Below are 57,185 nucleotides of genomic sequence, written 5' to 3' on the forward strand. Positions count from 1 at the left end.
GCGGGGAGGCCTACCGGCCTCCCCGCTTCCATATAGCTACACCTACCGGCTATCACTCAGCCTTGAGGGTAACCCGCGCAAACGACTTCTTGCCCGCCTGGCACACATGCGTCGCACCCAGCGCAAACACAAAATCGCGATCAACCACCGCACCATCAACCTTCACCGCCCCCCCACTCAGCAGATCCCGAGCCTGCGCCGAGTTCTTCACCAGGCCAGCCCGGTTCAGCACGGCAGCAATCGGCAGGCTTTCCGCCGCGGTCACTTCAACCTCCGGCAGGTCTTCCGGCAACTCGCCATCCTTCATGCGGTTGCCTGCTGCACGATGGGCATTGGCCGCAGCCTCTTCGCCATGGAAACGCGCCACGATCTCTTCCGCCAGCTTGATCTTGATGTCGCGCGGGTTGGCACCGCTGGCGACGTCGGCACGGAACTGCCCGATCTCTTCCATCGAGCGGAAGCTCAGCAGCTCGAAGTAACGCCACATCAAGGTATCCGGGATCGACACCAGCTTGCTATACATCACCCCCGGCGCTTCCTGGATACCCACGTAGTTACCCAGCGACTTGGACATCTTCTTCACACCGTCGAGCCCTTCGAGCAACGGCATGGTCACGATGTTCTGCGCTTCCTGGCCATAGGCACGCTGCAACTCGCGCCCCATCAGCAGATTGAACTTCTGGTCGGTACCCCCCAGTTCGACATCGGCCTTCAGCGCCACCGAGTCATAACCCTGCACCAGCGGGTACAGGAATTCATGGATGGCGATCGGCTGGCTGGTGGTGTAGCGCTTGTGGAAGTCATCACGCTCGAGCATGCGCGCCACGGTGTATTGCGAAGCCAGGCGAATGAAGTCAGCCGGGGTCAGCTTGTCCATCCAGGTGGAGTTGAACGCGACCTCGGTCTTGGCCGGGTCGAGGATCTTGAACACCTGCTGCTTATAGGTCTCGGCGTTTTCCAGCACCTGCTCGCGAGTCAGCGGCGGGCGCGTGGCGCTTTTGCCACTCGGGTCGCCGATCATGCCGGTGAAGTCACCGATCAGGAAGATGACCTGGTGCCCCAGGTCCTGGAACTGACGCAGCTTGTTGATCAGCACCGTGTGCCCAAGGTGCAGGTCCGGCGCGGTCGGGTCGAAGCCGGCCTTGATGCGCAGAGGCTGGCCGCGCTTGAGCTTCTCCACCAGTTCCGACTCGACCAGTACTTCTTCCGCACCGCGCTTGATAAGCGCCAGCTGCTCTTCAACCGACTTCATAGACAAACCCGCAAGGCTCAGATTCAGGGGGAGCCAACCATACAAGATCGGCCGTCAATTACAAGTTTCGCAAAGGAATGTGACCCGGGCACAGGCTTGCGGCGTCTACGCGCCCTTGCGTGAAAATGGTTTTGGTTATATTTTATACAGTTATTTCATCTTCATCATGTCATTCATCTTTTCCATTTCACCTTTTTCAAAGTCACCGTGCCCATGACCAACGAACCGCCTAAAGCGCCCCCGCTTTATCCGAAAAGCCATCTGTTGGCCGCCAGCGGCATCGCCGCCCTGCTCAGCCTGGCCCTGCTGGTGTTTCCCTCCAGCGAAGTGGAAGCCAAGAAAACCACCCTCAACCTCGAGCTGGAGAGCCCTGCCGAGCAGTTGAAGGACGAATCCCGCGCTGCGCCCCTGGTACAGGCAGAGAGTGAGCAAGGCTCGCCATTCGCCCAGATCGAGGACGCCGCTGCCGAAACCCAGAACGCCAAGCAGGAAGAACCCCCTGCCGCAGAACCGACGGTTGAAACTGCCAAGGCGCCCAGCCACCGCGAAGTCACTGTGGCCCGTGGCGACACGCTGTCCACCCTGTTCGCCAAGGTCGGCCTGCCGAGCAATGCGGTGCACGACCTGTTGGCCAGCAACAAGCAGGCCAAGCAGTTCAGCCAGCTCAAGCACGGCCAGGTACTGCAGTTCGAACTCGACAAGGACGGCCAGCTGGCCAGCCTGCACAGCAAGGTCAACAATCTTGAAACCATTCGCCTGACCAAGACCGACAAGGGCTATACCTTCAACCGCGAGATCAGCAAGCCGGTCGTGCGTACCGCCTATGCCCATGGGGTGATCAAAAGCTCTCTGTCAGCCTCGGCGCAGCGCGCCGGCTTGTCCCACAGCATGACCATGGACATGGCTCGCGTGCTGGGTTACGACATCGATTTCGCCCAGGACATCCGCCCGGGCGACGAATTCGACGTGGTCTACGAGCAGAAGGTGATGGACGGCAAAGTCGTCGGCACCGGCAATATCCTCTCCGCGCGGTTCACCAACCGCGGCAAGACCTACACCGCCGTGCGCTACACCAACAAGCAGGGCAACACCAGCTACTACACCGCCGACGGCAACAGCCTGCGCAAGGCGTTCATCCGTACCCCGGTGGATTTCGCCCGCATCAGCTCGCGCTTCTCCGCAGGCCGCAAGCACCCGATCCTGAACAAGATCCGCGCACACAAGGGTGTCGACTACGCCGCTCCGCGCGGCACCCCGATCAAGGCAGCCGGAGATGGCCGTATCGAACTGGCCGGGCGCCGTGGCGGTTACGGCAACACCGTGATCATCCAGCACGGCAACCGCTACAAGACGCTGTATGGCCACATGCAAGGCTTCGCCAAGGGCATCAAGACCGGCAGCATGGTCAAGCAAGGCCAGGTCATCGGCTATATCGGCACCACCGGCCTGTCCACCGGCCCGCACCTGCACTACGAGTTCCAGGTCAATGGTGTGCACGTCGACCCGCTGAGCCAGAAAGTGCCAATGGCCGACCCGATCGCCCGAAACGAGCGCCAGCGCTTCCTGCAGCAGAGCCAACCCCTGATCGCCCGCATGGATCAGGAAAAGGCCACCCTGCTCGCGGCGAACAAGCGCTAAGCCCATGGCGCTCTACCTGGGGGTGATGTCCGGCACCAGCCTCGATGGCCTGGACATTGCCTTGATCGAACAAGGCGAGCAGCTCAAACTGCTCGCCACCCACTACCTGCCCATGCCCGGCGACCTGCGCCAGGAACTGCTGGGCCTTTGCAGCAGCGGCCCTGACGAGATCGCCCGCGCTGCACTGGCGGAAAACCGCTGGGCCAGCCTGGCAGGCGAAGGCATCCGCCAATTGCTGGCCAGGCAAGAGCTGCCGGCCGGAGCCATCCGCGCCATTGGCAGCCACGGCCAGACCATCCGCCACGAACCTGCACGCGGCTTTACCGTGCAGATCGGCAACCCGGCGCTGCTCGCCGAGCTTACCGGTATCAGCGTGGTCGCCGACTTCCGCCGCCGCGATGTGGCCGCCGGCGGCCAAGGTGCGCCTCTGGTGCCGGCCTTCCATGAAACCCTGTTCAGCCATCTGGGCCAGCGCCTGGCCATTCTCAATGTGGGCGGCTTCAGCAACCTCAGCCTGATCGAACACGACAAGCCAGTCCACGGCTTCGACTGCGGCCCGGGCAACGTGCTGCTGGATGCCTGGATCGAACGCAAGCGCGGCCAGGCCTACGATGCGGATGGGGCCTGGGCTGCCTCGGGCGTGGTGCAAGCCGACTTGCTCAACGCACTGCTGGCCGACCCGTTCTTCGCTGGCATCGGCCCGAAGAGCACCGGCCGCGAAGTATTCAACCTGCCCTGGCTGGAAGGTCACCTGGCCCGCCTGCCCGCTTACCGCGACGAGGACGTACAGGCAACATTGCTGGAACTGACCGCACGTAGCATCATCGACTCGTTGAGCAACGCCCAGCAAGGCACCGAAGCGCTGCTGGTCTGCGGTGGCGGTGCGCGCAACGGCGCCCTGATGGCACGCCTTGGCCAGTTGCTGCCCGACGCCCGTGTCGCCAGCACCGGCGCCCATGGCGTGGACCCGGACTGGGTCGAAGCAATGGCCTTCGCCTGGCTGGCCCACTGCTGCCTGGAAGGCATCGCTGCCAATCGCCCTAGCGTGACAGCGGCCAAGGGCCTGCGCGTACTCGGCGCAATCTACCCGGCTTGAACGTTACGCCAGAAAGCAAAACGCCGCGCAATTGCGCGGCGTTTTCGTATGGCCAGGCCTCAGATCGAGAACGAGGAGCCGCAGCCACAGGTGGTGGCAGCGTTCGGGTTCTTGATCACGAAACGCGAGCCTTCCAGGCCTTCCTGGTAATCCACCTCAGCGCCGGCCAGGTACTGGAAGCTCATCGGGTCGACCACAAGGGAAACACCTTCGCGCTCGACGATGGTGTCGTCTTCGGCCACGTCCTCATCGAAGGTGAAGCCATACTGGAAGCCCGAGCAGCCGCCACCGGTGACGAACACGCGCAGCTTCAGACGATCGTTGCCTTCCTCGGAAACCAGGTTCTTCACCTTTTGCGCAGCGCCGTGGGTGAATTCCAAAGCGGTGGGGGTGAAGGTTTCGACGCTCATGTTGATTCTCCCGGCGTGGTAGCCGCCATAAAACTCGATGACGCGCATTATCCGCTTTCCCGAGAAAATCGGTCAAGAATTGTGCGGCTTTAGTCGCGACCTACAAAAAGGCCCGCACGACGCGGGCCTTTTCGAACGCTGGCGGCTTACGGCAGCAGGCCGGCGTGTGACAAGCCCATGCGCTCGTCCAGGCCGAACAGGATGTTGAGGTTCTGCACCGCCTGGCCGGACGCGCCCTTGACCAGGTTGTCGATCACCGACAGCACCACCACCAGGTCACCACCTTGCGGGCGATGAACGGCAATGCGGCAGACGTTGGCGCCGCGCACACTGCGGGTTTCCGGGTGGCTGCCAGCCGGCATCACGTCGACGAACGGTTCATTGGCGTAACGCTTCTCGAACAGCGCCTGCAGGTCGACCGAGGTGTCGGCGACGGTAGCGTACAGGGTGGCGTGAATGCCACGGATCATTGGCGTCAGGTGCGGGACGAAAGTCAGGCCGATATTCTTGCCAGCGGCCAGGCGAAGACCTTGGCTGATTTCCGGCAGGTGGCGATGGCCCTTCACTGCGTAGGCTTTCATGCTTTCGCCGGCTTCGCAGAACAGCGAGCCCACCGCCGCACCACGGCCAGCGCCGCTGACACCCGACTTGCAGTCGGCGATCAGGCGCGACGGGTCGGCCAGGCCAGCTTCCAGCAGCGGCAGGAAGCCCAGTTGGGTGGCGGTCGGATAGCAACCTGGCACAGCGATCAGGCGTGCCTGGCGGATCTTCTCACGGTTGACTTCAGGCAGGCCGTAAACCGCGTCCTTGAGCAACTCCGGTGCGCCGTGCGGCTGGCCGTACCACTTGCCCCATTCGGCGGCGTCCTGCAAACGGAAGTCGGCCGACAGGTCGATCACCTTGGTACCCGCCGCCAGCAGTTCGCCGGCCAGCGCATGGGCAACGCCGTGCGGCGTGGCGAAGAACACCACGTCACAGGCCGCCAGGGTCTTGCTGTCGGGCACGCTGAACGCCAGCCCGTCATAGTGGCCGCGCAGGTTCGGGTACATGTCCGCCACCGCCACGCCCGCCTCGGAGCGCGAAGTGATGACCGCCACTTCGGCCTGTGGATGCTGTGCCAGCAGACGCAACAGTTCGACGCCGGTGTAACCCGTGCCGCCGACGATACCGACCTTGATCATAACGCTTGCCCCTTATCAACGAGCCGTCTGGAAAGCGCACGATAATAGGGGCGCAAGGCGCCTGTAACAACTCTTCGGATGACCCTTCGGGCGCTTGACCACTACTATCTGACGACCGTGAATACCTGAAGGAACTCCCCCATGCTTTACCTATGGATCAAAGCGCTGCACATCGTCAGCGTGGTCTGCTGGTTCGCCGGCCTGTTCTACCTGCCGCGGCTGTTCGTCTACCACGCCCAGAGCGAGGACAGCATCAGCCAGGAACGTTTCGTGACCATGGAGCGCAAGCTGTTCCGCGGCATCATGAATCCGGCAATGATCGCCACCTATGTGTTCGGCGCGTGGATGCTGTACCTCACCCCCGGCTGGCTCAGCCAAGGCTGGCTGCATGCCAAGCTGACCCTGGTCATTCTGCTGACCGTCTACCATCACATGTGCGGCGCGCAGCGCAAACGCTTCGCCAGCGGCAGCAATACCCGCAGCCACGTCTACTATCGCTGGTTCAACGAAGTGCCCGTGCTGTTCCTGCTGGGTATCGTGATTCTGGTGGTGGTCAAACCGTTCTGACAGAGCCACCCGTTGAAGGAGCCTTGCCATGTCGCTACCTGCCTCCCTCGAACAAAGCCTGCGCCTGCCCCTGGTTGCCGCACCGATGTTCCTGATCTCCAACCCCAGGCTGGTACTTGCCTGCTGCTCCAGCGGCGTGGTCGGCAGCTTCCCGGCCCTGAACCAGCGCGACAGCGCCGGCTTCAAGGCCTGGCTGGAGGAAATCGAGGCAGGCCTGGCACAGTTGCAGGCGCCAGCACCCTATGCCGTCAACCTGATCGTCCACCCGACCAACCCGCGCCTGCAGGCCGACCTGGGCTTGTGCGTGGAACATCGCGTACCGATCGTCATCACCAGCCTCGGCGCGGTGAAGGAAGTGGTCGATGCCGTGCATGGCTACGGCGGCTTGGTGTTCCACGATGTCACTACCCGCCGCCATGCCGAGAAAGCCGCCGAAGCTGGTGTCGATGGCCTGATCGCCGTCGCCGCAGGTGCAGGCGGCCATGCTGGCACCTGGAGCCCGTTCGCCCTGGTCGCAGAGATTCGCCAGTTCTTCGACAAGACCCTGCTGCTGGCCGGCTGCCTCAACCACGGCCACGAGATCCTCGCCGCGCAAATGCTGGGGGCGGACCTTGCGTACATGGGTACCCGCTTCATTGCCACTGCAGAAAGCCAGGCCTCGGGTGCCTACAAGCAGATGTTGCTCGATTCCCATGCCACCGATATCATCCATACCCCGGCGGTGTCCGGCGTCCCTGCCAGCTTCCTGCGCCCGAGCCTGGAGCAAGCTGGCTACGACATGGATGCCCTCAAGGGCGGCCATGAGCAAGGCAAGCTCAAGCCGATCGACGACGAAGCCAAGGCCTGGAAGACCGTATGGTCGGCGGGCCAGGGGGTCGGCAGTATCGACGACCTGCCCAACGCCAGCACGCTGATCAAACGCCTGCATGACGAGTACCGGGACGCCCTGGAGCGCTGCCAGGCGCTGCGCGCCCGTACCTTGTAGCAAAAGGCAACACCTTGATCGGCCAAGCTGTACACTAGGCGCCCTCTTCAGCCCGCAGGAGCCTTGCATGACCCGTTACGCCATGATCACTGGTGCTTCCAGCGGCCTGGGCCTGGCCCTGGCGGAAGCCCTGGCGCGGCGCGGGCGCAACCTGATCCTGGTGGCACGCCAGCGTGAAACGCTGGAGCCGGTGGCCATCGAGCTGACCCAACGCTTCGGTGTCGAGGTGCTATTCCGCGCCTGCGATCTCAGCCAACCGTTACGCCTGTCAGGCTTCGTGCTTGAACTGGAGGAAGGCGAGCGACGTATCGACCTGCTGGTCAATTGTGCCGGCCTGCGTAGCTACGGCCCATTCCTGGCTCATGAATGGGCCGACGAGCAGGACCTGCTGGAAGTCAATGTGCTGGCGCTGAGCCGCCTGTGCCATGCCATCGGCAACCTGATGGCCGTACAGGGCGGCGGACAAATCCTCAATGTGGCCGGCCTGGCCGGCGTGGCGCCTGGCCCCTGGATGGCCGCCTATGCCGCCAGCAAGGCCTATGTATTGAGCTTCTCGCAGGCCCTGCGCGAAGAACTCAAGCGTACCGGCATCAAAGTCTCGGTGCTGTGCCCCGGCCCGGTGCGCTCTGCGCATCGGCGCATCCCACGGCTCGATGGCAAGCCACGCTGCCTCAGCCCGGAGGAAGTCGCGCTGTACACCGTGCGCGCGCTGGACAAGAACCGCGCGCTGATCATGCCCGGCCGACGCAACCGCTGGCTGGCTTTCGCCCCGCGCCTGCTGCCCCGCTGGCTGGTACGCAAGCTGGCCGGCGTCATCCATCGCCGCTACTGCCCGCTCGGCATGGAATAGCCACTGGGCGAGTGGCGCCCGGCTGAGTACACTCGGCCCGACCCTCACCATGGAGCAAGTGCTGTGGACGATTTATTCCTCAAAATCATCAACCGGGAAATCCCGGCGGATATCATCTACGAAGATGACCAGATCCTGGCCTTCAAAGACATTGCACCGGCGGCCCCCGTACATTTTCTGGTCATCCCGAAAAAGCACATCCGTACGCTCAACGACCTGACCGAAGAGGACAAGGCGCTGGCCGGCCACATCCTGTTCACCGCCCAGCGCCTGGCCGTCGAGCAAGGCTGCGAGGAAGGTTTCCGCGTGGTCATGAACTGCAACCCGAAAGGCGGCCAGACCGTGTACCACATCCACATGCACGTCCTTGGCCAACGCCAGATGCACTGGCCACCGGGCTGATCCACGGCAAGCCACCCTGCCACTATTGCGGTAAACTGTCGGGCACATTCTTGCGGAGGTGCCCGATGGCTACCGAACGTCACTACTCGCCGCTTGACCGCTTGTTGCTGCAGGCCGATACCGCCATGCGTACCTTGCTGCCCTTCAGCGGCCAACCCGCCCGTCCCTCGCCGGCCATCATCCAGCCGGACGTCGACCTGGACGAACAGCAGGCCCGCCACGTTGCCGGGCTGATGCGCATCAACCACACCGGTGAAGTCTGTGCCCAGGCGCTGTACCAGGGCCAGGCCCTGACCGCCAAGCTGCCTGAAGTGCGCAAGGCCATGGAACACGCCGCCGAGGAAGAAGTGGACCACCTGGCCTGGTGCGAACAGCGTATCCGCCAGCTGAACAGCCACCCCAGCGTGCTCAACCCGCTGTTCTACGGCATGTCGTTCGGCATCGGCGCACTCGCCGGCCTGGTCAGCGACAAGGTCAGCCTGGGCTTCGTCGCTGCCACCGAGCATCAGGTGTGCAAGCACCTCGACGAGCACCTGGAACAGATCCCGCAGGAAGACGAAAAGTCCCGGGCCATCCTTGAACAGATGCGCATCGATGAGGAACAGCACGCCGATTCCGCATTGGAAGCCGGTGGTTATCGTTTCCCCGCCCCAGTCCGCTTTGGCATGAGCCTGTTGGCCAAGGTCATGACCAAGAGCACTTACCGTATCTGAAGGCATTACCATGACGGACCGTTTCGACGCCAAGGACCTGGCGCGCGCCGTGCACGCCGGCATTCTCCAGCCAGGCCAGGACCAGGCCCTTGTGGCCTTCCTGCGCCAGCAGCCGGCACCACGCGGTAGCTTCCAGCTGGCCCATGTTGCCTTCTACTTCGGCGCCATGCTGATCATGGCGGCCATGGGCTGGCTGCTTACCGAAGCCTGGATGAGTATTGGCGACGGGGCACTGCTGGCCATGGCCAGCCTCTATATCCTCCTGCTCACGCTGTCCGCCCTTAACCTGCAACAGCGCGCCCAGCCCGTCGCGGCCGGGGTTCTGGCAGCGGTCGCGGTCAGCATCGTGCCGCTGGCGGTATTCGCCATCGAACGCCTGGCCGGCTGGTGGCCACTGGACGATGCGCAGGCAAACTATCACCAGTACTACACCTATGTGCAGGGCGGCTGGCTGGCAATGGAAGCGGCCACGGTACTTGCCGGGCTGCTGATGCTGAGGCTGATCCCCTACCCGTTCATCGTCATGCCGATGGCCGTGGCCTTGTGGTTCATGTCGATGGACCTGAGCGAGTGGTTCTTCGGCTCCCCGTTCAGCTGGGAGCAACGCCGCGAGGTGTCCTTGTGGTTCGGGCTGGGCTTGCTGATGGTGTTTCTCGTGGTCGATGGGCGCACACGCGAGGACTATGCACATTGGGGCTATCTGGCCGGCCTGGCGGCTTTCTGGGGCGGGATGACGCTGACGGACAGCGGCAGCGAGCTGGGCAAGGCCATGTACTGCCTGATCAATATCGCGCTCATGGGCATGGCGGTACTGCTGCGCCGGCCGGTGTTCATGGTATTCGGTGCACTGGGGGTAGCGGCTTACCTGGGCTACCTGTCGTATGAAGTGTTTGCCGAGTCGCTGCTGTTCCCGGTGGTAGTGACCTTGATCGGGCTCGGAGTTATCGGGCTGGGCCTGGCTTACCAGAAACGGCGGGAGCGAATGAGCCAGCTGATGCGGGGTTGGCTGCCTGGGTGGGTGCGGGCGGCATTGCCTGCGCTTCGCAGCTGACATTGCCGGGGGCTGCTGCGCAGCAGCCCCGACAATCGTTGCCTTAACCGAGCTCTACGATTTCATATCCGTGGCTAATCTCGACGCCGGCACGCTCCAGCATGATCGAAGCCGAGCAGTACTTCTCAGCCGACAACTCCACCGCACGCTTGACCTGCGCCTCTTTCAGCCCGCGCCCTTTCACCACGAAGTTCATATGGATCCTGGTGAACACCTTCGGGTCTTCGCTTGCCCGCTCGGCCTCGAGGAACGCCTCGCAGCTTTCCACTGCCTGCCGCGATTTCTTCAGAATGCTCACCACGTCGAAGCTGCTGCAGCCACCCAAGCCCAGCAACAGCATCTCCATCGGTCGCACACCCAGGTTGCGGCCGCCGGCCTCGGGCGGGCCGTCCATCACGACGACGTGGCCGCTCCCCGATTCGCCGAGGAACATTGCCTCACCGGCCCACTGGATACGTGCCTTCATCTACCCGGACTCCTGATTTTCGAAAAAGGGTGTCAGCTTAGACCTTGTATGGCTGTGGGAAAAGTACGAGTCCTGTCGGTTTAATACCGAAACATTCTGTAGTGTCTGATAAGCTGGCGCCAATTGACTGGCGCTTGTCGCCAGCTACCCCTTTGAAAAAGCCAATGCGTCGCATCGAACAGGATTTCGTGATGGTTGCCTCTGCCTTACCCGCCAAGATAAAGAACATCGACAGACTGCTGGTGCACTGCCAGCGCCGCCGCTATACCGCCAAAAGCAATATCATCTGCGCCGGCGACCGGGCCGAAACACTGTCATTCATCATCAGAGGGTCGGTCACCATCCTCATCGAGGACGACGAAGGCCATGAAATGATCATTGCCTACCTTAATAGCGGCGATTTCTTTGGCGAACTGGGTTTGTTCGAGCCTGCCGGCAGCGAGCAGCACCGCAGTGCCTGGGTGCGTGCTAAAACCGAATGCGAAGTGGCCGAAATCGGCTACGAAAAATTTCGCGAATTGGCGCGTCAGGACCCGGAAATTCTCTACGCCCTGGGCAGCCAGATGGCCCAACGCCTGCGCAACACCACACGTAAGGTAGGCGACCTGGCGTTCTTCGATGTCACCGGGCGTGTTGCCCGTTGCCTGCTCGACCTGTGCAAGCAACCTGACGCCATGACTCACCCCGACGGCATGCAGATAAAGATCACCCGTCAGGAGATCGGCCGTATCGTCGGTTGCTCGCGGGAAATGGTCGGCCGCGTCCTCAAGGACCTCGAGGAGCGCAGCCTGGTGCAGGTCAAAGGCAAGACCATGGTGGTCTACGGCACGCGCTAATCGCTGGGCAAGTCAGCCAGGACTTTGGCATAAGCCTGCGACAGGCGCTCGAACCAGGGCGCCTCAGGCGCCACTTCGTGCAAGGCGATGTGTGCGTCGGCACGGCAACGCTGGTCCAGTTCGCAGCACTCATTGAAGCGGTTGACCGCTGCCACCATCGACTCGCGCTCGTTGTCCAGCAGCAATGCGCCATGCACCAGCACGACCGGGCGCTTGCCGCCCAGCCCCTGGCGCCAGCGTTGTGCGGTGCCCACCAGTTTGCGGCCATTGAGGTTGACGTTGTAGCGGCCATCGCAGAAAGCCCCGTCAATCTCGCCCACCGATGCCACTCCGCCCCACTCGCGCAGCACCTCACACAACGGCAGGCACAGGCGCTCGTATGCGTTTTCAATACGGCCATGGTCGCCTTCGCTGCGTGGGGCGACGTAGACCAGTGCAACGTTTACGGTCGCATGCGACTGCGGCACAGGCTCGCCGCCAGTTTCGCGCAACAGCACCGGCCAGCCGGCAATGGCCAGTTCCGCACAGGCGGCCTCGAAATTGTCCAGACGGCTCATGCGCCGCGGCATGACCAAAGCGTGGTCGGTAGGGCGCCAGAACAGTACGCCACTATCGCGTTCGCCGCGGCACACAGCGGCCAGCAACTCCTGTTCGGCGTACAGCCCTTGTTCGACGGTCAGGGCCAGGGGTTGATCGATCATTGATCCACCTTCGATGTTGTTTTTCAGGGCCTCTTTGCGGGCGAGCCCGCGAAGAGGCCATTACAGGCATACAAAAAAGCCGGCATTGACGCCGGCTTCATTTCGATCAGTCCAGTTGCTGAACAGTTTTCTTCACCTGTTCTGGGAAAAACAACCGCTGCAGCTCGAGCCCAGGCTGTTCGGCACGCATGAATGCCTCTCCCACCAGGAACGAATAGACCTCGTTGATTTCCATCAGCTCCACATCGGCGCGGTTCAGGATGCCGCTCTCGGTAATAGCCAGGCGATCACGCGGAATGCGCGGCAGCAGGTCAAGGGTGGTTTCCAGGCTGACTTCGAAGGTGTGCAGGTTGCGGTTATTCACCCCCACCAGCGGCGTATCCAGGGTTTTCAGCGCGCGCTCCAGCTCATCGCCGTCGTGCACTTCCACCAGCACATCAAGGCCGACATCCTTGGCTGTGGCCGCCAGCTCGGCCATCTTCACGTCATCCAGTGCTGCCACGATCAGCAGCACGCAGTCTGCGCCCAAGGCCCGGGCTTCGACGATCTGGTACGGGTCGACCATGAAATCCTTGCGGATCACCGGCAGCGAAACTGCCGCGCGGGCCTGCTGCAAGTACGCATCGGCACCCTGGAAATAATCTACGTCGGTCAGCACCGACAGGCAGGTCGCCCCGCCTTTCTCGTAGCTGACGGCGATTTCCGCCGGCACGAAATGCTCGCGGATCACACCCTTGCTCGGCGAGGCCTTCTTGATTTCGGCAATCACTGCCGGCTGCTTGCGTCCGGCCTGCTCGATCAAGGCCTTGGCAAAGCCACGCGGGGCGTCGGCAACCTTGGCCAGGGCTTCCAGTTCAGCCAGACTGACGCGCGCACTGCGCTCGGCCACTTCCTGGAACTTGCGGGCAATGATCCTCTCCAGCACCGTCGGCACACTCATGCTTCGTTCTCCACCTTGAATACTGCAGTAAAGGCACCCAGCTCCTGCAGCTTCTCCCAGGCCAGCCCGGTGTGCAGTACGTCGTGGGCCAGTTCCACACCGGCCTTCAGGCTCATGGCATGGTCAGCGGCATACAGCGCTGCGCCAGCATTGAGCACGATCATCTCGGCGGCCTTCTGGCCGTTTTCAGTCTTGCGCCGCCCCAGCGCATCGCGGATCAGTTCCAGCGACGCCTGCGGGTTCTCGACTGCCAGGCCATGCAGGCTCTGGCTCTTCATGCCAAGGTCTTCCGGCTCGACCCAGTATTCCGTGATCTCGCCATTCCTCAGTTCGGCAACGAAGGTGGGGGCGGCCAGGCTGAATTCATCCAGGCCATCCTTCGAGTGCACCACCAGTACATGCTTGCTACCCAGGCGCTGCAGCACCTCGGCCAACGGGCGGCACAGGGCCTGGGTGAACACCCCGACTACCTGATGCTTCACTCCGGCCGGATTCGTAAGCGGCCCGAGCATGTTGAACAGGGTACGCAGCCCCAGGTCACGACGCGGGCCGGCGGCATGCTTCATGGCACTGTGGTGGCTTTGTGCGAACATGAAACCAATGCCCAGGCTGTCGATACAGCGGGCCACCTGGATGGGGGTGAGGTTGAGATAGATGCCAGCCGCTTCCAGCAGGTCGGCACTGCCGCTCTTGCCCGAAACGGCGCGGTTGCCGTGCTTGGCCACGGTGCAGCCTGCCGCCGCCAGAACGAACGACGAAGCGGTGGACACGTTGAAGATGTTGGCACCATCGCCGCCGGTGCCGACGATATCGACCACGCCATCGAGGTTCTGCAGCTCGACCTTGTCGGCCAGCTCGCGCATCACCGACACCGCGCCGACGATTTCGTCGATGCTTTCGCTTTTCATGCGCATGCCCATCAGGAAGGCACCGATCTGCGCTTCGCTGCACTGGCCGGTCATGATCTGGCGCATGACGTCACGCATTTCTTCAGTGGACAAGTCCAGGTGGCCGACGATACGGCTCAACGCGCTCTTGATATCCATGATCGATCCTTAGCGGCGGCCGCCGGTCTGCTTGAGGAAGTTGGCGAACAGCTCATGGCCCTGTTCGGTGAGGATCGATTCAGGGTGGAACTGCACCCCTTCGATATTCAGGGTCTTGTGGCGCAGGCCCATGATTTCGTCGACCGAGCCATCGGCATGGGCGGTCCAGGCGGTGACTTCCAGGCAGTCAGGCAAGGTTTCGCGCTTGACCACGAGGGAATGGTAGCGGGTCACGGTCAACGGGTTGTTGAGGCCAGAGAACACGCCCAGATCACGGTGGTGGACCGGGCTGGTCTTGCCATGCATCACCTGACGGGCACGCACCACGTCACCGCCAAAGGCCTGGCCGATGGACTGGTGGCCCAGGCACACGCCGAGGATCGGCAGCTTGCCGGCAAAGTGCAGGATGGCCTCGATGGACACGCCCGCCTCGCTTGGCGTGCACGGCCCAGGGGAAACGACGATGCGCTCCGGGTTCAGGGCTTCGATTTGGGCGATGGTCATTTCGTCGTTGCGAATGACCTTGACCTCGGCACCCAGCTCGCCAAGGTACTGAACGACGTTGTAAGTGAATGAGTCGTAATTGTCGATCATCAGTAACATCGGGTTAAACCTCTTGAATCTACTGACTTCAGAATTCGAACCTTCCTGCACCAGCCAACAGGCGTGGCTTTGCCATTAGGGGGTGGTAGACAGGAGGGCAAACAGGGGCGGGCCGGGCGGGCCGGCAGGAGATAAAGTCAGGCGCGCCAACGCCAACGGGCATGGGCCTTGATTACGCGCATCAAGAGTTTGCTGACGATCAACACAGGATAGGTCTCGCTCATACGTCACGGCACAGTAGCCTACCGGGGCGGCGGGCGCAATACGCCCGTAAACATGGGGAAACGAATGCCCTTGGGAGGGACGCAATGCAATTTGCTAAGGTCGATCGGGCTGTCTAACAAAAAAAAGGATGTTCCCTGATGCGGAAAGCTTCGTTCGTACGTTTTACCGTCGCCTCATTGGCGCTGGCCTGCAGCCAGGCTTTCGCTGCACCCTTGCCCTATTCATCCATGATCGTGTTTGGCGATAGCCTGAGCGATTCCGGGCAGTTTGGTGGTATACGTTTTACCAACCGCGATGCCAACGGCAACTATGCGCCCGTGTCACCCATGATCCTGGGTGGACGACTGGGCCTGAGCCCGGAAGAACTGGGCCCCTCCACCTCACCGGTCAACCCGGCCCTCGGACTGCCCGACGGCAACAACTGGGCGGTGGGCGGCTACACCACCCAACAGATCCTGGATTCGATCACCACCACGTCCGAAACCGTCATCCCGCCAGGGCTCCCCGGCGGCGGGCTGGTTCTGCGTGAAAAACCGGGCTACCTGGCCAATGGCCTGCGCGCCGATCCCAACGCGCTGTACTACCTGAATGGCGGCGGCAATGACTTCCTGCAAGGCTTGATCAACAGCCCCGCCGACGCGGTGGCCGCCGGTGCTCGCCTGGCCGCCAGCGCCCAGGCCCTGCAACAAGGTGGCGCCCGCTACATCATGGTCTGGTTGCTGCCCGACCTCGGCCAGACTCCGAACTTCAGCGGCACGCCACAGCAAAACCCGCTGTCGCAGCTGTCTGGCGCGTTCAACCAGTCTCTGCTAGGCCAGCTGGGGCAGATCGATGCGCAAATCATTCCACTCAACATCCCCGTGCTGTTGAGCGAAGCGTTGGCCGCCCCAAGCCAGTATGGCCTGGCCAGTGGCCAGAACCTGGTCGGCACCTGCTACAGCGGTGAAGGCTGCGTGGAAAATCCGGTGTATGGCATCAATGGCAGCACACCAGACCCAACCAAGCTCCTGTTCAACGACGCGGTGCATCCGACTATCGCCGGCCAGCAATTGATTGCCGATTACGCCTATTCGATCCTCGCCGCCCCCTGGGAACTGACCCTGCTACCGGAAATGGCCCACGCCAGCCTGCGCGCCCACCAGGACGAATTGCGCAACCAGTGGCAGACCCCTTGGCAGGCCGCTGGCCAATGGCAGGCCTTCGTCTCCAGCGGCGCCCAGGACCTGGACTTCGATGGCCAGCGCAGCGCGGCCAGCGGTGATGGTCGCGGCTACAACCTGACCCTGGGTGGCAGCTATCGCCTGAATGACGCCTGGCGCCTGGGCCTGGCCGGAGGCGTGTACCGGCAGAAGCTGGAAGCCGGCGCACAGGACTCGGACTACAAGCTGGACAGCTACCTTGCCAGCGCCTTCGCCCAATACCGCCAGGACCGCTGGTGGGCCGACGCGGCGCTGACCGCCGGGCACCTGGACTACAGCGACCTCAAGCGCACCTTCGCCCTTGGCGTGAACGACCGCAGCGAAAAGGGCGACACCAATGGCGAGGCCTGGGCGATGTCGGGGCGACTGGGCTACAACCTCGCAGCCGAGAGCAGCAGCTGGCAGCTGGCGCCGTTCATCAGCGCCGACTATGCGCGGGTGAAGGTGGATGGCTATGACGAGAAGAGCGGGCGCTCGACGGCGCTGGGCTTCGATGACCAGGAACGTACATCACGCCGTTTGGGCGTGGGTTTGCTGGGCAGTGTGCAGGTGCTGCCGAGTACCCGGCTGTTCGCCGAGGTGGCGCAGGAGCATGAGTTCGAGGATGACCAGCAGGATGTGACGATGCACCTGACCAGCCTGCCGGCGAATGACTTCACCCTGACCGGATATACGCCGCACAGCGACCTGACCCGGGCGAGCCTGGGGGTGAGCCATGAAATGGTGGCGGGGGTGCATTTGCGCGGCAACTATAACTGGCGCAAGAGTGATGAATTGACGCAGCAGGGGGTGAGTTTGGGCGTCAGCGTCGACTTTTGAATTGATGGGGCCGCTTTACGGCCCTTCGCGGGCTCGCCCGCTGCCACAGGTATTGCACAGGCCTTGCAGCATGTGATTTCCCTGTGGGAGCGGGCATGCCCGCGAAGGGCTGCAACGCAGCCCCGATCAACTTATTTGGCCGAAGTCTGCTCAGCCAACGCCACCGCGCGGAACATCGCCCGACGCTTGTTGATGGTTTCTTCCCACTCCAGCGCCGGCACCGAGTCGGCAACGATGCCGCCCCCGGCCTGCACATGCAGCTCACCGTCCTTGATTACCGCGGTACGGATGGCAATGGCGGTATCCATGTTGCCGTTCCAGGCGAAGTAACCGACCGCTCCACCGTAGACCCCACGCTTGACGGGCTCCAGTTCGTCGATGATCTCCATCGCGCGAATCTTCGGCGCACCGGAAAGCGTACCGGCCGGCAGGATCGCCCGCAGTGCATCCATCGCCGTCAACCCTTCACGCAGTTGGCCAGTGACGTTGGACACGATGTGCATCACATTGGAATAGCGTTCGATCACCATCTTCTCGGTCAGGCGCACGCTGCCGGTGGAGGACACACGGCCGACATCGTTGCGGCCCAGGTCGATCAGCATCAAGTGCTCGGCGACCTCCTTGTCATCCGACAGCAGATCGTCTTCCAGCGCACGGTCGGCCTCCTCGGTCGCACCACGCGGGCGGGTACCGGCAATCGGGCGAACGGTGACCAGGTTATCCTCGACCCGCACCAGCACTTCGGGCGAACTGCCGACTACGTGGAAGTCGCCAAAGTTGAAGAAATACATGTACGGCGTGGGGTTGAAGCAACGCAGCGCGCGATAGAGATCGATGGGCGCGGCCTTGAAGTCGATCGACATGCGCTGCGACGGCACCACCTGCATGCAGTCGCCGGCCAGGATGTATTCCTTGATTCGGCCAACGGCGTTCTCGTAGTCCTCGCGGGTGTAGCTGGAGCGAAATGCCGGCTCGGCGGCCTGCGGGCCGCTCAGGTCCAGGCCACGGCGTGGCGTGATCGGCTGGCGCAGCGTTTCCAGCAGCCCTTGCAGACGCGCCTGGCCGCGTTCGAATGCCTGTTCTTCAGCCGGGTCGACCAGCACGATGGCGTGCATCTTGCCCGCCAGATTATCGAATACCACCACCGCGTCCGACACCATCAACAGGATATCCGGCACACCCAACGGGTCTGGGTTGGGGCTGGCTCCCAGGCGTTTTTCCACATAGCGCACGCAGTCGTAGCCGAAGTAGCCGACCAGGCCGCCGTTGAAGCGCGGCAGGCCAGGGATGTCGGCGACCTTGTAACGGTCCTTGAAGGTCTCGACGAAAGCCAGCGGGTCTTCGACGTCGTGGCTTTCCACCTCCACGCCATCCTGCAGAATGCTGACGTGGTAGCCGTGCACACGCATCACCGTGCGCGACGGCAAGCCGATCATCGAGTAACGGCCCCACTTCTCGCCGCCCTGCACCGATTCGAGCAGGTACGAGTTCGGCTGGTCGGCCAGTTTCAGGTAGATCGACAGCGGCGTGTCGAAGTCGGCCAGGGTTTCGCAGGCCAGGGGAATGCGGTTGTAGCCGGCAGCGGCCAGGCGCAGGAATTCTTCGCGGGTCATGGGTAGCCTCGTGGCAAGCAGCAATAGGTCAGGCAAACGGACGGGCCGGCACGCGCCGGCAGGCAGAAGTCAGGCGCGCCAACGCCAACGGGCCAGGGCCTTGATGACTTTCATCCAGAACTTGCCAGTAACCGCCACGGTGGACTCTCTGTCTTGTGAGGCTTGAAGGTCCGCCAACGTTATCCCAGTGGCCAGGTCCGCGCAACCAGGCAGCAGTGCACGCAGGTCATCGATCACCAGGCTGGGGAATTCGTCGTGGATCGGCCGGCCATGGTTATAGCCGTAGCTCAGGCCCACGCACTGCACGCCAGCCGCCTTGGCGGCCAGCACGTCACTGCGCGAATCACCGACGAACAGCGACTGCTGCGGGGTAACGCCGGCCATCTGCATGACAAACAGCAGCGCCGCCGGGTCAGGCTTTTTCTGTGGCAGTGTGTCGCCGCCGATGATCCAGCGGAAGTATTTGCCGATCTTCATATGGTCCAGCAGCGGGCCGACGAAGCGCTCGGGCTTGTTGGTGATCAGCGCCATCTCCACGCCCTGCTTGTGAAGCCAGCGCAGGGTGTCCTGCACACCGGGGTAGACCACGGTCAGTTCGTGACTTTCGGCATAGGCCTCCATGAACAGTGCCAGCGCCTTTTCGGCCAACGCGTCGTCCACGCCGGCGTGCTCGATGTCACCGGCCAGCGCCCGGCGCACCAGCACCTGGGCACCGTTACCCACCCAGTGGCGCACCGCCGCAAGGCCGGCGGGCGGGCGCCCCAGTTCGAGCAGCATGCGGTCCACGGCGGCAGCCAGGTCTGGCACGGAGTCGATCAGGGTACCGTCCAGATCGAACATCACCAACCTGGGCAGCGTCCCCGGGAACAGCTGCTCGAAGCCGCTCATGGGCGCGCCTGGGCCAGTTCGGCGCGCATCCTGGCGATGACTTCCTGGTAGTCCGGGGCATTGAAGATCGCCGAACCGGCCACGAAGGTGTCGGCGCCAGCGGCAGCGATCTCGCGGATGTTGTTGACGTTGACGCCACCGTCGATTTCCAGGCGGATATCACGGCCACTGGCATCGATCAGCGCACGCGCCTCGCGCAGCTTGTCGAGGGTGCCGGGGATGAACTTTTGCCCGCCAAAGCCCGGGTTGACGCTCATAAGCAGCACCATGTCGATCTTGTCCATCACGTACTTCAGGGCATCCAGGCTGGTGGCCGGGTTGAACACCAGGCCGGCCTTGCAGCCGCCGTCCTTGATCAGTTGCAGGGAGCGGTCGATGTGCTGCGTGGCTTCCGGATGGAAAGTGATGTAGGTGGCGCCGGCGTCGATGAAGTCACCAATGATGCGGTCGACCGGGCTGACCATCAGGTGCACATCGATCGGGGCGGTGACGCCATACTTGCGCAGGGCGCTGCAGACCATCGGACCAATGGTCAGGTTGGGGACGTAGTGGTTGTCCATGACATCGAAGTGGACGATGTCGGCACCCGCCGCCAATACCTTGTCGACGTCCTCGCCCAGGCGGGCGAAATCGGCGGAGAGAATGGAGGGGGCAATAGCGTAGGGCTGCATGGCGCACCTGTTGGCAGAATCACGTTGGCGCGCATTGTAACCCAGGCAAGCGGACGAGGGCTGATTGGTATCAATTGGTGTCCGGACACAGGGGGGGCGCTTTGCGCCCCAGTAGCGATACAAGGCCACCCCTGCAAAGGATCACGGTCTTTTGCAGGAGCGGTCTGCTGTCGCAGTCAGCCAGGCTGCTGGGTTCTCAACTTCTCGCTGCGCCCGCGCAACCATTCCAGGGTCAGCAGCAGTATCACCGAGAAGGCGATCAACAAGGTGGCCGCCGCGGCAATGGTCGGGCTCAGGTTCTCGCGGATGCCACTGAACATCTGCCGTGGCAGGGTCGCCTGTTCCGGGCCGGCGAGGAACAGTGTTACCACCACCTCGTCGAACGAGGTGGCAAAGGCGAACAACGCCCCGGAGATGACCCCGGGCGCGATCAGCGGCAGGGTCACCCGGCGGAAGGTCAGCAGCGGCGAGGCACCGAGGCTGGCCGCCGCGCGCACCAGGTTGTAGTTGAAGCCTTGCAGGGTCGCCGACACGGTAATGATGACGAACGGCACGCCCAGCACCGCATGCACCAGGATCAGCGAAGTGAAGCTGTTGCCCATGCCAAGCGGGGCGAAGAACAGGTAGCTGGCCACACCGATGATCACCACCGGCACCACCATTGGCGAAATCACCAATGCCATGACCAGCGACTTGCCCGGGAAGTCGCCGCGGGTGAGGCCGATCGCCGCCAGGGTGCCGAACACCATGGCCAGTACCGTGGCCGCCGGGGCGACGATGATGCTGTTCTTCAAGGCGCGCATCCACTCGGCCGAGCCGAAGAAGTCCTGGTACCAGTGCAGCGAGAAGCCCTGCAACGGGTACACCAGGAAGCTGCCACTGTTGAACGACAGCGGCACGATCACCAGCACTGGCAGAATGAGGAACAGCAGGACCAGACCGCAAAGAATACGCAGGCTGTAGAACCACACCCGCTCCACGGGCGACATGTAAGGGCTCAGCATGACAAGGCTCCTCAGCTCAGGCGCAGGCGGCTGGCACCGACCAGCCAGCTATAGATCAGGTACAACAGCACGGTCGCCAGCAGCAACAGCCCGCCCAGCGCGGTGGCCATGCCCCAGTTGATGCTGGTGTTGGTGTAGAAGGCGACGAAGTAGCTGACCATCTGGTCGTTCGGGCTGCCCAGCAACGCCGGAGTGATGTAGTAGCCGATGGCCAGAATGAACACCAGCAGGCAACCCGCGCCAACACCGGCGTAGGTCTGCGGGAAGTACACCCGCCAGAAACTGGCGAACGGGTGGCAGCCCAGCGAGATCGCCGCGCGCATGTAGCTGGGCGAAATGCCCTTCATCACGCTGTACAGCGGCAGGATCATGAACGGCAGCAGGATGTGCACCATCGAGATGTATACGCCGGTGCGGTTGAACACCAGTTCCAGCGGCTGGTCGATGATGCCCATGGCCATCAGCGCGCTGTTGATCAGGCCGCCTGACTGCAGCAGCACGATCCACGCGGCCACACGCACCAGGATCGAAGTCCAGAACGGCAGCAGCACGAGGATCATCAGCAGGTTGCTCTGCCGGGTCGGCAGGTTGGCCAACAGGTAGGCCAACGGGTAGGCCAGCACCAGGCAGATGGCGGTAATCACCACACCCATCCACAGGGTGCGGGCGAAGATGTCCAGGTAGATGGCCTGGTCAGGGGTGGCCTTGGCCAGTTCGCCAAGGTCGTCGATACGATGGTCGAGCGAAGCCAGCAGGTAGAATGAGGTCACCGTGCTGGTGTTGCGGCGGATTGCCTGCCAGTAGGCCGGGTCCCCCCAACGCTCGTCGAGCGCCTGCAAGGCATCCTTATAGGAAGCGGGTTCGCTCTTGAATGGCAGCGCCCGCGCAGTCTTGGCCAACAGGCTGCGATAGCCGGCCAGCTCCATGTTCAGGCGCTTGGACAGGTCGCCCAAGGTCTGGTTCTTGCGCGATTCGGCCAGGTCCTGGCTCAGCGCCTTGTACACGTCCTCGCCCGGCAGGCTCTTGCCGTCCCACTGGGTGATGACGTCCACAGTACGTGGCAGGCCGCCAACCACTTCCGGGTTGCCGACGCTCTTGTACAGCAATGCCGCGATCGGCACCAGGAACACCAGCAGGAGGAACAGCGCCAGCGGCGCGATCAACGCCTGCGCCTTCCAGCGGTTGACCCGCTCGGCGTGCTTGAGGCGCTGCTTGAGACTTGGACCTGCGCCTTCGTTGAGGGGCACTGCAATGGCCATGGCGAACTCCGCAATACAGGCTGAAATAGGGGCCGCCATGCGGCCCCACACACCGGGCTGTTACTTCTTCGCCGCCCAGGCGTTGAAGCGTTGCTCCAGTTGCTCGCTGTTGTCGGCCCAGAAGGCCACGTCGATCTGCACCTGGTTGGCAATGTTCTCAGGCGTGGTCGGCATGTCTTTCTTCACCTCGTCCGACAGCAGGCTCACGGCTTTCGAGTTGGCCGGGCCATAGGCGATGTTCTCGGAGTAGGTCTTCTGCTGCTCGGGCTTCACGCTGAAAGCGATGAACTGCTTCGCCTGCTCGACATCCTTGGCCCCTTTCGGGATGGCCCAGGCGTCGAAGTCGTAGATACCGCCGTTCCACACCACCTTGAGGTTGCTCTCCTTCTGCACCGCGGCGATGCGGCCGTTGTAGGCCGAGCTCATGACCACGTCACCCGAGGCCAGGTACTGCGGCGGCTGGGCGCCGGCTTCCCACCACTGGATGCTTGGCTTGAGTTCGTCGAGCTTCTTGAAGGCGCGGTCCACGCCCTCTTTGGTGCCCAGCACCTGGTACACGTCCTTCGGTGCCACACCGTCGGCCATCAGGGCGAATTCAAGGGTGTACTTGGCGCCCTTGCGCAGGCCGCGTTTGCCCGGGAATTTCTTGGTGTCCCAGAAATCTGCCCAGCTGGTAGGTGCGGTCTTGAGCTTGTCGGCGTTATAGGCCAGCACCGTGGACCACACGAAGAAGCCTACGCCGCAAGGCTGGATGGCGCCTGGCACATAGTCGGCCTCGTTGCCGAACAGCGCCGGGTCGAGCTCTTCGAACATGCCCTCGTCACAACCGCGGGCCAGTTCTGGCGACTCCACCTCCACCAGGTTCCACGACACGCTCTTGGTATCGACCATGGCTTTGACCTTGGCCATCTCGCCGTTGTACTCGCCAGCGACGATCTTGCCCTTGCCGGCCTTCTCCCATGGCTCATAGAACGCCTTGACCTGGGCCGCCTTGTTGGCACCGCCGAAGGACACCACGGTCAGGTCTGCGGCCATGGCCTGGCCAGCGGCGAACAGCCCCAGGGCCAGGGCGGTCAGTTTCAACTGCTTGCGCATTATTATTCTCTCCACAGTACAGGGTTGGTGAAGCAATCCATCAATGGGCTTCGGCAATCGGATCGAGCGCGCGGGCGTGCTCCACCTCCCAGCCCAGGGGTACTACATCGCCCACGGCCAGGGCCGGGTCGAGCTCGGCAATGGGCTGCTTCACGAAGAAGTCGCCCTTGCCGCAAACTTCCAGGCGCACCCGTACGTGGTCGCCCAGGTAGATGAATTCGGCCACCCGCCCCGAGAAGCGGTTCACGCAGCGCTCGCTGTGGCCGTTAAGGCGCACACGCTCCGGGCGGATCGACAGGGTCACCGGCTCACCGGCCTGGCCGACATTCACCGCCAGCGCCTCGACCCGCTCGCCACGCGCCAGCTGCACCTGGCAGCGCTTGCCATCGCTGGCCAGCAAGGTGCCATTGATGCGGTTGTTCTCGCCGATGAAGTTGGCGACGAAGGTGTTGCGGGGCTCTTCGTACAAGGTGCGCGGGTCGGCAATCTGCTGGATCTCGCCCTGGTGGAACACCGCCACGCGGTCAGACATGGTCAGCGCTTCGCCCTGGTCGTGGGTCACGTACACCACGGTCACGCCCAGGCGCTGGTGGATGTGCTTGATTTCCATCTGCATGTGCTCACGCAGCTGCTTGTCGAGGGCACCCAGCGGTTCGTCCATCAATACCAGTTGCGGCTCGAACACCAAGGCACGGGCCAGGGCCACGCGCTGCTGCTGGCCGCCGGACAGCTGGCCTGGGTAGCGCTTGGCGAAGGCGTCGAGCTGGACCATGTTCAGCACGCGCTTGACCCGTTCGCTGATGTCGGTCTTGCTCAGGTTGCGCACGGTCAAAGGGAAAGCCAGGTTCTCGGCCACGGTCATGTGCGGGAACAGCGCGTAGTTCTGGAACACCATGCCGATGTCGCGCTTGTGCGGTGGCACGTTGTTGATCGAACGCCCGGCCAGCTGGATTTCACCGGCGGTTGGGGTTTCGAAGCCGGCCAGCATCATCAGGCTGGTGGTCTTGCCCGAGCCGGACGGGCCGAGCAGGGTAAGGAACTCGCCCTTGCGGATATCCAGGTTGAGGTCTTTGACGATCAGCGACTCGCCGTCGTAGCTCTTCTGCACACCACGGAAGCTGACCAGCGTTTCGCTGGTTGCAGCGTTCGACTTCGCCTCGCTCATGCCTGCACCTTCTTGTTGGATGACTGCTTAGGCAAAAGATTAGAGAAGGCGCATGCGCCCGGAAATCGGGGGTGCTGAGAGAATGCCATCATCCGGTTGGAAGATTTGTTGTAGGGATTCCCCTACAAGGATGACGCGTTCAGGACAAAAACCATTCATTAGCAGGAGCGGCCTTGAGTCGCGATGGGCTGGGAAGCAGCCCGCGGGGCTCAGCTAACATGCACATATTGCAGGGGTTGCCATGCAGCCCATCGCAACCCAAGGCCGCGGGCTGCAAAAAACTGTGCAAGCTGGGTGAATGTCGCATTCAGACCAGCTTGTGCTCCATGGCGTACTTCACCAACTCCGCCAGCGAGTTCACCTTCAGCTTCTGCATCAACCGCGCCTTGTGCGTACTGATAGTCTTGCTCGACAGCGCCAGCTGCTGGGCGATGTCGTTGACGTTGGCGCCCTGGGCCAAGCGCTCGAATACCGAAAACTCGCGCTCTGACAGCAGTGTGTGCAACGGCCGTGACTCGGTCAGGCCCACTTCGAATACCATGCGGTCGGCCAGCGCCGGGTCGATATAGCGCCCGCCTGCAGCAACCCGGCGAATGGCGGTCAGCAACAACGCCGGGTCGCTGTCCTTGGTGGCATAGCCCGCCGCCCCGGCCTTCAGCGCCCGCGCCGCCATCTGCGCCTCATCGTGCATCGACAACATCAGGATCGCCGGCGCGTCATGCAGTGCGCGGATCCGCGGGATCGCCTCCAGGCCATTCACGCCAGGCATCGAGATATCCAGCAATACCACCTCGCACGGCGTATGGCGCAGGGTTTCCAGCAGTTGCTCGCCGTTAGCTGCCTCCCCCGCCACCTGCATGTCCTTGGCCAGGCCAATCAACTGCTTGATGCCTTCACGGACAATGGTGTGGTCTTCGGCCACCAGCACTCGAATCACGATCGCTCTCCTACTTCAACGGAATGGCCACGCTCAGGCTGGTGCCTTCGCCCGGTTCACTGTCCAGCGCCATGCTGCCGCCCAGCATCAGCACCCGCTCCCGTACACCTACCAGGCCGAACGACGCAGGCCGGGGCTGGTTGCGGCAAAAGCCTTGCCCGTCATCGCTGACGGTCAGGCGCAGTTGCCCGTGCTCGTGCACCAGTTCGATCTCCACGCTGTGCGCCTGGGCATGGCGCATCACGTTGGTCAGCGCCTCCTGGAGAATACGAAACAGGCCAGTGGCCTTGGCATCACTCAATGCTGGCAGATTATCCGGTACTTGTACCAGGCAGGGGATCTGCGTGCGCGCCTCGAAGCGCCGCGCCTGCCACTCGATGGCCGAGGCAATGCCAGCATCGAGGATAGGGGGGCGCAAGGCGGTGGCCACATCGCGCACCAGCTGGAACAGCTGGGCGATCAGGCGCTTCATGCTATCCAGGCGCTCGTGCAGGCCCGGGTCCAGCTCGGCAAAGGCCAGCTCGCACATCGACACTTCCAGCTTGAGCACGGTCAGCATCTGCCCCAGCTCATCGTGCACTTCGCGGGCGATGCGGGCCTTTTCCTCCTCACGCACACTCTCCAGGTGAGCCGACAATTCGCGCAATTGCTCCTGGGACCTGGCCAGCGCCAACTCGGCCCGCTTGCCCTGGGTGATGTCCCACACCACGCCGTCCCACACCACCCGGCCATCGGCCAGGCGCCGGGTACTGGCCTTGATGTCGGCCCAGCGCTGTTCGCCCTGGCGGGTAAGGATACGCCCCTGCCAGGACCAGTCCTGGTCGCTGGCCAGGGCCAGGTCCTGGACCCGGTGGTAATCGGCACGGTCGTCAGGGTGCACCAGGTTGCGCAAGCCCATCTGCGGGTGCTGGATCTCGCTGGGCGTATAGCCCACCAACGCCTCGCTGCCCTCGCTGATGTAAGGGAACTCCAGGTCGCCCTCGGCCGGATCGCGCTCCAGGCGGAACACCAGCCCCGGCACGTTGCCGGCAATCCCCTTGAGCCGCGCCTCGCTTTCCCGCAGGGCCGCCAGGGCGCGGTGGCGCTCGGTGACATCGGCGAGGTAGACCACCAGGTACTCGGAATCCCGAAAGCGCAGGAAACTCAGCGACAGCTCCACCGGCAGCAGGCTCTGGTCGGCCCGCCGGCATTGCGTCTCGAACTGGCCGACACCGCCCTCCCCGGTGCGCGCGCCTTTCCATAGATCCAGCCAGCGGTCCATGGTCAGGTTGGGCTCGAAGGTGCTCAACGGCCGCTCCAGCAGCTCGCCTTCGCCGTAGCCCAGCATGCGTTCGGCGGCGTGGTTGGCGTAGCGTACATGGCTGTCCCAGTTGACCCAGAGGATGCCCACCGTGCTCTGGTCGATGGCGAACTGGCTCAGGCGCAGTGCTTCCTCGCGCACCTGCCGCTCTGCCAGGCTCTCGCGCGTGGCCAGCAGGCTGCGCTCGAGCTGGCGCTGCTGTCGGCGCTGCCACACCAGCGTAGCCAGCGCGCACAGCAGCAACATGCCGGACAGCAAGGCGAGGTTCTGCCAGAAACCGGTCGACTCGCTAAGGCGCGGGTACTTCGGTTGCAGCCAACGCCGGTGCAGTTGCTCCAGCTCCTTGGCTGGCAGCGCCTGCAGGCCACGCTCAAGCACATCCGCCAGCAGCGGCCAGTCGCGCCGCGAACCGATGCGTAGCAACTGCGGCAAGCCGATGTCACCAACCACCGCCAGCTCGCCGAACTCGCTTTCCCGTGAAAGCCGGCTGAGCTGGGCTTCATCCAGCACCGCGAAACTGGCCTGGCCGCCCACTACCAACTGCAACGCCTCGCGCTCGTTGGGCACCCCTTGCAGGTTGAGGTTGTTGTAGTTGGCGCGCAGGTAGTCCGCCAGCTGGCTGGGCATGCGTACCGCCACACGCTGCTCGGCTTCGAGTTTTTCCAGCTCTACGGCCATCGCCCCGGTACGCGGCCCCACCACCAGTTGCGGTACACGCATGTACGGGTCGCTGAACAGCCACAGGCGCAAGCTCATCGGGGTCTGGGTCAGGCCCGGGGCAAAGTCGATCTCACCCGCCTGCAGGGCGTGCTCAAGGCTGGCCTGGTCAGCGAAATTGCGCCAGGTCAGGTCCAGGTGCAGCGCCTGCGCGAGGCTGCTGACCAACTCCACATTGGCCCCATACAGTTGTTGCAGACGCCGGTCGAACTGCGCGTAGGGTGCCTGCAGCACCAAGCCCACGCGCAGGCTGCGATGCGTGTCCAGCCATTGCTGCTGCGCAGGCTCCAGCACTACCGATGGCAGCGCCTCGGACTTGGCCAATGCAATCAAGGGCAGCCATAAACAGCCGATAACCAACAGGCGACGCAATCGCTTCATCTACACGCTCGTCTTGGCAAAGGCGGCCATGCAGCATGGCCGTCACGGGCAAATACTATTAGGCTGCCGGTATCATTCTGGCCTTGGGTTGACTCATGTCCACACTTTATCGCACGACGCTGGCAATGTGCTGCCTGGCCTCGTTCCTTCCACTAGGCGTCTTTGCCGCCGATGCCGAACAACCACCTGTCACCAGCGAAGCCCCGGCTGCCCCTGCCCCGCGCCCGCCGTTGCTGGAGCGTAGCCAGGAGGACGCCCAGGCGCTCGAACGGCTGGTGCCCAAGGCCGAGCAGCAGACGCTGCAAGGCGGTGCCGACAGCTTCCTGGCGCTGTGGAAACCGGCCAACGACAGCGACCCGCAGGGCGCCGTCATCATCGTGCCCGGCGCCGGCGAAACGGCCGATTGGCCAACCGCGGTCGGCCCGCTGCGGCGCAAGTTCCCCGATGTCGGCTGGCACAGCCTGAGCATCAGCCTGCCCGACCTGCTCGCCGACAGCCCACAGGCGCGGGTCGAAGCCAAGCCAGCTGCCAAGCCAGCGCCAGAGCAGGGCGAAAGCGCCCCGGCCAAGGACCTGCCGGCCGATGCCAACGCCAACGTCGCCCAAGCCACCGCGGCCGATGCCGACACTGCAGAAAGCACTGATGCCGAACAGGCCAGCGAGCAAACCGACCCGGCCGATGCCGCGCGCATCTTCGCGCGCCTGGACGCTGCTGTGGCGTTTGCGCAGCAGCATAACGCCCGCAGCATCGTGTTGATCGGCCATGGCAGCGGCGCGTATTGGGCGGCCCGCTACCTCAGCGAGATGCAGCCACCGCAGGTGCAAAAACTGGTGCTGGTGGCTGCGCAGACACCGGCGCGGGTGGAGCATGACCTGGAAAGCCTGGTCCCCACCCTGAGAGTGCCCACTGCCGATATCTACTACGCCACCCGCAGCGCTGACCGCAATGCGGCCGCGCAGCGCCTGCAGGCCAGCAAGCGGCAGAAGGACAGCCAGTACCGGCAGTTGTCGCTGATTGCCATGCCGGGGAACAAGGCGGCAGAACAAGAGCAGCTGTTCCGCCGGGTGCGGGGGTGGATGAGTCTGTAGGAGCGGATTTATCCGCGATGCAGGCGACGCGGTGTATGGCAGCGGCTGTGCCGGTGATCGCGGCTGAAGCCGCTCCTACAAGTGCCGCGCAGGCTTTTACAGGCCGCGTCGCTTGCGGATCAAGGCATAGGCCTGGTGCAACTCCCGCGTACGCTCGGTCGCTTCACGCAGCTGTGCCTCGCTCGCCCCCGTGCCCGCCAGCTTGTCCGGATGATGGCGGCTGACCAGCCGACGATAGGCCTGCTTGATCTTGTCGCCCTCGGTGTCTGCCTCGACTGCCAGCAGCTTCAGCGCGGCCGCGTAGGTCATGGGTACCTCGCGGGCACCGGCAGCCCTGCGCGGCTCGTACTCCAGCGACATGGCCTGGACCTGTCGCCGGCTCAGGCCCAGTTTGTGCCCCCACTCCAGCAGCAACTCGCGCTCCTTGTTGCCCATCTTGCCGTCAGCCCAGACCATGCGCCAACAGGCACGCAGGGTGCCTTCCGCCGCATGTGGCTGTTGCCGGATACGCCGCAAGTGCCCACCCAGCCGGTCCTTGCCCGCCTTGCCGCGGTTGAACGCGGCAATCGCACGCAGCCGGGCTTCTTCGGCCAGGTCCAGGCGCACCATTTCCTGACGCGCCTGCTGAATATGCTGCTCGGCCACCCGGCCATCGCACTTGGCCAGGCGGCCGAGCATCACGAACAGCAACTCGTCATCCTGCAAGGCCGGGCGCCCGCCCAGGCGTTCGCGCAGGTCTTCCCAGCCCTGCAAACGCAGGCGGCGGTCAATGAACTGACCGAGCAATGCGCCGAGCAAGGCACCGGGGATGCTGGCAACGGCAAAGCCGGCACCGGCGCCAATCACCGTGCTTGGCCACCACATGTCAGGCACGCTCGCCGATCAGGCGCTCGGCCTCGGCCAGGCGCTCGAGGGTACCGACATCCACCCAGTGCCCACGGTAGTGTTCGCCACTCACCTGCCCTGCCGCCATGGCCTGGCGCAGTAGCGGTGCAAGCTTGAAGGCACCCGGTTGGCAGCCCTCGAACAGCGCCGGGTGCAATATCGAAAGGCCACTGAAAGTCAGCGTACCAGGCGCGTCGTCACCATCCACTACCTGCCCGCCCACCAGGCGGAAGTCGCCGCGGCCATGGTGGCCCGGATTATCAACCAGGACCAGGTGAGCCAGGCCCTGCAAGGGAGCCTGCAGGTGCGTGAAGTCATAGTCGGTCCAGACATCGCCGTTCACCAGCAGGAACGGCGCGTCGCCCAGCAGTGGCAAGGCCTTGAAGATGCCACCGCCGGTTTCCAGCGGCTCGCCTTCGGGCGAATAGCGGATGCTCAGGCCGAAGCGACTGCCATCACCCAGGTGGTCTTCGATCTGCTGGCCAAGCCAGGCATGGTTGATCACCACCTCGCTGACGCCCGCCGCCGCCAGGGCGCGCAAGTGATACTCGATCAGGGGCTGGCCCGCGACCGGGAGCAACGGTTTGGGTGTATGCAGGGTCAGCGGGCGCATACGCTCACCCTTCCCCGCCGCCAGGATCATTGCCTTCATGCACGCGCTCCGGCCTGCAACTCGGCAATCAGTTCGCCCAGCTCCGCCAATTCGGGCCGGCGACCGATCACCTCTTCTATATAGGCGAAGAAACGCGGCACGTCGCCCAGGTAGCGTGGTTTGCCATCGCGGTGGCAGATACGGGCAAAGATGCCGATCACCTTCAGGTGGCGCTGCACACCCATCAGGTCGCTGGCGCGCTGGAATGCCTCGAAATCGGCCTGCACCGGAATACCGGCAGCCCGTGCCTGCTGCCAGTAGTCACGCAGCCAGCCTTCGACCCGTGCCTGTGGCCAGCTGATGAAGGCGTCCTTGAACAGGCAGGTGATGTCGTAGGTGACCGGGCCATAGACCGCATCCTGGAAGTCCAGCACACCGGGGTTGGGCGTGCTCTGCATCAGGTTGCGCGGCATGTAGTCGCGGTGCACCAGCACCCTGGGCTGGGCCAGGGCGCTGTCGATCAGCAGCTGGCTGACACGCTGCCAGGTGGTTTGCTGGGCATCGCTGAAGGCCAGGCCAAGCTCACGCCCCACGTACCATTCGGGGAACAGTTCGACTTCGCGGCGCAACAGGGCGTCGTCGTAGCTGGGCAGCGGCGCGTCCATCGGCAGGCGCTGGAAGGCCAGCAGGGCGTCGATGGCATCGGCAAACAAGCCGTCGGCGTTGTCGGCATCGATGATGTCGAGGTAGGTCTGGTGGCCCAAGTCGCCCAGCAGCAGGAAGCCGCGTTCCAGGTCCTGGGCGTGGATCAGCGGTACATGCACGTCGGCGCTGGCCAGCAGATGGTCAATGGCGACGAACGGTCGGCAGTTCTCCTGTGGCGGGGGCGCATCCATGATCACGAAGCTGTGCCCAGCGCCCTGCCAACGGAAATAACGACGGAAGCTGGCGTCGCTGCTGGCCGCGGTCAGACTGCCTGCGGGCACTTCGCCCCAGGCGTTTTTCCGGAAAAGATCATTGAGCTGCTCATCGAGCCAGACCGTCAGTTGTTGCAGGCGTACATCGTGTTCAGGCATTACAAGGGTCTCCGACGGCCCTAGCCGTCAAGCGGGTCATGCTTTATTATCCAGCATCTTTTTCAGACCATCGAGAGGCGTGCGGCCCCACACGCGGGCAGATGGCACGCAGGAAGCCCGGACTAATAAGATGGCATTGAAATCCCCCGCGTTTCGTAGAAAGTTTCCGTTGCTGGTAACCGGCGGTCTGCTGGCCCTGCAACCTCTGGCCACGTCGTACGTGGTGGCAGCCGAACAGTTCGACTGCCAAGTGTCCGCCTCCGGTGGTTGGGACTGCAAGCCCAAGACCCCAGTCAACAACCTGCCGCCGCGCCCGGTGCATGAGGGTGCTGCAGTCAGCACCGGTACCGAAGCCGCGAGCGAAGGCGAAACGGCGGACCGCCCGATGCTGGTCACCGAGGCCAAGGGCCGCGCCCTGAAGTCGCGCAGCGAAGACTACAGCCACCTGGACTGGGTACCGCGAGAAAAGCTCACTGCCGCGCAGCTGGCCGAGACCGGCCCGTACTGTGGTGGTGCGTACATCGAGCCAACCCGCCCGGGCATGGCCGACACCACGCCGAAGGACGAGTCGCCAACCTACATCAACGCCAAGGTATCCAAGTACCAGCAGGAGCAGCAGATCGCTACCCTCGCCGGTGACGTGGTGATGCGCCAGGGCAGCATGCAGGCCGAGGCCGACGAGGCCAACCTCTATCAGACCGAAAACCGTGGCGAGCTCAAGGGCAACGTCAAGATCCGTGACAACGGTTCGCTGGTGGTCGGTGACGAGGCGCAGATCCAGCTCGACACCGGCGAGGCCCAGGTCGACAACGCCGAATACGTGATGCACACGTCGCACATCCGCGGCAGCGCCCTGTATGCCAAGCGTAGCGAAAACGCCATCATCCGCCTCAAGGACGGTACGTACACCACCTGCGAACCGGGCAGCAACGCCTGGCAGTTGAAGGGCAACAACATCACCCTGAACCCGGCCACCGGTTTCGGTACCGCGACCAACGTCACGCTGCGGGTCAAGGATTTCCCGGTGTTCTACACACCGTACATCTATTTCCCGATCGACGACCGTCGCCAGTCCGGCTTCCTGCCGCCATCGTTCAGCAGCACCAGCGACACCGGCTTCATGCTGGTCACGCCGTACTACTTCAACCTGGCACCGAACTACGACGCCACGTTGTACCCGCGCTACATGACCAAGCGTGGCCTGCTGATGGAAGGCGAGTTCCGCTACCTGACGCCTTCCAGCGAAGGCCAGTTCGGTGGTGCTTACCTCAACGACAAGAACGACGACCGCAAAGACCAGACTGACTACCAAGAACAGCGCTGGATGGTCAACTGGCAGCACAAGGGCGGGCTGGATGAGCGCCTGATGACCGAGGTGGACTACACCGACATCAGCGACCCGTTCTACTTCCAGGACCTGGAAACCGACCAGATTGGCGTCGAAACCCAGGACCTGCTGAACCAGCAGGGCGCTCTGACCTACCGCGGCGACAGCTACACCGCGCGGCTGAACGTGCATGCCTACGAGATGGCGACCATTTCGAAGATCACCCCGTATGATCGCCTGCCGCAGATTACCTTCAACGGTAAGCTGCCGTACGAACCGGGTGGGCTTAATATTGCCTACGAAACCGAGGCAGTCCGTTTTGAGCGCGACCTGAAAGACGACTTCGTATTCGATAAAGACGGCAACCCCGACTTCTCCGCCGGTGCAGCAGGCCGCCGCCTGGACCAGAACGTCAGCGGTATTGCCCGTGCCAACGGCAACCGTTTCAATGTCGCACCGTCGATCAGCCTGCCGATGGAAGCCAGCTACGGCTTCCTGACCCCCAAGCTGAAGTATGCATACACCCACTACGACCTGGATCTGGACAGCCAAGGCAAAACCCAGGCAATCGCGCAGTCGGCCAACCCGGCGTACGGCAGCTACAACAGCTCGCTGAACCGCGATATCCCGATCTTCAGCGTGGACAGCGGGCTTTACTTCGACCGCAATACGTCGTTGTTCGGCTCCAACTACAAGCAAACCCTTGAACCGCGCATGTACTACCTTTACGTCCCGTACGAGGACCAGAAGGACATCCCGCTGTTCGACTCGGGTGAAACCCTGTTCAGCTACGACTCGCTGTTCCGCGACAACCGCTTCAGCGGCACCGACCGCATCGGTGACGAGAACAAGCTGTCGCTGGGCGTGACCACCCGCTGGATCGAGGACAATGGCTTCGAACGCCAGAACTTCAGCATCGGCCAGGCGTACTACTTCAAGGACCGCAAGGTCCAGCTGCCGGGCATCAACTACAAGGAACGCACAGACGCGCAGTCCGACGTATCCCCGTACGCGCTGATGTACAACTACTTCTTCAACCGCGACTGGCGCTTCAATTCGGACTTCAACTGGGACCCGGACAGCCGCAGCACCCGCTCGGGCAGCGCGATGTTCCACTACCAGCCTGAAGACAACCCGAACAAGGTGGTCAACCTCGGTTATCGCTACCGTAACGACACCATCTCCTACGACTCCACGACCGGCACCTGGAAAGTGGGCGGTGGCGACTACGGCGTACCGGGTAGCCCGAACTACATCAAGGACTACTACAAGATCCAGCAGCATGACTTCTCGGTCATCTGGCCGATCGTTCCGCAGTGGAGCGTCATCGCGCGCTGGCAGCATGACTACAATCGCAACCGCACCCTGGAAGCAATGGGCGGTTTCGAGTACGACAACTGCTGCTGGAAGCTGCGCCTGATCAACCGTTACTGGCTCGACTACGACGACTTCAGCCAGGCTCTTCCGGCGAACGAAAAAGGCGACCATGGCATCTTCCTTCAGATCGTCCTGAAGGGCCTCGGTGGTGTAGTCGGCAACAAGGTCGAATCTTTCCTCGACCAAGGCATTCAAGGTTACCGTGAACGTGAAGACCAAGCTTATTGATCGACTGCGTCCAGCGTTGCTGGGCGTTGCATTGCTGAGTGGCGCGGTGCATGCCGCGGTGCAACCTCTTGATCGCGTGGTGGCCATCGTCGACAACGACGTGGTCATGCAAAGCCAGCTGGACCAGCGCATCCATGAGGTGCAGCAGACCATCGCCAAACGTGGCGGCGGCGTGCCGCCAACGGGCGCCCTGGAACAGCAGGTGCTGGAGCGCCTGATCGTCGAGAACCTGCAGCTGCAGATCGGCGAACGCTCCGGTATCCGCATCACTGACGAAGAGCTGAACCAGGCCATCGGCACCATTGCCCAGCGCAATGGCATGTCGCTGGACCAGTTCCGTGCCGCCCTGGCCCGCGACGGCCTGTCGTTCGACGACGCCCGCGAGCAGGTCAAGCGCGAGATGATCATCAGCCGCGTGCGCCAGCGCCGCGTGGCCGAGCGCATCCAGGTGTCCGAGCAGGAAGTGAAGAACTACCTCAACTCCGACCTGGGCAAGATGCAGATGTCGGAAGAGTACCGCCTGGCCAACATCCTGATCCCGACGCCGGAAGCGGCCAGCTCGGACGATATCCAGAAGGCTGCACGCAAGGTCGGTGACCTGTACCAGCAACTGCGCCAGGGCGCCGACTTCGGCCAGGTGGCGATTGCCAACTCAGCCAGCGAGAACGCCCTGGAAGGCGGCGAGATGGGATGGCGCAAAGCCGGCCAGTTGCCACCGGACTTCGCCAAGATGCTCAGCAGCATGCCGGTTGGCGAAATCACCCAGCCGATCCGCATCCCCAACGGCTTCATCATCCTCAAGCTCGAGGAGAAGCGTGGCGGCAGCGAGAACGTGCTGCGTGACGAAGTGCACGTGCGCCATATCCTGATCAAGCCGAGCGAAATCCGCAGCGAAGCGGCCACCGAGCAACTGGCCGAGCGCCTGTACGAGCGTATCAAGAACGGCGAAGACTTCGGCGAACTGGCGAAGAGCTTCTCGGAAGACCCGGGCTCGGCGCTCAACGGCGGCGACCTCAACTGGGTGGACCCGAACAGCCTGGTACCGGAGTTCCGCGAGCAGATGGCCAACGCCACCCAAGGCGAAGTCACCCGTCCGTTCAAGACCCAGTACGGCTGGCATGTCCTGGAAGTGCTGGGCCGCCGCGCCACCGACAGCACCGAGCAGGCTCGCGAACAGCAGGCCATGAACGTATTGCGCAATCGCAAGTACGACGAAGAGCTGCAGACCTGGCTGCGCCAGATTCGCGACGAAGCCTACGTTGAAATCAAGCTGCCTGGCGCTGACCAGGCCACCCAGTGAAGCCTCTGCGCTTCGCCGTCACCCCCGGCGAACCAGCCGGCATAGGTCCCGACCTGTGCCTGCTGCTCGCCGCAGACGCCCAGCCCCACCCCCTGATCGCCATCACCAGCCGTGACCTGCTCGCCGAGCGGGCCACCCAGCTGGGGCTGGCCGTCAACCTGTTACCGGTAGCGCCGGGCCAATGGCCCGAACAGCCGGCACCGGCGGGTAGCCTGTACGTCTGGGATACGCCCCTGGCGGCCCCGGTAGTGCCAGGTCAGCTCGACAAGGCCAATGCCACGTTCGTGTTGCAAACCCTGAGGCGCGCCGGGCAAGGCTGCCTGGACGGGCACTTCGCCGGGATGATTACCGCGCCTGTGCACAAGGGGGTCATCAATGAAAGCGGCATCGCCTTCTCCGGGCATACCGAATTCCTTGCCGAACTGACCCACACCGCACAAGTGGTGATGATGCTCGCCACCCACGGCCTGCGCGTCGCCCTGGTGACCACGCACCTGCCACTGCGCGACATTGCCGACGCCATCACTGCCGAACGCGTCGAACGTGTGACACGCATCCTGCACGCGGACATGCGTGACAAGTTCGGCATTGCCAACCCGCGCATCCTGGTGTGCGGCCTCAACCCGCATGCGGGTGAAGGTGGCCACCTGGGCCGCGAGGAAATCGACATCATCGAGCCGACCCTGGCCCGCTTGCGCACCGAGGGCATGGACCTGCGCGGGCCGCTGCCGGCCGATACCCTGTTTACCCCCAAATATCTGGAGCACTGCGATGCAGTGCTGGCGATGTATCACGACCAGGGCCTGCCCGTACTCAAGTACAAAGGCTTTGGCGCAGCCGTGAACGTGACCCTGGGTCTGCCGATCATCCGCACGTCGGTTGACCATGGCACCGCCCTGGACCTTGCCGGTACCGGCAAGATCGACACCGGCAGCCTGCGCGTCGCGCTGGACACCGCCTACCAGATGGCCGAGAACCGACCATGAACGAGCAATACCAACACCGGGCGCGCAAGCGCTTCGGCCAGAACTTCCTGCACGACGCAGGCATCATCGACCGCATCCTGCGTGCCATCAACGCCAAGGCCGGTGAGCACCTGCTGGAGATCGGCCCGGGCCAGGGTGCCCTGACCGAAGGCCTGCTGGGCAGCGGCGCACAGCTGGACGTGGTGGAACTGGACAAGGACCTGGTGCCGATCCTGCAGCACAAGTTCGCCAACCGCAGCAACTTCCGCCTGCACCAGGGCGACGCCCTGAAGTTCGACTTCAACCAGCTGGACGTCCCACCGCGCAGCCTGAAGGTAGTAGGCAACCTGCCCTACAACATTTCCACCCCGCTGATCTTCCACCTGCTCAGCCACGCCGGGCTGATCCGCGACATGCATTTCATGTTGCAGAAGGAAGTGGTCGAGCGCATGGCCGCCGGCCCTGGCGGTGGCGACTGGGGGCGTTTGTCGATCATGGTGCAGTACCACTGCCGGGTCGAACACCTGTTCAACGTTGGCCCGGGTGCCTTCAATCCACCGCCGAAAGTGGACTCGGCCATCGTTCGCCTGGTACCGCACGAAGTGTTGCCACATCCGGCCAAGGATGCACAACTGCTGGAGCGCGTGGTACGTGAAGCGTTCAACCAGCGCCGCAAGACCCTGCGCAATACCATGAAAGGCCTGCTCGACAGCGCAGCCATCGAGGCAGCAGGGGTGGACGGCAGCCTGCGCCCTGAACAGCTGGACCTGGCGGCCTTCGTGCGCCTGGCTGACCAACTGGCCGACCAGCAGGCCTGACAGCCTGGATCAGCCTCTTCGCCGGCACGCCCGCGAAGAGGCCGGTACCGACTATAGATATCCCCAAGCCGCCACACCGCTGGCCCTCCCACCGCTCAATGGCCTAGACTGCATTATTGCGTCAGTTTTTTCCCAAGGCCCTTGCATGTCCGACCCCCGCTATCAGATCGACGTCAGCGTCGTGACCCGCTACCTCAAAGAACAATCCGACCCCGAAAACAGTCGTTTCGCTTTCGCCTACACCATCACCGTGCAGAACAACGGCTCGCTCAACGCCAAGCTGCTGTCGCGCCACTGGCTGATCACCAACGGTGACGGCGAGGTCGAGGAAGTTCGCGGTGCCGGCGTGGTCGGCCAGCAGCCCAACATCGCCCCCGGCCAGAGCCACACCTACAGCAGCGGCGCCGTGATCAGCACCCGCGTAGGCACCATGCAGGGCAGCTACCAGATGTTCGCCGAAGACGGCAAACGCTTCGATGCCCAGATCGCGCCCTTCCGCCTGGCGGTGCCCGGGGCGCTGCACTGATGGCTACCTACGCTGTCGGAGATTTGCAGGGCTGCCTGCAGCCACTCAAGTGCCTGCTCGAACGCGTCAGTTTCAACCCCACGGTCGACCGCCTGTGGCTGGTCGGCGATCTGGTCAACCGCGGCCCCGAGTCGCTGGAAACCCTGCGGTTCCTTTATTCGATCCGCCAGTCGCTGGTCTGCGTGCTAGGCAACCATGACCTGCACCTGCTGGCCGTCTGGCATAACGTCGAGCGCCTGAAGAAAAGCGACACCCTGCGCGAAATCATCGAGGCGCCGGACGCCGACCAGCTGTTCGACTGGCTGCGCCAGCAAAAGCTGCTGCACTACGACGAGCCCCGGGGTATTGCCCTGGTTCATGCCGGCATTCCACCGCAATGGACCTTGGGCAAAGCCCTGGCCCTGGCCGGCGAAGTCGAAGAGGTACTGCGCGACGACAGTCGCCTGAAGCAATACCTGGACGGCATGTACGGCAACGAGCCAAGCAAGTGGAGCAAGAACCTCTGCGGCATCGAACGCCTGCGGGTCATCACCAACTACCTTACGCGCATGCGCTTCTGCACCGCCGAGGGCAAGCTCGACCTCAAGAGCAAGGAAGGCCTGGAAACCGCCCCCAAAGGCTACAAGCCCTGGTTCGCCCACAAGGACCGCCGTTCACGCCACGTGAAGATCATCTTTGGCCACTGGGCAGCCCTGCAGGGTCAGGTCGACCAACCTGGCATCATTGCCCTGGACACCGGCTGCGTATGGGGTGGCGCCATGACCCTGTACAACGTCGACAGCGGCGAATATCACCGCTGTGATTGCGCCGACGACGGCACCCTGCGCCAACCGGCACAACCCACTACACTCAACGACCACACCTGAAGGAAGTAGTACCCATGAGCGAATTCAAGCGCATCCCTCCCGAGCAGGCCTTGGAGCTTCGCAAGCAACAAGGTGCGGTCGTCGTCGACATTCGCGACCCCCAGGCTTTCGCCGCCGGCCACATTACCGGTGCCAAGCATCTGGATAACCATTCGGTCGCCGAGTTCATCCGCAATGCCGACCTCGATGCCCCGACCCTGGTGGTGTGCTACCACGGCAATTCCAGCCAGAGCGCCGCAGCCTACCTGGCCAATCAGGGGTTTTCCGACGTTTACAGCGTTGACGGCGGCTTCGAACTGTGGCGCGCCACCTACCCGGCCGAGACCGCCCAGGGCACTGCCGAATAATTTTTTCATCTACACTGGAGCCCGCGCCCTGTGCGGGCTCGCGGCTTATCTGACGAACGGTCGCCCACAACTTCTCCGCCCCTCGCCCTTGACCTTGCGGATAACCAACTATTCTTAAGCGCAGGCCATCCAGAAAAAGGGGAGAGCCGGTACACCGGCGTGCGGGTCATCGGTAGCGTTACAGGGTGTTTGGGGGGTATACAGCAATCGGGAACCCGGTTGCGTGCCAGCATCAGCTGACTGATCCGGCGTCGTCTCCACGTATCGAGCGAGGTGACGTCATGAGTATTTTTAGCCACTTCCAACAACGTTTCGAGTCAACGCGCCAGGAAGAATTAACGCTGCAGGAGTACCTCGAGCTGTGCAAAGAGGATCGCAGTGCCTACGCATCGGCGGCCGAACGCCTGTTGCTGGCCATCGGTGAGCCAGAGCTGATCGACACCTCTACCAACTCCAGGCTGTCGCGGATTTTCTCCAACAAGGTCATCCGCCGCTATCCGGCCTTTGCCGACTTCCATGGCATGGAAGAGTGCATCGACCAGATCGTCTCGTACTTCCGCCATGCCGCCCAAGGCCTGGAAGAGAAGAAACAGATCCTCTATCTGCTGGGCCCGGTGGGCGGCGGTAAGTCGTCGCTGGCGGAAAAACTCAAGCAGCTGATGGAAAAGGTACCGTTCTACGCCATCAAGGACTCGCCGGTATTCGAGTCGCCATTGGGCCTGTTCAATGCCAGCGAAGACGGGGCCATCCTCGAGGAAGAGTACGGCATCTCGCGGCGCTACCTGAACACCATCATGTCGCCTTGGGCCACCAAGCGCCTGCAGGAGTTCGGCGGCGACATCAGCAAGTTCAAGGTGGTGAAGCTGTACCCCTCGATCCTCAACCAGATCGCCATCGCCAAGACCGAACCGGGTGACGAGAACAACCAGGACATCTCGGCCCTGGTCGGCAAGGTGGATATCCGCAAGCTCGAGGAATTCCCGCAGAACGATGCCGACGCCTACAGCTATTCGGGCGCGCTGTGCCGGGCCAACCAGGGCCTGATGGAATTCGTCGAAATGTTCAAGGCCCCGATCAAGGTCCTGCACCCGTTGCTCACCGCCACCCAGGAAGGCAACTACAACAGTACCGAAGGCCTCGGTGCCATCCCCTACTCCGGGATACTCCTGGCCCACTCCAACGAATCGGAGTGGCACACCTTCCGCAACAACAAGAACAACGAGGCGTTCATCGACCGGATCTACATCGTCAAGGTGCCGTACTGCCTGCGCGTCAGCGATGAGATCAAGATCTACGACAAGCTGCTGGTCAACAGTTCGCTGGCCAAGGCCCACTGCGCCCCGGACACACTGAAGATGCTGGCGCAGTTCACCGTGCTGTCGCGCCTGAAGGAGCCGGAAAACTCCAACATCTACTCGAAAATGCGGGTGTACGACGGGGAGAACCTCAAGGATACCGATCCAAAGGCCAAGTCGATCCAAGAATACCGCGATGCCGCAGGCGTCGACGAGGGCATGAACGGTCTGTCGACCCGCTTCGCCTTCAAGATCCTGTCCAAGGTGTTCAACTTCGACCCGCATGAAGTGGCCGCCAACCCGGTGCACCTGCTGTATGTACTGGAGCAGCAGATCGAGCAGGAACAGTTCCCGGCCGAAGTGCGCGAACGCTACCTGCGCTACCTGAAGGAGTACCTGGCGCCGCGCTACATCGAGTTCATCGGCAAGGAAATTCAGACTGCGTACCTGGAGTCCTACAGCGAGTACGGCCAGAACATCTTCGACCGCTACGTGCTGTACGCCGACTTCTGGATCCAGGACCAGGAGTACCGCGACCCGGAAACCGGCGAAATCCTCAACCGTATCGCCCTCAACGAAGAGCTGGAGAAGATCGAGAAGCCGGCCGGCATCAGCAACCCGAAAGATTTCCGCAACGAAATCGTCAACTTCGTGCTGCGTGCCCGCGCCAACAACAATGGCAAAAACCCGAGCTGGCTGAGCTATGAAAAGCTGCGGGTGGTGATCGAGAAGAAAATGTTCTCCAACACCGAGGACCTGCTGCCAGTCATCAGCTTCAACGCCAAGGCCAGCAAGGAGGACCAACAGAAACACAACGACTTCGTCACGCGCATGGTGGAGCGTGGCTACACCGACAAACAGGTTCGTCTGCTGTCGGAATGGTACCTGCGGGTCAGGAAATCGCAATAAAGCGGCAAGCTACAAGCCGCAAGCTCCAGGCTGTACGGCGCCGAGCGCAAGCCCGGCGTCGCAGCTTGCAGCCGCGGTGGCTGCTCTTTCTTGCAGCTTGAAGCTTGTGGCTTGCAGCTGCTCCAGCTACCGGAGGGACCATGAGCTACGTTATAGACCGACGCCTGAACGGCAAGAACAAGAGCACGGTCAACCGCCAGCGCTTTCTGCGGCGGTACCGCGAACACATCAAGAAAGCCGTCGAAGAGGCGGTGAGCCGCCGTTCCATCATGGACATGGAACATGGCGAGCAGATCAGCATTCCGGGGCGCGATATCGACGAACCGGTGCTGCACCATGGTCGCGGAGGCAAACAGACCATCGTCCACCCGGGCAACAAGGAATTCACCGCCGGTGAGCACATTCCCAGGCCGCAAGGGGGTGGAGGTGGCAGCGGCCGTGGCAAAGCCGGTAATTCCGGCGAAGGCATGGACGATTTCGTCTTCCAGATCACCCAGGAAGAATTTCTCGAATTCATGTTCGAAGACCTCGAACTGCCCAACCTGGTCAAACGCCACCTGACCGGTGCCGACACCTTCAAGACCGTGCGCGCCGGTATCGCCAACGAAGGCAACCCGTCACGCATCAATATCGTGCGCACCCTGCGCTCGGCCCATGCCCGGCGTATCGCCCTCACCGGCAGCAGCCGCGCCCTGCTGCGCGAGGCGCAGAAGGAACTCGCCCGCCTGAAGATCGAGGAACCGGACAACTTTACCGATATCCAGGAAATCGAACAGGAAATCGAACGCCTGAAGGCACGCATCAACCGCCTGCCCTTCCTCGATACCTTCGACCTCAAGTACAACCTGCTGGTCAAGCAGCCCAACCCCAGCTCCAAGGCGGTGATGTTCTGCCTGATGGACGTGTCCGGGTCGATGACCCAGGCCACCAAAGACATTGCCAAGCGCTTCTTCATCCTGCTGTACCTGTTCCTCAAGCGGAACTACGACCGCATCGAAGTGGTATTCATCCGCCACCACACCAGCGCCCGTGAAGTCGACGAGGAAGAATTCTTCTATTCGCGGGAAACCGGCGGCACCATCGTTTCCAGTGCACTCAAGCTGATGCAGGAAATCATGGCCGAGCGCTACCCGGCCAGCGACTGGAACATCTACGCCGCCCAGGCCTCCGACGGCGACAACTGGAACGACGACTCGCCGATCTGCCGCGAGATCCTGTCCAAGCAGATCATGCCGCATGTGCAGTACTACACTTACGTCGAGATCACCCCACGTGAGCACCAGGCGCTGTGGTACGAATACGAGCGCATCGGCGAAGCCTTCCCCGACACGTTCGCCCAGCAGCAGCTGGTATCGGCCGGCGACATCTACCCGGTCTTCCGTGAACTCTTCCAGCGCAGGTTAGCCACATGACCGCCAGAGCACAGAGACGCCAACCCATTTCCACCGGGTCCGAGTGGACGTTCGAACTGATCCAGACTTACGACCGGGAAATCAGCCGCCTGGCCGAGCGTTACGCCCTGGACACCTACCCCAACCAGATCGAGGTGATTACCGCCGAGCAGATGATGGACGCCTACGCCTCGGTCGGCATGCCGCTGGGCTATCACCACTGGTCCTATGGCAAACAGTTCCTCAGCACGGAAAAGTCCTACAGCCGTGGCCAGATGGGCCTGGCCTACGAAATCGTGATCAACTCCGACCCGTGCATTGCCTACCTGATGGAAGAAAACACCATGTGCATGCAGGCATTGGTGATCGCCCATGCCTGCTACGGCCATAACAGCTTTTTCAAGGGCAACTACCTGTTCCGGACCTGGACCGACGCCAGTTCGATCATCGACTACCTGGTGTTCGCCAAGCAGTACATCGCCCAGTGCGAGGAGCGCCATGGCATCGATGCCGTAGAGGACCTGATCGACTCCTGCCATGCCCTGATGAACTATGGCGTCGACCGCTACAAGCGCCCCTACCCCATTTCCGCCGAAGAGGAACGGCGCCGGCAGAAGGAACGCGAAGAGCACCTGCAACGGCAGATCAACGACCTGTGGCGGACCATCCCGAAAAGCGCCGACAAAGGCAATGAACGCGATGATGCACGCTTCCCCGCCGAACCACAGGAAAACATCCTGTATTTCATCGAGAAGAACGCCCCGCTACTGGAGCCTTGGCAACGTGAAGTGGTGCGCATCGTGCGCAAGATTGCCCAGTACTTCTATCCGCAGCGCCAGACCCAGGTCATGAACGAAGGCTGGGCGACGTTCTGGCACTACACCCTGATGAACGACCTGTACGACGAAGGGCTGATCACCGAGGGCTTCATGATGGAGTTCCTGCAGTCGCACACCAGCGTGGTGTTCCAGCCTGGCTTCGACAGCCCGTACTACAACGGCATCAACCCGTACGCACTGGGCTTTGCGATGTACACCGACATCCGCCGCATGTGTGAAAACCCGACCGAGGAAGATCGCCGCTGGTTCCCCGACATTGCCGGCAGTGACTGGCTTTCTACCATCAAGTTTGCCATGAGCAGCTTCAAGGACGAGAGCTTCATCCTGCAGTACCTGTCACCCAAGGTGATGCGTGACCTCAAGCTGTTCAGCATCCTCGATGATGACCAGCGCGACGACCTGCTGGTGCCCGCCATTCATGACGAGGCCGGCTACCGCATCATTCGCGAACAACTGGCGGCGCAATACAACCTGGGCAACCGCGAACCGAACGTGCAGATCTGGAGCGTCGATCGCCGCGGTGACCGCTCGCTGACCCTGCGCCACCAACAACACAACCGTAAACCGCTGGGCGACTCCACCGATGAAGTGCTCAAGCACCTGCACCGCCTGTGGGGTTTCGACATTCACCTGGAGACCGTGCAGGGCGACCAGGTGATGAAGACCCACCATATGCCACCGCGCGGCGAGCACGGCGAAAACGCCGACTACGGGCGCATGGACCTGGCCGTCATCCACCACCTCTGATGCAACGCCATGACTGCCGACGGGTTATCCTGTCGGCAGTTATGGAGAGCTGCATATGCACATCTACAAAGTCGGCGGCGCCGTGCGCGACCGCCTGCTCGGCCGCCCTGTCAGCGATATCGACTGGCTGGTGGTCGGCGCCACGGTCGAGGAAATGCACGCCAAGGGCTACCGCCCGGTCGGCGCCGACTTCCCGGTGTTTCTGCACCCGACAACCGGCGAGGAATACGCCCTCGCGCGCACCGAGCGCAAGAGCGGGCGTGGCTACGGTGGCTTCACCTTTCACGCCAGCCCCGACGTGACGCTGGAAGAAGACCTCATACGCCGCGACCTGACCATCAATGCGATGGCCGAGGACGAAGCGGGTGTCTTGTACGACCCCTATCACGGCAAGAATGATCTCGATCAGCGCCTGTTACGCCACGTTTCACCGGCATTTGCCGAAGATCCACTGCGCGTGCTGCGCGTTGCGCGCTTCGCTGCCCGTTATGCACCGCTGGGTTTCCGGGTGGCCGGGGAAACCTTGGAGCTGATGCGCCAGATAAGTGCTTCGGGCGAGCTGCAGGCGCTGACTGCCGAACGCAGCTGGAAGGAAATCGAGCGGGCGCTGATGGAAGCGCAGCCGCAGGTGTTCTTCCAGGTACTGCAGGCCTGTGGCGCGCTGCCGGAGCTGCTGCCCGAACTTGAAGACGATACCCAGGCACTGGTGGCGCTGGAGCAGGCTGCGCTGCATGAGCAGCCCCTGCACGTACGCTGGGCCTGCCTGCTGCACGGGCTGGCCCCTGCCTCGATCAAAGCCGTCAACCAGCGTCTCAAGGCGCCGCGGGAATGCCAGGAGCTGGCGTTGCTGACCGGGGAATGCCTGGCGCAAGGCAACCAGGCGCTGGCGTTGCCAGCGATGGCGCTGCTGGAACTGCTACAGAAGTTCGATGTGTACCGGCGGCCGCAGCGGTTCGAGGACTTCCTGGTCGCTTGCCAGATGACCGCATTCGGCGAGGGCAAGGCAGGTTATCCACAGGCCGATTACCTGCGAGGTGCGGCAGCGGCAGCGCGGGCGGTGGATGTGAAACCGCTGGTGCAGGCCGGGCTGACTGGCCAGGCACTGGGCGAAGCGCTCAAGGCTGAGCGGTTGGAAGCGCTTGAGGTTTACCAGCGTAGTTAGACCTACCAGCCCTTTCGCGGCCAAAGCCGCGGAAGGGCTGGTACAGGCTCAAGCCGGAGTCAGCTGCAACCCACGCCATTCAAAGGCAACCGGCGCCAGTACCTGGTCAATCCGCGCCTCCTGCCACAACTGCGCCATGCTCTTGTCTACCCCCGGATGCACCAGGTCGGGCGCCAGCAGCGATAGCGGCCACAGCACGAAGGCATTCTTCAGAATTTCGGCACGGGGCAGCACAAGCCCATCGAAGGTGCCGAGCAAGTCGTCATACATCAGCACATCGATATCCAGCGGCAGCCCCTTGCGGTCCGGTGCATAGCGGCCGTTGTCAGCCTCGATGAACTTCAGCCGGCGGTCCAGTTCGATCAACGGCAGCGCCGTCTGCCCGGTCACCACGAAGTTGATGAACGGCCCGCTCTTGATGCCCACCGCCTGGCTTTCGAATGCCGGCGAACAGCGCATACCGGTCAGGATGCCGGCCAAAGCATCGAGCCCGGCGCACAAGTGCGCCTCGCGGTCGATGTTGCTGCCAAGGCCCAGGTACACCGTGCTCAGAGACATCCGCGCTCGATCTCCACGCCAACACCACCACGGGCCGCAGGCACCGCACCCGGTTTGGTCAGCTTCAACCGCACCCATGGGATGTGGAACTCTTCCATCAGCGTTGCCACCAGGCGCTCGGCAAAGGTTTCCACCAGTTCGAAACGGGCCTGCTCGGCAAACGCCTGGATACGCGCCGACACACTGGCGTAATCCAGCGCCAGGCTCAGGTCATCACCGGCCGCAGCCGGGCGGTTGTCCCAGGCGAAGCTCAGGTCCAGGCGCAAGCATTGGCGAATATCCCGCTCCCAGTCATAGGCACCGATGACGGTATCGACTTCCAGGCCTTCGATGAACACTCTGTCCAAGCACTTCTCTCCACAGCACGACAAGGGCGACTGGCGCCGTTAGAATCAGGGCGTCCTCGCCCGGAATAGTTAGCATGTTTTGGTTACTGGCGCTGCTCGCCTACCTGCTCGGCTCGCTGTCCTTCGCCATCGTCCTAAGCCGCCTCGCGGGCAGCCCGGACCCGCGTTCCAGCGGTTCAGGCAATGCCGGCGCCACCAACATGCTACGCCTGGCAGGCCGCAAGCTGGCGATCCTGACCCTGCTCGGCGACCTGTGCAAGGGCCTGTTGCCGGTATGGCTCGCCCGCCTTGCCGGGCTGGACCTGCAAGCGCAAGCCTGGGTTGGCGTGTGCGCAGTGCTGGGCCACCTGTTCCCGCTGTACTTCCGCTTCCGCGGCGGCAAGGGCGTGGCGACCGCCGCCGGCATGCTCATGGCCCTGTACTTCCCGGCCGCGATGCTGGCGATCGGCGCCTGGCTGCTGACCTTCTACCTCACCCGTACCAGCTCGCTGGCGGCGCTGATTGCAACGCCGCTGACCTTGCCCTTGCTGGCGTGGCGCGAGCCAGAGGCCCTGCTGCCGATCAGCGTGCTGACGGTCATGATCGTATGGCGTCACCGCAGCAACCTGCGTGACCTGTTCGCCGGCCGCGAACGCCATTTCTAGCCGTCAGACCGGCGGCAACTGCTCCATCGGCCAGCGTGCCTGCACGCTGATTGCCAGGTCCTGCTGCTGCCCGGCCAGCAACCGCTGGCAACCAGCGTAGGCGATCATCGCGCCGTTGTCGGTGCAGAACTGCGGGCGCGCGTAGTACACGTTGCCCTTGATGCTGGCGAGCATGTCCTCGAGGGACGCACGCAAGGCCTTGTTGGCGCTGACACCACCGGCGATGACCAGGCGCTTGAGGCCGGTCTGTTTCAGCGCCCGCTTGCACTTGATGGTAAGAGTCTCCACCACCGCCTGCTGGAACGCCAGGGACAGGTCGCAACGGGTTTGTTCGTTGTCGTCACCAGCATCGCGGCACTGTTGCCAGGTGTTCAGGGCGAAGGTTTTCAGGCCGCTGAAGCTGAACTCCAGGCCCGGGCGGTCGGTCATCGGCCGCGGGAACACGAAGCGCCCCGGCACACCGCGCTCGGCCAGGCGAGCGATTTCCGGGCCACCAGGGTAGTTCAGGCCGATCAGCTTGGCCGTCTTGTCGAACGCTTCGCCGGCGGCGTCGTCCAGGCTCTCGCCCAACAGCTCGTACTGGCCGATGCCATCGACGCGCACCAGCTGGGTGTGGCCGCCCGATACCAACAAGGCGACGAACGGAAACTCGGGCGGGTTCTGCTCCAGCATGGGCGCCAGCAGGTGGCCTTCCATATGGTGCACGCCAATCGCCGGGATGTCCCAGGCAAAGGCCAGCGCCTGCGCACAGGACGCCCCCACCAGCAAGGCACCGACCAGGCCAGGGCCGGCGGTGTAGGCAATGGCGTCGATTTCGGTGGCAACGCAGCCTGCCTCGTCCAGCACCTGGCGGATGAGCGGCAGCATGCGCTTGACGTGGTCACGCGAGGCAAGCTCGGGTACCACGCCGCCGAACACGCGGTGCAGGTCGATCTGGCTGAACAGTGCGTCGGCCAACAAACCACGCTCGCTGTCATATAATGCGACGCCAGTTTCGTCGCAGGATGTTTCCAATCCCAGTACTAGCATGGGCTCGTCCCTTGTGGGGGCTGAATTCGAAGCCGCGCATGATAGTCCTCGTGTCGGATGCCGACCAGCGGTTTTCGATCAGAGGCTTTGCATTCCGGCTTGCTAAGGGTTAACATCCGCAACCCTTGAAAACCGACGTTCTCCAGCACACCTTTGTTTTGCCAGGAGCACGTCTACCCCGGTAATGAATTAAGGTAGCCCTGGATGCCAGCCGTCAAAGTTAAAGAGAACGAACCCTTCGACGTAGCTCTGCGTCGTTTCAAGCGCTCCTGCGAAAAAGCCGGTGTACTGGCTGAAGTTCGTAGCCGCGAGTTTTACGAGAAGCCGACCGCCGAGCGTAAGCGCAAAGCAGCTGCTGCTGTTAAGCGTCACGCCAAGAAAGTTCAGCGCGAACAGCGCCGCGCCGTTCGTCTGTACTAATACAGGCGTTCTACGCAAAGCTTCTGCCCTGCCCGGCTAACCGCCGGGCGATGGCAGTGGTCGTTTCAAACTTGAGCAGCTAGCTCAAGGCCCTGCACAAGCTTCTTGCGAACTGCACATGGGCAACCTGCCTGAAACGTCAGAGCTGGTCCTCCTTGTTGTATGACCAGACGTGCACGTCCGACTGACGGGCCCCACCGGGCTGGCGACGAGCACATTTTCCCGCGCACTTCCCCAAGCGGCACCCGCCCCATTCGGCGCGTGAGCGATTAGACTTGCCAGTTGCCAGATGACGAGACTGCCATGGCCGGGCTGATTCCCCAGAGTTTCATTGACGACCTGATCAACCGCCTCGACATCGTCGACGTGGTGAGTTCGCGCGTCCAGCTGAAAAAGACCGGCAAGAACTACTCCGCCTGCTGCCCGTTCCACAAGGAAAAGACCCCTTCCTTCACGGTCAGCCCCGACAAGCAGTTCTACTACTGCTTCGGCTGCGGTGCCGGTGGCAACGCCCTTGGCTTCGTCATGGACCACGACAACCTGGACTTCCCCCAGGCGGTCGAGGAACTGGCCCGCGCCGCCGGCATGGAAGTACCCCGCGAGCAAGGCCGCCGCGACCACAAACCGCGCCAGCCCACCGATTCGCCGCTGTACCCGCTGCTGGATGCTGCTTCGGAGTTCTACCGCCAGGCCCTGCGCAGCCACCCGACCCGCAAGGCGGCGGTGGATTATCTCAAGGGCCGCGGCCTGTCCGGGGAGATCGCCCGCGACTTCGGCCTGGGCTTCGCCCCGCCAGGCTGGGACAACCTGCTCAAGCACCTGGGTGCCGACAGCCTGCAGCAGAAGGTGATGATCGACGCCGGCCTGCTGATCGAGAACGCCGAAAGCGGCAAGCGCTACGACCGCTTCCGCGACCGGGTGATGTTCCCGATCCGCGATAGCCGCGGGCGTATCATCGCCTTTGGTGGCCGAGTGCTCGGCGACGACAAGCCCAAGTACCTGAACTCCCCGGAAACCCCGGTATTTCACAAGGGCCAGGAACTGTACGGCCTGTACGAGGCACGCAAGCACAACCGCAACCTCGACGAAATCATCGTCGTCGAAGGCTACATGGACGTCATCGCCCTGGCCCAGCAAGGCCTGCGCAATGCCGTGGCCACCCTTGGCACCGCCACCAGCGAAGAGCACCTCAAGCGCCTGTTCCGTGTGGTACCCAGCGTGCTGTTCTGCTTCGACGGTGACCAGGCCGGGCGCAAGGCCGCCTGGCGCGCCCTGGAGTCGACCCTGCCGAACCTGCAGGACGGCCGTCGTGCACGCTTCCTGTTCCTGCCCGAAGGGGAAGACCCGGACAGCCTGGTGCGCGCCGAAGGCACCGATGCCTTCATGGCACGTATCAACCAGCACGCCCAGCCGCTGGCCGACTACTTCTTCGAGCAATTGGGCGTGGAAGCCGACCCGCGTTCGCTGGAAGGCAAGGCGCATATGGCGACCCTGGCAGCACCGCTGATCGAAAAGATCCCCGGCGCCAACCTGCGCCAGCTGATGCGCAACCGCCTGCGCGAAATCACTGGCCTCGACCCGCAGCAGGTCGAACAACTGGCGCAACACGCCCCAGCCCCCGGCAACGTGCCGGACTACGACCCTGGCTACGATTACGACGCCATGGCCAGCTATACCCCCGACTACGGCGACATGCCGCAGCACGACTACGCCCCTGCCCAGCAGGAACCGGCGTGGAAGCCGAACAAGGGCGCTGGCAAGAAGCAGTGGGGCGACAAGCCCTGGGACAAGAACCGCAAGGGTGGCAAACCCTGGCAACAACGTGACGAAGCGCCACCGCGCGTGCCAGCCCCGGTCGAGCCGCCAACCTTGGCCGCCCTGCGCACTCTGCTGCACCACCCACTGCTGGCCGGCAAGGTGGAAGATGCCAGCCATTTTGCCGACGAAGAACACCTGTACAGCCAGCTGCTGGTGGCCCTGATCGAAGCCGCGCAGAAAAATCCTGGGCTAAGCTCAATGCAGTTGATCGCACGTTGGCACGGCACCGAACAGGGCCGCCTGCTACGGGCGCTGGCGGAAAAGGAATGGCTGATCGTGGCCGACAACCTTGAACAACAGTTTTTCGACACTATAACTAGCTTGTCCGCCCGCCAACGCGAGCGCAGCCTGGAACAACTGCTCAGGAAATCACGTCAAAGCGAATTGACCAGCGAGGAGAAATCCCAGCTCCTCGCCCTGCTGAGCCGGAATGTTCCCGCACAAACGCCGACCTCATCTGGCGCGTGAGGCCCATGCTCGGGTATAATCCTCGGCTTGTTTTTTGCCCGCCAAGACCTTCAGTGGATAGGGTGTTATGTCCGGAAAAGCGCAACAGCAGTCTCGTATCAAAGAGTTGATCACCCGCGGTCGTGAGCAGGGCTACCTGACTTACGCGGAGGTCAACGACCACCTGCCTGAGGATATTTCAGATCCGGAACAGGTGGAAGACATCATCCGCATGATCAACGACATGGGGATCAACGTATTCGAGAGTGCTCCGGATGCGGATGCCCTTCTGTTGGCGGAAGCCGACACCGACGAAGCTGCGGCCGAAGAAGCCGCTGCTGCGTTGGCGGCAGTTGAAACCGATATCGGCCGCACGACCGACCCGGTGCGCATGTACATGCGCGAAATGGGTACCGTCGAGTTGCTGACCCGCGAAGGCGAAATCGAAATCGCCAAGCGTATCGAGGAAGGCATCCGTGAAGTCATGGGCGCCATCGCCCACTTCCCGGGCACTGTCGACTACATTCTCGGCGAATATGACCGGGTCACCAGTGAAGGTGGCCGTCTGTCCGACGTTCTCAGCGGTTACATCGACCCTGACGACAACATCGCCGCGCCGACCGAAGAAGTGCCGATCCCGGGCACCAAGGCCGCGACCGCGAAGGAAGAGTCCGACGACGACGAGGAAGAATCCGAAAGCGGTGACGACGAGGAAGAGGCCGAGAGCGGCCCGGACCCGGAAGTCGCCCGCCAGCGTTTCGGTGCCGTCTCCGACCAGCTGCAGGCCACCAACAAGGTCCTGAAGAAGAACGGTCGCGCCCACAAGGAAAGCATCGAGGCCCTGCAGGCCCTGGCCGACCTGTTCATGCCGATCAAGCTGGTACCCAAGCAGTTCGAGGTACTGGTAGAACGTGTGCGTGACGCCCTGAACCGTCTGCGCCAGCAAGAACGCGCCATCATGCAGCTGTGCGTGCGTGATGCGCGCATGCCGCGCGCCGACTTCCTGCGCATGTTCCCGGGCAACGAAACCGACCAGACCTGGAGCGGTGACCTGGCCAAGCGCAACACCAAGTGGGCTGCCGCCCTGGGTGAGAAGGACGCAGCCATTGTCGCTTGCCAGCAGAAGCTGATCGACCTTGAGAACGAAAGCGGCCTGACCGTTGCCGAGATCAAGGAAATCAACCGTCGCATGTCGATCGGTGAAGCCAAGGCCCGCCGCGCCAAGAAAGAAATGGTCGAGGCGAACCTGCGTCTAGTGATCTCCATCGCCAAGAAGTACACCAACCGTGGCCTGCAGTTCCTCGACCTGATCCAGGAAGGCAACATCGGCTTGATGAAAGCGGTGGACAAGTTCGAATACCGTCGCGGCTACAAGTTCTCGACCTACGCCACCTGGTGGATCCGTCAGGCGATTACCCGTTCGATCGCCGACCAGGCACGCACCATCCGTATTCCGGTGCACATGATCGAGACGATCAACAAGCTCAACCGTATTTCCCGTCAGATGCTGCAGGAAATGGGTCGCGAACCGACCCCGGAAGAACTTGGCGAGCGCATGGAAATGCCTGAGGACAAGATCCGCAAGGTACTGAAGATCGCCAAAGAGCCGATCTCCATGGAAACCCCGATCGGTGACGACGAAGATTCGCACCTGGGCGATTTCATCGAGGACTCGACCATGCAGTCCCCGATCGATGTGGCCACGGTCGAAAGCCTCAAGGAAGCCACCCGCGACGTGCTCTCCGGCCTCACCGCTCGTGAAGCCAAGGTGCTGCGCATGCGCTTCGGTATCGACATGAACACCGACCATACCCTTGAAGAGGTAGGCAAGCAGTTCGACGTGACCCGTGAACGGATCCGTCAGATCGAAGCGAAGGCGTTGCGCAAACTGCGCCACCCGACTCGCAGCGAGCACCTGCGCTCCTTCCTCGACGAGTGAAGACAAAACCCCGGCCCAGGCCGGGGTTTTTCTTTTCGGTTCCGCTCTCCGCCGCACACATCAGCAGCAATGCCCGTCTACACTCGACTTCAGTCCCCCTGAAAGCGAGGCCGCTATGTCCCTGTTGCCGGCCATCCTGTTGATGTTCCTGCTTTTGTGGAACACAACGGCCGGCGCCCTGACCCTGACAGATGAGGAAAAAGCCTGGTTGGCTGCCCATCCGCAGTTGAGCCTGGGTGTAGACGCCTCTTGGCCACCGTTCGAGTTTCGCGACCAGGAGGGCCGGTACCAGGGATTGGCCGCCGATTACATCGCTTCCATCCAGCAACGCCTGGAGGTGACGCTCAAACCGGTCGAACCCCGCAGTTGGACCGAAGTGCTGGCGCTGGCGCGCGAAAACCGCATCGACCTGCTGCCCGGCATCATGTCCACCCCCGAGCGTCAGGGCTACCTGGCCTTCACCCGCCCGTACCTCGATTTCCCCATCGTCATCCTCGCCCATAAAGGCGGTGCACAGCCACGCAACCTCGAAGAACTGTATGGCCTGAAGGTCGCGGTAGTGGAGAACTACGCCCCGCACGAATTGCTGCGTACGCACCACCCAGACCTCAATCTGGTGGCCCTGCCCAATGTCAGCTCCACACTGCAGGCCCTGGCCACCGATCAGGTAGACGCCGTGGTGGGTGACCTCGCGTCGAGTATCTGGAGCCTGCGCCAGCTGAAGCTCGATGGCCTGTATGTCAGCGGCGAAACCCCCTACCGCTACCAGCTAGCCATGGCCGTGCCGCGTGACAAGAAGGTGCTGGTCGGCATTCTCGACAAGGTGATCGCCGACATGAGCAGCGGCGAAGTCAGCCAGATCCAGCAACGCTGGGTGGGCAATGTTGTCGACCAACGGATGTTCTGGTCCGACTTGCTGGCGTATGGCCTGCCGGCGGTTCTGCTGCTGATGGTGGTGCTGGCGGTGGTCATCCGCATCAACCGCCGCCTCAGCTCGGAAATTTCCCGGCGCATCGCCCTTGAACAGGAGCTGCGCAGCAGCGAATACCGCTACCGCAGCCTGGTCGAGAGCCTGTCCGCCATTGCCTGGGAGGCCGACGCCAACGATTTCATCTACAGCTACGTCTCGCCGCATGCCGAAGACCTGCTGGGCTATCCGCTGAGCGAATGGCTGAAGCCCGGTTTCTGGCGCAGCATCCTGCACCCGGATGACGCCCTCTGGGCCCAGGCCTACTGCGACAGCGAAACGGCGGCCGGGCGTGACCACAGCCTGGACTATCGGGTGATCCGCGCCGATGGCCAGCCACTGTGGGTGCGCAACATCGTCAGCATGATCGAGCATGGCCACAAACCGGTGATGCGTGGGTTGATGATCGACATCAGCGAGACCAAGCGCACCGAGAACGCCCTGCGCCTGTCGGAACAAAAGTTCGCCTCGGTATTCCAGCAGTGCCCAGACATCCTGCTGATCGCCCGCCACAGCGACGGCTGCCTGCTGGAGGTGAACGAAGCCTTCGAAGAGCAGATCGGCCTGACCCCGGACCAGGTCATCGGTCGCACTGCCACCGACCTGAACCTGTGGGGCGTCGAAGGCACCGGCCCACGCCTGCTCGAACGTTTGCACCAAGGCGGTATCCGCAACCTGGAGATGAGCTTCCGGCGCAGCAACGGCCAACTGTTCACCGGCCTGACCTCGGCCGAAACCTTCGAGCTCGACGGCACCCCGGCGCTGGTGGTGGCGGTACGCGACATCAGCCAGCTCAAGGAAACCCAGGAGCAGCTGCGAACCTCGGAAGAGAAATTTGCCAAGGCCTTCCATGCCTCCCCCGACGGCCTGCTGCTGTCGCGCCAGACCGACGGTTTGCTGCTCGAAGTGAACGAAGGCTTCTGCCGCCTCACCGGCTATGACCTCAACCCGGCCCTCGACCAGACCTCGCTGGACCTGGGCATCTGGGTAGACCTCAACGAACGCAGGCGCCTGGTCGACCAACTCAACCGCGACGGTTTCGTGCGAGACTTCACCTGCCACATTCGCCGAAGCGATGGACAGATCCGCCTTTGTGAGCTGTCCGCGCGCCCCCTGCCGATTGCCGGCGTCGACTGCATGCTGACCATCGCCCGTGACATCACCGAGCGCCAACTGATGCAGGAAAAGCTGCAACTGGCTGCCACCGTGTTCGAGAACACCGCCGAAGGCGTCCTGATTACCGACATCGACCAGCGCATCAGTGCGGTCAACCGCGCCTTCACCGAGATCACCGGCTACAGCGAGATCGAGGCGCTCGGCCAGACCCCGCGCCTGCTCGCCTCCGGCCAGCACGACAGCGCCTTCTATGCAGCCATGTGGCACCAGCTGACCGACGAAGGCCACTGGCAAGGCGAGATCTATAACAAACGCAAGAACGGCGAGCTGTACCCCGGCTGGCTGACCATCAGCGCCGTGCGCAACAGCGAACGCGAGATCACCCACTTCGTCGCAGTGTTCGCCGACATCTCCAGCCTCAAGCACGCCCAGGCCAAGCTTGACTACCAGGCTCACCACGACCCGCTCACCGGGCTGCCAAACCGCACCCTGTTCGAAAGTCGCCTGCAGGCCGTGCTCATCAGCGAACAGGAATCCAACCGCCAGGGGGCGGTATTGTTCCTCGATCTCGACCGCTTCAAGCACATCAATGACAGCCTCGGCCACCCGGTCGGCGACCTGCTGCTCAAGGGCATCGCGCAACGCCTGAAGGAGCAGGTACGCGACGTCGACACCGTGGCCCGCCTGGGCGGTGACGAATTCATCATCTTGCTGCCTGGCCTGCACAAACCCAGTGACGCGAGCACTATCGCCAACAAGCTGCTGTCCTGCTTCAACGCGCCGTTCCAGGCCGGCGAACATGAGTTCTTCACCAGCGCCAGCATCGGCATCAGCCTTTATCCACAGGATGGTATCGACGTTTCCACCTTGATCCGCAACGCCGACGCGGCCATGTACCGCTCCAAGGCCAAAGGCCGCAACCGCGTCGAAGCCTATACCCTCGACCTCACTGCCCAAGCCAGCGAACGCATCGCCCTGGAGCACGAGCTGCGCCGCGCCGTCGAACGCAACGAAATGAGCCTGTACTTCCAGCCCAAACTCAGCCTCAGGACCCAGAGCCTGGTGGGTGCCGAAGCGCTGATCCGCTGGAGCCACCCGACCTTTGGCGAAGTGCCACCGGAACATTTCATCCACCTGGCGGAAGAGAACGGCACCATCCTCCAGCTTGGTGACTGGGTACTGGAGCAGGCCTGCCGCCAGATTCAGGCCTGGAAGCAGTACTACGAACCCTTCGGCCCACTCTCGATCAACCTCGCCGGCGCGCAGCTGCGCCAACCGCACCTGGCCCGGCGTATCGAACAGTTGCTCAAGCAATACCAGCTGCAGGCTGGCGACCTGCAGCTGGAAATCACTGAAAACTTCATCATGAGCCAGGCAGAAGAAGCCCTGGCCGTGCTGTATCAGTTGAAGAAACTGGGCGTGCAACTGGCCATCGACGACTTCGGCACCGGGTATTCCTCACTGAGCTACCTCAAACGCCTGCCGCTGGACATTCTGAAGATCGACAAGTCGTTCATCCGCGGCCTGCCCGACGATCCACACGACGCCGCCATTGCCCGCGCAATCATCGCCCTGGGCCGCAGCATGCAGCTGACCATCATTGCCGAAGGCGTGGAAAACCAGGCCCAGCAGCGTTTTCTGGCAGCAGAAGGGTGCGAGCAGATCCAGGGCTACATCGTCAGTCTGCCACTGCCGCCGGAAGAGTTTGCGGCAGGGTTCCTTCGCATAGCACTATCGGATCTTTCAGATGGCACAGGTGCGAAACCCTCGTTATAATCCGGCGACTTACTGAGGGCCTATAGCTCAGTCGGTTAGAGCAGAGGACTCATAATCCTTTGGTCCACGGTTCGAGTCCGTGTGGGCCCACCAGCTATGACGAAGCCGCGCTATTGCGCGGCTTTCGCGTTTCTGGCCCCTGCAAAAGCGCACCGTGACTTTGACGTCATCCACCACACACCATAACCAAACCACCTACCTTGAAAATAGACAGTGAGCCGAATAGCCGGCATTATCGGCTCATCATGTGAGCCGAATAGGCTCGTTAATCGGCTCATCGAACCTTATGAACGACCCGCTCTGTATCTGGCAGCAGCCTGATTGGCCACACTTCAGCTGGCAAGCCGAAGCGCTTGCACCGCTGCTGCGCGCTTGC

Annotated in this window: 51 protein-coding genes and 1 tRNA gene (1 of these 52 running past the window's edge); 29 read left to right on the forward strand and 23 right to left on the reverse strand. The window is 62.8% G+C overall.

Annotation, left to right across the window (positions count from 1 at the left end):
- Positions 1-52: 52 nt before the first annotated feature.
- Positions 53-1,252, reverse strand: a complete 1,200-nt coding sequence (gene tyrS / locus HU760_RS22950) for a tyrosine--tRNA ligase (protein ID WP_186675064.1) — start codon at positions 1,250-1,252, stop codon at positions 53-55.
- Between the two features lie 213 nt (positions 1,253-1,465).
- Here tyrS and HU760_RS22955 point away from each other — a divergent pair, with 213 nt between their 5' ends.
- Complete coding sequence (locus tag HU760_RS22955) at positions 1,466-2,890, forward strand: peptidoglycan DD-metalloendopeptidase family protein (RefSeq protein WP_186675063.1); 1,425 nt, start codon at positions 1,466-1,468, stop codon at positions 2,888-2,890.
- A gap of 4 nt (positions 2,891-2,894) precedes the next feature.
- Complete coding sequence (locus HU760_RS22960) at positions 2,895-3,986, forward strand: anhydro-N-acetylmuramic acid kinase (protein WP_186675062.1); 1,092 nt, start codon at positions 2,895-2,897, stop codon at positions 3,984-3,986.
- Positions 3,987-4,045: 59 nt separating this feature from the next.
- Here the strand turns inward: HU760_RS22960 and erpA are convergent, their stop codons facing one another.
- Together erpA and argC are read right to left on the reverse strand one after the other, a co-directional pair.
- On the reverse strand, positions 4,046-4,396 hold the full coding sequence (gene erpA, locus HU760_RS22965) for an iron-sulfur cluster insertion protein ErpA (protein WP_015268740.1): 351 nt from the start codon (positions 4,394-4,396) through the stop codon (positions 4,046-4,048).
- Positions 4,397-4,542: 146 nt separating this feature from the next.
- Positions 4,543-5,577, reverse strand: coding sequence for an N-acetyl-gamma-glutamyl-phosphate reductase (gene argC / locus HU760_RS22970; RefSeq protein ID WP_186675061.1), 1,035 nt, complete (start codon positions 5,575-5,577; stop codon positions 4,543-4,545).
- A gap of 141 nt (positions 5,578-5,718) precedes the next feature.
- Here argC and hemJ point away from each other — a divergent pair, with 141 nt between their 5' ends.
- From hemJ to HU760_RS23000, 6 genes are all read left to right on the forward strand, one after another.
- A complete protein-coding gene (gene hemJ, locus HU760_RS22975) occupies positions 5,719-6,144 on the forward strand; it encodes a protoporphyrinogen oxidase HemJ (protein ID WP_186675060.1) in 426 nt (141 codons plus the stop codon).
- A gap of 28 nt (positions 6,145-6,172) precedes the next feature.
- Complete coding sequence (locus HU760_RS22980) at positions 6,173-7,129, forward strand: NAD(P)H-dependent flavin oxidoreductase (RefSeq protein ID WP_186675059.1); 957 nt, start codon at positions 6,173-6,175, stop codon at positions 7,127-7,129.
- Between the two features lie 67 nt (positions 7,130-7,196).
- A complete protein-coding gene (locus tag HU760_RS22985; protein ID WP_186675058.1) occupies positions 7,197-7,979 on the forward strand; it encodes an SDR family NAD(P)-dependent oxidoreductase in 783 nt (260 codons plus the stop codon).
- Positions 7,980-8,042: 63 nt separating this feature from the next.
- Entirely contained in the window at positions 8,043-8,381 is a 339-nt protein-coding gene (locus HU760_RS22990; RefSeq protein WP_011531867.1) for a histidine triad nucleotide-binding protein, read from the forward strand.
- Between the two features lie 65 nt (positions 8,382-8,446).
- Entirely contained in the window at positions 8,447-9,094 is a 648-nt protein-coding gene (gene coq7 / locus HU760_RS22995) for a 2-polyprenyl-3-methyl-6-methoxy-1,4-benzoquinone monooxygenase (RefSeq protein ID WP_186675057.1), read from the forward strand.
- 10 nt (positions 9,095-9,104) lie between these two features.
- Positions 9,105-10,145 (forward strand): DUF2157 domain-containing protein, encoded by a 1,041-nt coding sequence (locus HU760_RS23000; protein ID WP_186675056.1) that lies wholly within the window; start codon positions 9,105-9,107, stop codon positions 10,143-10,145.
- A 43-nt stretch (positions 10,146-10,188) separates the two neighbouring features.
- On the opposite strand, the gene HU760_RS23005 is transcribed toward HU760_RS23000, so the two are convergent.
- A complete protein-coding gene (locus tag HU760_RS23005; RefSeq protein WP_186675055.1) occupies positions 10,189-10,611 on the reverse strand; it encodes an OsmC family protein in 423 nt (140 codons plus the stop codon).
- Positions 10,612-10,802: 191 nt separating this feature from the next.
- Between HU760_RS23005 and crp the strand changes: the two genes are divergently transcribed.
- Positions 10,803-11,447: a cAMP-activated global transcriptional regulator CRP gene (crp, locus tag HU760_RS23010; protein ID WP_186675054.1), complete on the forward strand. Its 645-nt coding sequence runs from the start codon at positions 10,803-10,805 to the stop codon at positions 11,445-11,447.
- Here the strand turns inward: crp and HU760_RS23015 are convergent.
- The 4 genes from HU760_RS23015 to HU760_RS23030 form a co-directional block, all read right to left on the reverse strand.
- Positions 11,444-12,148: a lipoate--protein ligase family protein gene (locus tag HU760_RS23015; RefSeq protein WP_186675053.1), complete on the reverse strand. Its 705-nt coding sequence runs from the start codon at positions 12,146-12,148 to the stop codon at positions 11,444-11,446. The two genes, crp and HU760_RS23015, sit on opposite strands and share 4 nt — an antisense overlap.
- Positions 12,149-12,254: 106 nt before the next feature.
- The gene (gene trpC / locus HU760_RS23020; protein WP_186675052.1) at positions 12,255-13,088 is read right to left on the reverse strand and encodes an indole-3-glycerol phosphate synthase TrpC; all 834 of its coding nucleotides are present in this window, start codon (positions 13,086-13,088) and stop codon (positions 12,255-12,257) included.
- The gene (trpD, locus tag HU760_RS23025; RefSeq protein ID WP_186675051.1) at positions 13,085-14,134 is read right to left on the reverse strand and encodes an anthranilate phosphoribosyltransferase; all 1,050 of its coding nucleotides are present in this window, start codon (positions 14,132-14,134) and stop codon (positions 13,085-13,087) included. The genes trpC and trpD overlap by 4 nt, the downstream gene beginning before the upstream one ends.
- 9 nt (positions 14,135-14,143) lie before the next feature.
- Positions 14,144-14,737: an aminodeoxychorismate/anthranilate synthase component II gene (locus HU760_RS23030; protein ID WP_186675050.1), complete on the reverse strand. Its 594-nt coding sequence runs from the start codon at positions 14,735-14,737 to the stop codon at positions 14,144-14,146.
- 362 nt (positions 14,738-15,099) lie between these two features.
- Between HU760_RS23030 and estP the strand changes: the two genes are divergently transcribed.
- The gene (gene estP, locus HU760_RS23035; RefSeq protein ID WP_186675049.1) at positions 15,100-16,980 is read left to right on the forward strand and encodes an esterase EstP; all 1,881 of its coding nucleotides are present in this window, start codon (positions 15,100-15,102) and stop codon (positions 16,978-16,980) included.
- Between the two features lie 131 nt (positions 16,981-17,111).
- On the opposite strand, the gene trpE is transcribed toward estP, so the two are convergent.
- The 9 genes from trpE to HU760_RS23080 all read right to left on the reverse strand — a co-directional run bounded on the left by trpE (position 17,112) and on the right by HU760_RS23080 (position 28,010).
- Complete coding sequence (gene trpE / locus HU760_RS23040) at positions 17,112-18,593, reverse strand: anthranilate synthase component I (RefSeq protein ID WP_186675048.1); 1,482 nt, start codon at positions 18,591-18,593, stop codon at positions 17,112-17,114.
- A gap of 69 nt (positions 18,594-18,662) precedes the next feature.
- Entirely contained in the window at positions 18,663-19,481 is an 819-nt protein-coding gene (locus HU760_RS23045) for a phosphoglycolate phosphatase (RefSeq protein WP_186675047.1), read from the reverse strand.
- A complete protein-coding gene (rpe, locus tag HU760_RS23050) occupies positions 19,478-20,152 on the reverse strand; it encodes a ribulose-phosphate 3-epimerase (protein ID WP_186675046.1) in 675 nt (224 codons plus the stop codon). Before rpe ends, HU760_RS23045 begins: the two co-directional genes overlap by 4 nt.
- A 176-nt stretch (positions 20,153-20,328) precedes the next feature.
- On the reverse strand, positions 20,329-21,156 hold the full coding sequence (locus HU760_RS23055) for an ABC transporter permease (protein ID WP_186675045.1): 828 nt from the start codon (positions 21,154-21,156) through the stop codon (positions 20,329-20,331).
- 11 nt (positions 21,157-21,167) lie between these two features.
- Complete coding sequence (locus HU760_RS23060; RefSeq protein ID WP_170027963.1) at positions 21,168-22,415, reverse strand: ABC transporter permease; 1,248 nt, start codon at positions 22,413-22,415, stop codon at positions 21,168-21,170.
- 60 nt (positions 22,416-22,475) lie between these two features.
- Positions 22,476-23,510 (reverse strand): ABC transporter substrate-binding protein, encoded by a 1,035-nt coding sequence (locus HU760_RS23065; RefSeq protein WP_186675044.1) that lies wholly within the window; start codon positions 23,508-23,510, stop codon positions 22,476-22,478.
- 40 nt (positions 23,511-23,550) lie between these two features.
- Positions 23,551-24,675 carry an ABC transporter ATP-binding protein gene (locus tag HU760_RS23070; protein WP_186675043.1) on the reverse strand — a complete coding sequence of 375 codons (1,125 nt, stop codon included), beginning with the start codon at positions 24,673-24,675 and terminating at the stop codon, positions 23,551-23,553.
- 307 nt (positions 24,676-24,982) lie between these two features.
- Complete coding sequence (locus HU760_RS23075) at positions 24,983-25,615, reverse strand: response regulator (RefSeq protein WP_170034010.1); 633 nt, start codon at positions 25,613-25,615, stop codon at positions 24,983-24,985.
- Positions 25,616-25,622: 7 nt separating this feature from the next.
- Complete coding sequence (locus HU760_RS23080; RefSeq protein ID WP_186675042.1) at positions 25,623-28,010, reverse strand: PAS domain-containing sensor histidine kinase; 2,388 nt, start codon at positions 28,008-28,010, stop codon at positions 25,623-25,625.
- Between the two features lie 95 nt (positions 28,011-28,105).
- On the opposite strand from HU760_RS23080, the gene HU760_RS23085 reads away from it, so the two are divergent.
- Positions 28,106-29,098, forward strand: coding sequence for an alpha/beta hydrolase family protein (locus HU760_RS23085; protein ID WP_186675041.1), 993 nt, complete (start codon positions 28,106-28,108; stop codon positions 29,096-29,098).
- Between the two features lie 96 nt (positions 29,099-29,194).
- Here the strand turns inward: HU760_RS23085 and HU760_RS23090 are convergent, their stop codons facing one another.
- Genes HU760_RS23090 through HU760_RS23100 form a run of 3 tightly spaced genes read right to left on the reverse strand, consistent with a single transcriptional unit; the run spans position 29,195 to position 31,651 of the window.
- Positions 29,195-29,962 carry a TerB family tellurite resistance protein gene (locus HU760_RS23090; protein ID WP_186675070.1) on the reverse strand — a complete coding sequence of 256 codons (768 nt, stop codon included), beginning with the start codon at positions 29,960-29,962 and terminating at the stop codon, positions 29,195-29,197.
- 1 nt (position 29,963) lies between these two features.
- Positions 29,964-30,635: an N-acetylmuramate alpha-1-phosphate uridylyltransferase MurU gene (murU, locus tag HU760_RS23095; protein ID WP_186675040.1), complete on the reverse strand. Its 672-nt coding sequence runs from the start codon at positions 30,633-30,635 to the stop codon at positions 29,964-29,966.
- The gene (locus HU760_RS23100) at positions 30,632-31,651 is read right to left on the reverse strand and encodes an aminoglycoside phosphotransferase family protein (protein ID WP_186675039.1); all 1,020 of its coding nucleotides are present in this window, start codon (positions 31,649-31,651) and stop codon (positions 30,632-30,634) included. The genes murU and HU760_RS23100 overlap by 4 nt, the downstream gene beginning before the upstream one ends.
- 130 nt (positions 31,652-31,781) lie before the next feature.
- On the opposite strand from HU760_RS23100, the gene HU760_RS23105 reads away from it, so the two are divergent.
- The 11 genes from HU760_RS23105 (at position 31,782) to HU760_RS23155 (ending at position 45,748) form a co-directional block, all read left to right on the forward strand.
- On the forward strand, positions 31,782-34,583 hold the full coding sequence (locus HU760_RS23105) for an LPS-assembly protein LptD (protein ID WP_186675038.1): 2,802 nt from the start codon (positions 31,782-31,784) through the stop codon (positions 34,581-34,583).
- On the forward strand, positions 34,564-35,883 hold the full coding sequence (gene surA, locus HU760_RS23110) for a peptidylprolyl isomerase SurA (RefSeq protein ID WP_437179868.1): 1,320 nt from the start codon (positions 34,564-34,566) through the stop codon (positions 35,881-35,883). The genes HU760_RS23105 and surA overlap by 20 nt, the downstream gene beginning before the upstream one ends.
- A complete protein-coding gene (gene pdxA / locus HU760_RS23115) occupies positions 35,880-36,869 on the forward strand; it encodes a 4-hydroxythreonine-4-phosphate dehydrogenase PdxA (protein WP_186675036.1) in 990 nt (329 codons plus the stop codon). Before surA ends, pdxA begins: the two co-directional genes overlap by 4 nt.
- A complete protein-coding gene (gene rsmA, locus HU760_RS23120; protein ID WP_186675035.1) occupies positions 36,866-37,666 on the forward strand; it encodes a 16S rRNA (adenine(1518)-N(6)/adenine(1519)-N(6))-dimethyltransferase RsmA in 801 nt (266 codons plus the stop codon). Before pdxA ends, rsmA begins: the two co-directional genes overlap by 4 nt.
- Positions 37,667-37,811: 145 nt before the next feature.
- Positions 37,812-38,192 (forward strand): Co2+/Mg2+ efflux facilitator ApaG/CorD, encoded by a 381-nt coding sequence (gene apaG / locus HU760_RS23125; RefSeq protein ID WP_186675034.1) that lies wholly within the window; start codon positions 37,812-37,814, stop codon positions 38,190-38,192.
- On the forward strand, positions 38,192-39,058 hold the full coding sequence (locus HU760_RS23130; protein ID WP_186675033.1) for a symmetrical bis(5'-nucleosyl)-tetraphosphatase: 867 nt from the start codon (positions 38,192-38,194) through the stop codon (positions 39,056-39,058). Before apaG ends, HU760_RS23130 begins: the two co-directional genes overlap by 1 nt.
- A gap of 14 nt (positions 39,059-39,072) precedes the next feature.
- Complete coding sequence (glpE, locus tag HU760_RS23135; protein ID WP_186675032.1) at positions 39,073-39,405, forward strand: thiosulfate sulfurtransferase GlpE; 333 nt, start codon at positions 39,073-39,075, stop codon at positions 39,403-39,405.
- A 281-nt stretch (positions 39,406-39,686) separates the two neighbouring features.
- The gene (locus HU760_RS23140) at positions 39,687-41,609 is read left to right on the forward strand and encodes a PrkA family serine protein kinase (RefSeq protein WP_186675031.1); all 1,923 of its coding nucleotides are present in this window, start codon (positions 39,687-39,689) and stop codon (positions 41,607-41,609) included.
- Between the two features lie 140 nt (positions 41,610-41,749).
- Positions 41,750-43,021, forward strand: a complete 1,272-nt coding sequence (locus HU760_RS23145; protein WP_186675030.1) for a YeaH/YhbH family protein — start codon at positions 41,750-41,752, stop codon at positions 43,019-43,021.
- Positions 43,018-44,586 carry a SpoVR family protein gene (locus HU760_RS23150; RefSeq protein ID WP_170027946.1) on the forward strand — a complete coding sequence of 523 codons (1,569 nt, stop codon included), beginning with the start codon at positions 43,018-43,020 and terminating at the stop codon, positions 44,584-44,586. Before HU760_RS23145 ends, HU760_RS23150 begins: the two co-directional genes overlap by 4 nt.
- A gap of 55 nt (positions 44,587-44,641) precedes the next feature.
- A complete protein-coding gene (locus HU760_RS23155; RefSeq protein WP_186675029.1) occupies positions 44,642-45,748 on the forward strand; it encodes a multifunctional CCA addition/repair protein in 1,107 nt (368 codons plus the stop codon).
- Positions 45,749-45,796: 48 nt separating this feature from the next.
- Here the strand turns inward: HU760_RS23155 and folK are convergent, their stop codons facing one another.
- Positions 45,797-46,306 carry a 2-amino-4-hydroxy-6-hydroxymethyldihydropteridine diphosphokinase gene (folK, locus tag HU760_RS23160; RefSeq protein WP_186675028.1) on the reverse strand — a complete coding sequence of 170 codons (510 nt, stop codon included), beginning with the start codon at positions 46,304-46,306 and terminating at the stop codon, positions 45,797-45,799.
- The gene (folB, locus tag HU760_RS23165; RefSeq protein ID WP_019471281.1) at positions 46,297-46,653 is read right to left on the reverse strand and encodes a dihydroneopterin aldolase; all 357 of its coding nucleotides are present in this window, start codon (positions 46,651-46,653) and stop codon (positions 46,297-46,299) included. The genes folK and folB overlap by 10 nt, the downstream gene beginning before the upstream one ends.
- 74 nt (positions 46,654-46,727) lie before the next feature.
- Here folB and plsY point away from each other — a divergent pair, with 74 nt between their 5' ends.
- A complete protein-coding gene (gene plsY, locus HU760_RS23170) occupies positions 46,728-47,297 on the forward strand; it encodes a glycerol-3-phosphate 1-O-acyltransferase PlsY (RefSeq protein ID WP_186675027.1) in 570 nt (189 codons plus the stop codon).
- 3 nt (positions 47,298-47,300) lie between these two features.
- On the opposite strand, the gene tsaD is transcribed toward plsY, so the two are convergent.
- Complete coding sequence (gene tsaD / locus HU760_RS23175; protein ID WP_170027942.1) at positions 47,301-48,326, reverse strand: tRNA (adenosine(37)-N6)-threonylcarbamoyltransferase complex transferase subunit TsaD; 1,026 nt, start codon at positions 48,324-48,326, stop codon at positions 47,301-47,303.
- 204 nt (positions 48,327-48,530) lie between these two features.
- Between tsaD and rpsU the strand changes: the two genes are divergently transcribed.
- The 6 genes from rpsU to HU760_RS23205 form a co-directional block, all read left to right on the forward strand.
- On the forward strand, positions 48,531-48,746 hold the full coding sequence (gene rpsU, locus HU760_RS23180; protein WP_003255575.1) for a 30S ribosomal protein S21: 216 nt from the start codon (positions 48,531-48,533) through the stop codon (positions 48,744-48,746).
- A gap of 303 nt (positions 48,747-49,049) precedes the next feature.
- On the forward strand, positions 49,050-51,032 hold the full coding sequence (gene dnaG / locus HU760_RS23185) for a DNA primase (RefSeq protein WP_186675026.1): 1,983 nt from the start codon (positions 49,050-49,052) through the stop codon (positions 51,030-51,032).
- A gap of 67 nt (positions 51,033-51,099) precedes the next feature.
- Positions 51,100-52,950 carry an RNA polymerase sigma factor RpoD gene (gene rpoD / locus HU760_RS23190; protein ID WP_186675025.1) on the forward strand — a complete coding sequence of 617 codons (1,851 nt, stop codon included), beginning with the start codon at positions 51,100-51,102 and terminating at the stop codon, positions 52,948-52,950.
- A 115-nt stretch (positions 52,951-53,065) separates the two neighbouring features.
- A complete protein-coding gene (locus HU760_RS23195) occupies positions 53,066-56,809 on the forward strand; it encodes an EAL domain-containing protein (RefSeq protein ID WP_186675024.1) in 3,744 nt (1,247 codons plus the stop codon).
- Positions 56,810-56,825: 16 nt separating this feature from the next.
- A tRNA-Ile gene (locus tag HU760_RS23200) sits at positions 56,826-56,902 on the forward strand.
- A gap of 193 nt (positions 56,903-57,095) precedes the next feature.
- Positions 57,096-57,185, forward strand: the beginning of a protein-coding gene (locus tag HU760_RS23205) for a Fic family protein (RefSeq protein WP_186675023.1). 1,032 nt of this gene lie beyond the right edge of the window; the window shows 90 of its 1,122 coding nt (coding positions 1-90); the start codon lies at positions 57,096-57,098; its stop codon lies off the right edge, out of view.

Source organism: Pseudomonas oryzicola (assembly GCF_014269185.2).
GTDB classification, from domain to species: domain Bacteria; phylum Pseudomonadota; class Gammaproteobacteria; order Pseudomonadales; family Pseudomonadaceae; genus Aquipseudomonas; species Aquipseudomonas oryzicola.

What these genes read in the sequence shown, in the direction of transcription:
- tyrS (WP_186675064.1), bottom strand. Translation starts at nt 1,252, where the DNA reads ATGAAGTCGGTTGAAGAGCAGCTGGCGCTTATCAAGCGCGGTGCGGAA.
- HU760_RS22955 (WP_186675063.1), top strand. Translation starts at nt 1,466, where the DNA reads ATGACCAACGAACCGCCTAAAGCGCCCCCGCTTTATCCGAAAAGCCAT.
- HU760_RS22960 (WP_186675062.1), top strand. Translation starts at nt 2,895, where the DNA reads ATGGCGCTCTACCTGGGGGTGATGTCCGGCACCAGCCTCGATGGCCTG.
- erpA (WP_015268740.1), bottom strand. Translation starts at nt 4,396, where the DNA reads ATGAGCGTCGAAACCTTCACCCCCACCGCTTTGGAATTCACCCACGGC.
- argC (WP_186675061.1), bottom strand. Translation starts at nt 5,577, where the DNA reads ATGATCAAGGTCGGTATCGTCGGCGGCACGGGTTACACCGGCGTCGAA.
- hemJ (WP_186675060.1), top strand. Translation starts at nt 5,719, where the DNA reads ATGCTTTACCTATGGATCAAAGCGCTGCACATCGTCAGCGTGGTCTGC.
- HU760_RS22980 (WP_186675059.1), top strand. Translation starts at nt 6,173, where the DNA reads ATGTCGCTACCTGCCTCCCTCGAACAAAGCCTGCGCCTGCCCCTGGTT.
- HU760_RS22985 (WP_186675058.1), top strand. Translation starts at nt 7,197, where the DNA reads ATGACCCGTTACGCCATGATCACTGGTGCTTCCAGCGGCCTGGGCCTG.
- coq7 (WP_186675057.1), top strand. Translation starts at nt 8,447, where the DNA reads ATGGCTACCGAACGTCACTACTCGCCGCTTGACCGCTTGTTGCTGCAG.
- HU760_RS23000 (WP_186675056.1), top strand. Translation starts at nt 9,105, where the DNA reads ATGACGGACCGTTTCGACGCCAAGGACCTGGCGCGCGCCGTGCACGCC.
- HU760_RS23005 (WP_186675055.1), bottom strand. Translation starts at nt 10,611, where the DNA reads ATGAAGGCACGTATCCAGTGGGCCGGTGAGGCAATGTTCCTCGGCGAA.
- crp (WP_186675054.1), top strand. Translation starts at nt 10,803, where the DNA reads ATGGTTGCCTCTGCCTTACCCGCCAAGATAAAGAACATCGACAGACTG.
- HU760_RS23015 (WP_186675053.1), bottom strand. Translation starts at nt 12,148, where the DNA reads ATGATCGATCAACCCCTGGCCCTGACCGTCGAACAAGGGCTGTACGCC.
- trpC (WP_186675052.1), bottom strand. Translation starts at nt 13,088, where the DNA reads ATGAGTGTGCCGACGGTGCTGGAGAGGATCATTGCCCGCAAGTTCCAG.
- trpD (WP_186675051.1), bottom strand. Translation starts at nt 14,134, where the DNA reads ATGGATATCAAGAGCGCGTTGAGCCGTATCGTCGGCCACCTGGACTTG.
- HU760_RS23030 (WP_186675050.1), bottom strand. Translation starts at nt 14,737, where the DNA reads ATGTTACTGATGATCGACAATTACGACTCATTCACTTACAACGTCGTT.
- estP (WP_186675049.1), top strand. Translation starts at nt 15,100, where the DNA reads ATGCGGAAAGCTTCGTTCGTACGTTTTACCGTCGCCTCATTGGCGCTG.
- trpE (WP_186675048.1), bottom strand. Translation starts at nt 18,593, where the DNA reads ATGACCCGCGAAGAATTCCTGCGCCTGGCCGCTGCCGGCTACAACCGC.
- HU760_RS23045 (WP_186675047.1), bottom strand. Translation starts at nt 19,481, where the DNA reads ATGAGCGGCTTCGAGCAGCTGTTCCCGGGGACGCTGCCCAGGTTGGTG.
- rpe (WP_186675046.1), bottom strand. Translation starts at nt 20,152, where the DNA reads ATGCAGCCCTACGCTATTGCCCCCTCCATTCTCTCCGCCGATTTCGCC.
- HU760_RS23055 (WP_186675045.1), bottom strand. Translation starts at nt 21,156, where the DNA reads ATGCTGAGCCCTTACATGTCGCCCGTGGAGCGGGTGTGGTTCTACAGC.
- HU760_RS23060 (WP_170027963.1), bottom strand. Translation starts at nt 22,415, where the DNA reads ATGGCCATTGCAGTGCCCCTCAACGAAGGCGCAGGTCCAAGTCTCAAG.
- HU760_RS23065 (WP_186675044.1), bottom strand. Translation starts at nt 23,510, where the DNA reads ATGCGCAAGCAGTTGAAACTGACCGCCCTGGCCCTGGGGCTGTTCGCC.
- HU760_RS23070 (WP_186675043.1), bottom strand. Translation starts at nt 24,675, where the DNA reads ATGAGCGAGGCGAAGTCGAACGCTGCAACCAGCGAAACGCTGGTCAGC.
- HU760_RS23080 (WP_186675042.1), bottom strand. Translation starts at nt 28,010, where the DNA reads ATGAAGCGATTGCGTCGCCTGTTGGTTATCGGCTGTTTATGGCTGCCC.
- HU760_RS23085 (WP_186675041.1), top strand. Translation starts at nt 28,106, where the DNA reads ATGTCCACACTTTATCGCACGACGCTGGCAATGTGCTGCCTGGCCTCG.
- HU760_RS23090 (WP_186675070.1), bottom strand. Translation starts at nt 29,962, where the DNA reads ATGTGGTGGCCAAGCACGGTGATTGGCGCCGGTGCCGGCTTTGCCGTT.
- murU (WP_186675040.1), bottom strand. Translation starts at nt 30,635, where the DNA reads ATGAAGGCAATGATCCTGGCGGCGGGGAAGGGTGAGCGTATGCGCCCG.
- HU760_RS23100 (WP_186675039.1), bottom strand. Translation starts at nt 31,651, where the DNA reads ATGCCTGAACACGATGTACGCCTGCAACAACTGACGGTCTGGCTCGAT.
- HU760_RS23105 (WP_186675038.1), top strand. Translation starts at nt 31,782, where the DNA reads ATGGCATTGAAATCCCCCGCGTTTCGTAGAAAGTTTCCGTTGCTGGTA.
- rsmA (WP_186675035.1), top strand. Translation starts at nt 36,866, where the DNA reads ATGAACGAGCAATACCAACACCGGGCGCGCAAGCGCTTCGGCCAGAAC.
- apaG (WP_186675034.1), top strand. Translation starts at nt 37,812, where the DNA reads ATGTCCGACCCCCGCTATCAGATCGACGTCAGCGTCGTGACCCGCTAC.
- HU760_RS23130 (WP_186675033.1), top strand. Translation starts at nt 38,192, where the DNA reads ATGGCTACCTACGCTGTCGGAGATTTGCAGGGCTGCCTGCAGCCACTC.
- glpE (WP_186675032.1), top strand. Translation starts at nt 39,073, where the DNA reads ATGAGCGAATTCAAGCGCATCCCTCCCGAGCAGGCCTTGGAGCTTCGC.
- HU760_RS23140 (WP_186675031.1), top strand. Translation starts at nt 39,687, where the DNA reads ATGAGTATTTTTAGCCACTTCCAACAACGTTTCGAGTCAACGCGCCAG.
- HU760_RS23145 (WP_186675030.1), top strand. Translation starts at nt 41,750, where the DNA reads ATGAGCTACGTTATAGACCGACGCCTGAACGGCAAGAACAAGAGCACG.
- HU760_RS23150 (WP_170027946.1), top strand. Translation starts at nt 43,018, where the DNA reads ATGACCGCCAGAGCACAGAGACGCCAACCCATTTCCACCGGGTCCGAG.
- HU760_RS23155 (WP_186675029.1), top strand. Translation starts at nt 44,642, where the DNA reads ATGCACATCTACAAAGTCGGCGGCGCCGTGCGCGACCGCCTGCTCGGC.
- folK (WP_186675028.1), bottom strand. Translation starts at nt 46,306, where the DNA reads ATGTCTCTGAGCACGGTGTACCTGGGCCTTGGCAGCAACATCGACCGC.
- plsY (WP_186675027.1), top strand. Translation starts at nt 46,728, where the DNA reads ATGTTTTGGTTACTGGCGCTGCTCGCCTACCTGCTCGGCTCGCTGTCC.
- tsaD (WP_170027942.1), bottom strand. Translation starts at nt 48,326, where the DNA reads ATGCTAGTACTGGGATTGGAAACATCCTGCGACGAAACTGGCGTCGCA.
- rpsU (WP_003255575.1), top strand. Translation starts at nt 48,531, where the DNA reads ATGCCAGCCGTCAAAGTTAAAGAGAACGAACCCTTCGACGTAGCTCTG.
- dnaG (WP_186675026.1), top strand. Translation starts at nt 49,050, where the DNA reads ATGGCCGGGCTGATTCCCCAGAGTTTCATTGACGACCTGATCAACCGC.
- rpoD (WP_186675025.1), top strand. Translation starts at nt 51,100, where the DNA reads ATGTCCGGAAAAGCGCAACAGCAGTCTCGTATCAAAGAGTTGATCACC.
- HU760_RS23195 (WP_186675024.1), top strand. Translation starts at nt 53,066, where the DNA reads ATGTCCCTGTTGCCGGCCATCCTGTTGATGTTCCTGCTTTTGTGGAAC.